Here is a 57671-nt window from a genome sequence, read left to right on the forward strand (position 1 = left end):
AAGTCCCCGCAAGTGCCGCGCAGCAGCGACACCAGGGAGACCCCGCAGACCGAGGTCTTCGCGTACAGGTCGCGGCCGTCGACGGTGATCAGCTGTACGTAGCTGGTGACGCTGGGCGTCACCTGGCCCGGGACCACCTCGGCGCCCGGCCACGCGGACCGCGCGGCGGTGAGGACCTGGTCGCCCGCCATCGCGAGCACGTCGGCCGCCGCCGGGGGCATCACGCGGACCACCCGCTCGCGACGGCAGCTGCAGGGCTCGTCATGCCGGAGAGGGGCCGGGGCCGGCGGCAGACGCACGCGGCCGCGGGCATCGCGGCCAGGGTGTAGAGGATGTGCCCGGGGCCGGTGACGCACACGACCTCCGGGACGTAGGCGCGGCGGGTGAGCCGGTCCGCGAGGTCCTCGAGCCCGAGCCGGTCCTCGGCCCAGCGGCGCAGGGTGGTCCCCGGGAAGGGACGGACGTCGTCGGGGTCGTCGTCGAGCCGGTCGGCGAGGTGCTCGGCCACCGCCGTCAGGCACCGCACGGCACCCCACGGGGACGGGGCCGTGTCGCAGGACAGCAGCCAGGTGTACGGGGCGAGCGGGGTCCCGGCCCACGCCTCGCAGTGGATTTCGGCCGTACCGCCTACGTGTCGGCCGTAGCGCGGCGCGCTGGGGGCTCCGGGCGAGGGGGCGTGTAACTCGCTGCGGTCGGCACCGGTCACGAGTTCACCTCGCACCAGATCCGCTTGCCGGTGGAGACCCGCTCGATGCCCCACCGGTCGGCCAGGGCGGCGACGAGGAACAGTCCGCGGCCGGCTTCCTCGTCGTTGCTCGGGGCAGTCGGCACGGACATCTCGGCGCGGTCGGTGTCCAGCGCCATGAGGCGGACGGTGGTCTCGTCGGTACGGGTGACGACCACGCTGACGGTGCGCGAGTCCGTGTGGATGACGGCGTTGGTGACCAGCTCTGAGATCAGGAGTTCGGCCGTGTCGATCAGGTGTTCCAGGCCCCAGGTCGTAAGCGTGCGCGCGACATCGCGCCGCGCCTGGCCGGGGGCGGTGTCACGAGCGGTGTACTTGGCGAGATAGCCCGGCGGGTCCGCGGGGGCCGGGGTGAAGGGGTTCAGCATGCCGCCTCCTCTCGTGACGTAGATGGGCTGTGGGGCGCGCCGGCCGACCGGCGGAACGGGGGCAATCAGCGTGCTCGTCACGTGGCAGCACCTTCCGTGTGGCGGGGGGTGGGGGTGCTGAACAGGTCGAGGTACAGGTCGCAGGTGTCCTCGCTCCAGTCGGCGACCGGGCCGTGCGAGGCGCAGAAGGCACGGGCCGGAGCGTGGGGGCGTGCGGGGGTGTGCTCGCAGGGGGTGCTGCTGGGGATCGTCTTCACGTCGGCCTCGGCAATCCGGTGGATGAGGGCGGAACTTGAAGGGATGGATGGCGGCCCCGGTCTCCGACGGGGGCGGAGGTCAGAGCCGCCGTGCCGGGCCCATGCTCAAAGCCCGGCCGAACTGGAGGCTCACCGACTAAACGCCGCTAGGTGATCACGAATTGACGGATAGTCATGTCGCCATGAGAGCTAGAGTGCACCTCAACCCACCGGGTGCGCAACAGGCGCACCTACCCGAATTCCTGTCCACCCTCGACGCAACAACCCGGCGCGGGCACAATGCGACCCAAGCGCGGGATGCACGCACCCACAGGTGACACGACGTCACCAGCAAGGGAGAAGGGGGAGTAATGCCGAACCAGAGAGCCAGGCCCACCCTGCGGCGTCGCCGCCTCGGAGAGCAGCTGGCGGCCAGACGCGACGAGGCCGGCCTCAGCCTCGAGGACGCCGCCGCGCTCATGGGCTGGGACAAGCCCACCATGTCGAAGATCGAGAACGCACGACGACACATCTCCACCAAGGAGGTCGAGGACCTCCTTGGCCATTACGGCGTCACCGACCATGCGTTCATAGGAGCTATGTCAGCCCTCGCCCGCGACGCCGGCAAGAAGGGCTGGTGGGCAGGATTCGGCACCCTCGGCGACTCGTACCAGGACCTGCTGAGCGTGGACACCGACGCAGAGGCCGTGCGCTTCTTCTCGCCGAACCTGATCCCCGGGCTGCTCCAGCGCGGTGCCTACGCCCGACAGGTCATCAACGCCTCCGCGATCACCCGAACCGACGAGGACAAGGACGCGCTCTCCCGCCTCCGGCTGGCCCGGCAGTCCGTGCTCGAACGCTCCCCGAACCCGCTACGCCTGTGGGCGGTGATCGGCGAGGCCGCCCTTCATCAGAGGTTCCCCGACCACACTGCGATGCGCGATCAGCTCGCGTACCTGCTGGAGGTCTCCACCCGCAAGGGCATCACGGTCCAGGTGATGCCGCTCGACTGCGGCGGGCATCCGGGCCTGGCCGGGATGTTCAGCATCGTCAGCTTTCCCTCGCCGTGGCCCACCGTCGTCAACCTGGAGAACCTGCGCGGCGGCACCTTCGTGGAAGGGACCAACGACGTGACGATCTTCGAAGAAGCCTTCGAGCAGATCGTCGCCACCGCGCAGTCACCAGACGAATCGCGCGAGACCATCAAGAAAATCATGGAGGAGAAGCACTCATGACCGCCCCCGACAGCCCGGCCTGGTTCAAGTCCTCATACAGCGCCGGCGAGCAGGACTGCGTCGAGGTCGCGAACATGCCGGGCGTCCTGTACGTCCGAGACTCGAAGGACAAGACCGGCCAGACCCTTTCATTCGGGCCGGCGGAGTTCTCCGCGTTCGTCGAATACGCCTCGACGCTGGAGATCTGACCGCTCTCACGAAAGGCCCGTCGTTCCCACCCGAACGGAAGACTTTGAGGGAGACGGGCCTTTCTCACACACCCATACCTGCAGCCTGAGCGCTGCCCTCCGGGCCGACTCCTGGTAACGGACCGGCTTTCTGGCTTTGGTCGATGACCCTGCTTATGGCCCGCCACCTGGCCCGGCCACGCCCAGCACGAGCGTGAACCGGCCCGGCGCCGACTCGGCCAGCCAGCCGCGGGCCACGAGCTGCTTCGCCTTCGACCGATGCGCTTCCGCCTTACCGTCCACGACCGTCGCCACACCCCAGCTGATGATGCCCGCCCGGCTGGCGTTGACTCAACATCGAGGCACGTCAGGAGTGTCATGGGGCCTGAGCGCTGCAGCTTGGGTTGGCTGGTGCGCTGAACCTTGGACGCTCGCGCCTTGGTCAGACCAGGGTGGAGTGGGCGAGCCGTCCGGGTCCAGTCCGTACGGCCACCTGGCCTTGAACTGGGGGACAAACTGCCCGGCGTCGGTGGCTTGCCGGACGAGTACTTCAGCATCCTGCCAGCCGACCAGTGACTCCCGAATCACCGACAGGACCCTCAGGGAATTGGTATGGCCAAGGGCTGCCGCCTGCCGGGCGAGTGCTTCAGCGCTCTCCCGATCGCCAGCCGTCTCGCGCATCAATGCGAGGTGAGCCAGGGCGTCGCCGTTGCCGCCGTCTGCGCCGCGTCTGGCGATGGCATCGGCGCCCTCCCGGTCCCCGACTTCCTCTCGCAACTGTGCGAGATTGGTGAGCCCGCCGCTGTGGCCTGCGTCGGCGGCCTGCCACCATAGGGCTTCAGCCCCCTCCCGATCCCCGGCATCCTTCCGCGCCAGCGCGAGGCTGAGGAGTACGGCCGGGTGGCCGGTGTCGGCAGCTTGTCTGGCGAGGGCTTCGGCACCCTCCAGGTCCCCGGCTTCCTCCCGAATCCGTGCCAGGTCGAGGAGCAGGTCGGAGTGCCCGGCGGCGATGCCCTGCCGGATGAGTGCTTCGGCCCCCTCCAGGTCCCCGATAGTCTTCCGCGCCTGCGCAAGGGCGGACAGTGCGGCCGGGTCGCCCGTGTCGGAGGCCTGTCTGGCGAGGGCTTCGGCACCTTCTCTATCCCCGGCATTTTCCCGCCTCAGTGCCAGAGCTAAATAAGCGTTGGAGCTGTCGGCTTCGATGGCAAGCCGGTAGATGGCTTCGGCGCCCTCCGGATCGCCGGCATTCTCCCGCATCAGTGCCAGAGCGAAATAGGCGTTGGAGCTGCCGGCTTCGGCGGCAAGCCGGTAGAGGGCTTCGGCGCCCTCCCTGTCCCCAGCCACCTCCCGCATCCGCCCCAGACTGACAAACGCCCCAGGACTTCCGGCGTTGGCGGCTCGGTGTCGCAGATGGTGGGCCCATTGCAAGCGGTGCCGATGTTCGGCGGCGTCGGCGAGGTTGTTGAGGTCGTCGGGGTGGGTCAGGTAGGTGAGAGCGGCATGCCAGAAGGAGGCGGGCGGGCAGAGGCCGTAGCGACTGGTCCGGCCGTGCTGCTCGAGATAGTCGGCGATACGGAAGACCGGCCCTCCCGTCGAGACCAGCGCCGTGGCAGGTGTCGGAGAGCCGTGCGGGCGCCGCGCGGGGCGGATGGTGATTCGTTGCAGGAGGGCTTGCTTGCCGTGAACAGGGTGGGCGAGGTCGGCGAAGGCGGCCTCGGCCCAGTCGTCACTGAGCTGGTCCCAGTCGTGGTCGGTGAGGTAGTCGGTGGCGGCTTCGGCAAGGAAGGCTTGCGGAAGGCGGAGGCCGACGCCGAGGCGGCGGGCGTCCATTGCGGCTTCCAGCAGGGCCCTGGCGGCAGGGCTTCCGTTCTCGTAGCGCCGCAACAGCTCGGGAGCGCCCGCGAGGTCCTGTGCGATCCGGCCGTGCTCTCGGGCACGGGTGAGGGTGTCGGCCATGAGCCGGTCACCTCCTGCGGCGAGATCCTCCGCAGCGCGGAGAGCCTCCTGGTCGAAGGTATCCGGGACCGTGACGATGCGTCCGGTCAGGAGTTCACGGGCCCGGCTGTGGACGTCCGGGGTTCCGAAGGCTGGCAGGTTCGTGTACCGGTCTGCGTATTCGGGCCATAGCGTGCCAAGGATCAGCACTGGGCCGCGGCCCGGGTGGGTGAGCAGGGTGTGCAGGGAAGCCGCGATCCGCTCGCCGGCCTTCGGGTCTCCGAGGTAATGCTGAGCCTCGTTGAGCCACACCACCGTGCACGGTGTGACGCACTCCAGCTCGGCGAGCGCCGCTTCAGCCCGGGTCGGATCGTAGGGGTGCCACAGTCGCCAACCACCGACCGCCAGCGGCTGGATGCCTTCCCAACACGCACGTGTCTTCCCTGTGGAGGACGAGCCGACCATGATCAGCATCTGGCTGTGGCCCCCCGTTGCCCTGCCCACCGCGTCGGCGAGCACCTGGTCGTGGTCGCGGCGCACGTACCCTGAAAGGGGCCGGGCTGCCGGGGAGCCAGAACCGCCCATGGCGACGCGCGCTCCGGACGGATGGACTTCCAGGTCATGCGGGTCCCATTCCCCGATCGGCTTGCCCGGACCATCCGCCTGTTCGTGTACGGAGCCAGCATTGCCGAGTGCCCTGCGCCGTAGCTCCAGCAGCTCCGCCCTCGGCAGCCCAAGCACGTTGGCCAGCCCGACGACCGTCCCGGCCGATGGAACAGGCCCATCAGCCCTGAACGCCTCCTGGACTGTGGTACGGCCCAGGCGTGCTTGAGCCGCGACCTGAACCTTAGTCAGCCGTTTACGCGCCAGTCCGTCCGCCAGTCTGTTGCGCAGTTGAACCAGCTGCTCTTCCTGACCGCCGTCGTCCTTGTTCGGCATCCAGCCTCCAGTCCACGTGTTCGCCAGTGTTCATCTTTGTCCGGCCGAACCATGGTGAGCATCGATTCCGCGAACTTCGGTCACGTCAACATCCACCTGTCAGGAGGAGATCACCGTGACCCGTCTCGCCGTTGTTCTACTTGCCGCCGCTCTCGTCGTCATGTTCGCGCTCCTGGCCGCCGCTGCCGCGGGCACACTCGCCCGCCTCGACGGCGCCACCTACCCGGCAGCCCTCATGCGCGCCGCCACGACCTTCGCAGCCGTTCTCACCCTGGCCGCCGCCATCACTGGAGTTCTGGCCCAGTTCCTCCGGTGACCTCTTCGAACCACGGCGACGTCTCGTTCATGGGGTGATGGGCCGTTCTTCTTGTCTGGGTGTGCCGACAGGACGAAGCGAGTGGCCGAGAGATTGGACAGGCCGAAGAGCTACATCAGCTGGACAGGGTCCGCGCTGTGGCGCGCCTCGTCGACGATTCGGTCCACGTGTAGGCGGCCGGTCGACAGGCCGACTCTTTGGAGGAGGCTCTGTACCGCGCCGACGCTGATGGGCGGGCCGGAGTCGTCGACGGCGGTGTTGCGGGTGACGAAAAAGTGGAGGTTGGAGCTGTCGGGCCAACGCTGGTGACGCTGGAGTTCCCACACTGCGGCCAGGCGCAGGGTGAAGGCGTCGATGTAGATGACGTGGCCCAGGCGTCCCGCCCTGCGCAGGCGCAGTCGGCCCTTACTACGGTCGAGGTCGGTTCGCCGGAGGTGGTCGAGCTGTCCGGGGAGGAAGGCGTAGATGGCGACGAGGGCCACTATGAGGCGGTCGCGGGGGTCGTCGAGGCGGTCCAGGAGGCCGGCGATGCAGTCGGAGGGAAGCCCGGTCGGCACCGCTCGGTTGCTGGTGAGGGAGATAGCGCGGGCGGGATCGCGGAAGGCGAGGCGTTCTCGCTCGAGTTCCTGGTGAAGAAGTCGATCGAGTACGGCGAGCCGGTCCACTGCGTCGCCCGGACGATCGCCACGCGGGAGGACGGAACCACCGCGTGCCCCTCGCTGCGGTACCGGCATCTGCTCCACAAGGTCACCGGCCGGACCGTCGCCGAACTCGGGTTCACCCTGCCTGCCCCGTGTGCGGCCGGGCGGTCGATGGAAGGCGATGGTGAGGACATGCGGCGACTCACCATGCTCCTGGGAACCGGCGCCGCGGTGCTGGCCGTCGTCCGTCTCGCCGTCCGCCCCGGCTGGCAAGGCCACGGCATCGGCACCCGGATCCGCCAAGCCCTCCTGGATGCCATGCGCCCCCAGTGGGTCTCACTCCTCGCCATGCCCGGCGCCCCCGCCCAGAACCTCTACCGGCAGCTCGGCTACCAGTACGCAGGCCCGTACAAGACCGGGCCGAACGGACCTGTACTCGATCTGTTGCTTCTGCGCCTCAGCCCCTGACAGCACGTGGAGCCCCCGGTATGTCCGGAGGCTCCGGCGACAGCCGTCGCGGCCAGACGCGGCGAGGGCCGTCCGACAGACTCACAGCCGCTGCGGCTGTCGTCCCTCGCTCTCCACGGGTGGGAGCAGCTCGTTACAGACGGGACAGTGGGCACTGCCCTCGAGAACCGAGCGGAACCTGAATCGGCTGACTGTGTCGCACAGGATGTGCCGGGCGGACCACGGCGCCACCGGCCCACGGTATTTGTCGAGCGGAATGAGCCCGGCTTCCCGCATGCGGTCCTTGGCTTCGGGAGCCTGTCTCTGAATGACCCTCCTGGCTTCTCTTCGTTCTCTCTCCCGGACGGCTTGGCGCCTCCCCTGGACTCGTCCCCACGCCTGGACCCACATGGGGAACTTCGCCTCAGGCACCTCGCAGGCGACCAGGTACGCGTGCAGGGTCCGCTGCGAACCGGGCAGCGACTTGCGGCGCGAGATCCTCTCCGCCGTACTGCGGGAGAGAGGCGCCCTTGTTTCCTTGTAGCGGCCTTCCGCCCGCCTCTCCATTTCCCTGGTGGAGGGGCGGCCGTTTTGCTCCCAGACCCGAGCAAGCGCGGCGCCGAGTTCGTCGGCGGTGCGCACCAGGTCGGGTCGGGGAGCCTGCGTGTAGCTGCGCGGCACGCGGCCGCGGTAAAAGCTCACGGCCTTGTTCCACAGCGCTTCGGCTTGGACGTGGTCCAGGACGCAGACGCGGATGTATCCGTGAACGGTGTCGCGTGCGGGAGGGATTTTCCCTCCTTCGGCACGCTGGACGGTCGTGATGGAGCATCCAAGCTTGCTCGCGAGTTCCCCGCGGGTGAGTCCCCTCTTGCGGCGCGCCGCTCGGAGGTACTCGGCTAGCTCGCCCATGCCGTTGGCGGCATTGGCCACCGGGCTCGTTGGCCGGCCCTTCCGGGGCGCCATGGAGCCACCTCCTCTGCCTCACTCAGTCCTGCGGAGAAGCGGAGCTGAGGATGCGCATGGCCGTCGTTCGCAGCGGGTCGGCGAAGCCGGTGGCCGTGAGGCGGATCGCAAGTACGCCGATGCCAGCAGAGGTGGCGAGCAGGCTGATGACGCCGATGGGCGGCGTGGGCGCGGCCTCACCGCCCACGAGCGCAGTCAGGGCGGCGGCCGTCACCACGATCACAATGATGACGGCGGCGCCGGCTCCTCCGAGCGGCTGCCGACGGGAGGTCGTACGGATACGGGACATGGGTCTTCTCTCTCTGTACCTGCCGCCACGGGGCGGTCATGGGGGCCCTCGGGTTACGAGGGTGTCCGGCTCCAACCAGCTTCGTACGTACGGGCGTTTGGCTCGCCACGTCGCGTGAGAGCATCGTGCCACTGAGTGAGGGCCCGTCAGGTCGGATCGAGGACACATAGTTCACTCCTGTCTCACACGACGAAGTTCGTTCCATTGCCATGCCGGGGGCAATCCGCGACAGACCCGAGACGTATCTGAGCGCCGGATACCTGTTCGCCAACGAGAGCCACCTCAAGCTCAGGCCAAAGCGGGTGCGCACCGTAGCTGCCCGCTATGCGACCTGCCGCTTCCTGGCGACTCTTTCCGGCGGCCCGGCTTCCGCTTTCCGGGTCATCGGATATTCATGCAGCGCTGACTCACTTTCGGTTGCGCCGACCTTGTCCCAGTGGAACTATTCGGTCACCCTCTGTGCCACTACCGGCTCCAACCGCAGGTCAGCAGGGAATTCGTGCGTCGGTGATTGGCCACTGCCGCACAACCGGTGAGCCGGTGCTCCATAGGCGCACCGGCTCACCGCTCCTCTTTCGCAGCCCAGCACAGATCCGCCCGGTCACACACAGAGGTACGGACCGGCGGCCGCCGCACTACGGTCCTCGCCCTCGCCGTCCTCTTCACTAGTAGTGCTTTGTTAGGTGGTGTCGTAGGGCTGCCATGGGACGGTCTGTCGGCAGGTGGGGCAGGTCCCGGTCCAAGTGGCGATGAGCTGTTGGAGGAGGTCCAGGGCCTGGTAGAGGGTCAGGCCCTGGCAGGGGCTTTTGGGTGTCTCCGCTGTTCGGTCAGGAACAGGTGGGCGGCGGTGACGAGGGTGACGTGCCGGTGCCAGCCGGCGAACGAACGGCCCTCGAAGTGGTCCAGGCCCAGGGCTGTTTTCAGCTCGCGGTAGTCGTGCTCGATCCGCCACCGGGCTTTCGCCAGCCGGACCAGATCCCTGGCAGGGATATCGGGTGGCAGGTTCGAGATCCAGTACTGCACCGGTTCACGCTCGCCCTCGGGCCACCGGGCGATCAGCCAGGACAACCCGATCGTGCCGTCGGCGGCCGGTTTCGGGCGACGGCCCGCGAGCCGGACGCGCAGGAACACGAAGTGCGAGCTCATCGCCGCCTTCGATCCCTTGCGCCAGGTCACGGTCCGACCGCGGCCGCGACCCGCGGCCAGCACGTGCTCGCGCAAGGACACCGGCCGGGTGCGATAGCGGGGCAGCGGCCTGGGGCCGAGCCCGCCGTATTCGGGCTGGTGCGGCACCGCGTCCTGGCCGTGGGCGGTCATCTCGCCCCTGGCCTGCAGCACCCAGGCCAGGCCGCGTTCGTCCAGGCCGTCGCGGAAGTCGGCGTTCGCGCCATAGCCGGTATCGGCGACCAGCACAGCGGGCCGCAGCCCAAAGCCGGCGAGTTCGTCGAGCATGTCCAGGGCGAGCTGCCACTTGGGACGGTGGCACTCACCATCAGGGATCCGGCAGGCCCGCCTGCGGGCCTGGGCGCCGGGACCGTCCCAGGCGGCAGGCAGGAACAGACGCCAGGACAACGGGCACGAAGCCTCCTCGGAGGCGGCGTGGACACTGACGCCGATCTGGCAGTTGCCGACCTTGCCCAGGGTGCCGGAGTACTGCCGGGCCACCCCGGGCGAGGAACGGCCGTCCTTGGGGAAGCCGGTGTCGTCCACCACCCACACCTGCGGCCGCACGACCGCCACCGCCCGCCACGCCAGCCGGGCCCGCACGTCCCTGACCTGCCACGTCGAGGTCGTCATGAACTGCTGCAACTGCTGGTGATCGACACCGAGCCGTTCAGCCATCGGCTGCATCGACTTCCTGCGACCGTCCAGCAGCAGCCCCCGAAGGTATAACGCACCCTTCGCCCGCTGGTCCCGACGCACCAACGGCGCGAACACCTCCGCCGCGAACTCCTCCAACCGGCCCCGCACCGCGGCAAGCTCCCCAGCCCTCATACAGCCAGCGAACTACCACCCACCCACCACGACAAGACCACCTAACAAAGCACTACTAGTGTCCTGAGTCGGAGATTCGTCGGCAGTAAGCGGCGACTTTGTCGAGGATGTCGTCGGCGGTCTTCGTCCAGACGAAGGGCCGGGGGTGTTCGTTCCAGTCGGCGAGCCAGGCCCGGATGTCGCGTTCGAGGGCCTGGACGGAGCGGTGGACGCCCCGGCGGAGCTTCTTCGTGGTGAGTTCGGCGAACCACCGCTCGACCAGGTTCAGCCAGGAGGAGCCGGTCGGGGTGAAGTGCAGGTGGAAGCGTGGATGCGCCAGCAGCCAGGTCTTCACGGCCGGGACCTTGTGGGTGACGTAGTTGTCCAGGATCAAATGGACCTCGAGGTCCGCGGGGACTTCCTTGTCGAGCTTGACCAGGAACTTCTTGAACTCCACCGTGCGGTGGCGGCGGTGGAGCGAGCCGATGACCTTGCCGGTCGCGGTGTCGAGTGCGGCGAACAGGGTGGTGGTGCCCGCGCGCACGTAGTCGTGGCTGCGGCGTTCGGGCACCCCGGGCATCATCGGCAGGACCGGCTGGGACCGGTCCAGGGCCTGGATCTGGGACTTCTCGTCCACACACAGCACCAGGGCCCGCTCCGGCGGGTCGAGATACAGCCCGACCACGTCACGGACCTTGTCGATGAACAGCGGGTCTTTGGAGAGCTTGAACGTCTCGGCCCGGTGGGGCTGGAGGGCGAAGGCCCGCCAGATCCGGGAGATCGCCGACTGCGACATTCCGGTCGCCGCGGCCATCGACCGGGTCGACCAGTGCGTGGCGTCTTTCGGTGTCTCCTCGAGCGTCTTGACGATGACGCGTTCGACGTCGGTGTCGGTGATCTTCCGGGGGACACCGGGGCGTGGTTCGTCGCACAGGCCGTCGAGCCGGCGTTCCAGGAAGCGTCGCCGCCAGGCCCGGACGGTGTCCGTGGTGATGCCCAGCCGCCGGGCGACCTCGGCGATCGCGTGTCCGTCCGCGCTCTCCAGGACGATCCGCGACCGCAAGGCCAGCGACTGGGCACTCGAACGACGGCGCACCCACGACTGCAACATCGCCCGCTCGGCATCGGACAACACCACCGGCGGGATCTTCGGTCCAGGACGACTCACACCAGACCAACGACAAATCTCCGACTCAGGACACTAGGAGCTGTCCGGGCGATCACGCGTCCCCGTTAGGGTGACTCAGCGGAGGGACGTCATGAGTGCTGTGGAGATGAGTCGCGCGGAGGCGGTCACGCTCGTGCAGCGGATCATGGAGGCGGACTACGCCTCGGACGACGAGGTGGACCGCTGGCTGGACAGACTGGACAGAGCCCTGGCATGCCCGTCTGGTCATGTCAGCGACTTGATCTTTTGGTCGCGGGCGCGGGAGCTTTCGGCTGACGAGGTAGTCGACCAGGCTCTGGCGTACCGGCCGATCGCTTTGTGAGGTGACGGCTCAACTCCGAAGCCAGATGAGCAGAGCTGCGGTGGTGGCCGTGCCGAGGAAGACGTAGCCGCGCTTGTCATAGCGAGTGGCCACGGCCCGGGACTGCTTCAGCCTGTTGATCGCCCGTTCGACGGTGTTGCGCTTCTTGTACCGCTCTTCGCCGAAGCCTGGCGGCCGTCCGCCGCGTGAGCCCTTGCGCAGGCGGGCGGCCTGGCTGTCGGTCTTCTCCGGGATCGTGTGCCGAATGCCCCGGTGCCGCAGGTACTTGCGGCACGGACCGTTGCTGTAGCCCTTGTCGGCCGCGAGGCTGTCGGGCTTCATGCGCGGTCGGCCCGGACCGACCCGCGGGACGCGGATCTTTTCCAGCACCGTCTGGAAGTGAGTGCAGTCCGCCCGCTGTCCGGCGGTGACGACCAGGGAGAGCGGGCGGCAGCGGCCGTCCGCGCTCAGGTGGAGCTTGCTGGTGAACCCGCCACGCGAGCGGCCCAAGCCCTCACCTCCAGCACCACCTCCACCAGGCGGGCGACCAGACTCTGCCACGGCGTCTCGGCCTGGTGTTCCATCTCTTCGGCCCCCTTTGATCCCGGAGCCGGAGCCGGAGCCGGAGCCGGAGCCGGAGCCGGAGGCGGGTCGGTGCGGGCGCCGGCCGCATGCTGGTGCGCGCGGACGATGGTGGAGTCGACCGAGATGTCCCAGTCGATCTCCCCTGCGGCGTCGGCTGCGGCCTGGACCTGCTGGAGCAGGCGTTCCCGGGTTCCGTCGGCCGACCACAGGCGGTGGCGTTCGTAGACGGTCTTCCACGGTCCGAACCGTTCGGGCAGGTCACGCCACTGCACCCCGGTTCGCACCCGGTGCAGAATCCCGTCGATCACCTGCCGGTGGTTCCGCCACCGGCCACAACGACCGTTGCTGACCGGCAGGAACGGGCGCAGCCGTTCCCACTCGGCATCACTCAGATCGCCTCGTCCCATGGGAGGAAGAACGACCTGGACAGACGGCAGTCACAAGATCACGCGAACCCTGATCCCTACTTCGTGACGAAGGGTGCGTATCCGACCGGGACCTCGCTCACCTGAAGGTCCGAGAAGAGCAAGGTCACGTTGTGCGCGTTGGTTTCCATGCGCACCTCGTGAAAGTCGATCCCGAGGGCCTTCGACCAGCGGCGGGTCGCCTCGGACTCAGGAAGGAGTTTGGCTCCTGGGTACAGGGTGTGCCACTTCACCCCCCAGACGTATCCGTCGAGGTCAACACCGGTTTCGTGGTCGATGAGCCGGTCGTCCAAGGAGCCCCGCCAGGTGTCCGCCGGTACTGATGTCTCGCATCGGGCCTCGACGCAGTACCGGAAGAGATACCGCAGGTGGGACGGCGCGATGCCGGTTCGGGGATCAGCTGTCGCGTAGATGATGACCTCGTAGTCGCGCATGTAGTTGGTGTATCCGTGGTGCACGACGGCGTGATCGAAGGTCTCGTCCAGCATCTGCTCAAGTACGGCGGTGTCCATGCCGCCCTTCTACCTCACTGGGCAAGACCCTCGGTAACGAGATTCACGGGTGCTGGGCGCCGCTGCCCTCAGAGATCGCCCAGCCAAGTCCTAGCAGCTGCGTCACCCACACACACCACCAACTCACCCAACTCGCGCCCGCCCGCAGGCCTCGCTCCCCACCTGGAGCCGAAGAAGCGCAGCGACAGCACCACGGTGAATGAGGACGAGCACCAACGAGCAAGGCCCGGATTCCTCCCAGCCGCAGCGGGGGGATTCCGGGCCTTGCCTGTATGGCCATACCTCGTGGGCCTGCGGTCAGCGCAGGATGACCGGCTTCGGCAGCAGTGTGCTCAGCAGCTGTGCTGTCTCCGCTTCCATGTCCACTCCCCCGCCAAGGCCTTCATTGATGCGGGCCAGCCGGGCGGCGGCTTCGCGCAGGGCGTCCACGTCTCCGGCGCCGTGGTGGGCGAGGAAGACCTGTCGGTGAAGGAGTTCGTTCTCCTCGGCGGCGAGAAGGCCCTGGTGCGCGGCCCAGAGCGCGCCGGTGTAGTCGGAGGCTTCCCGGCGACGGGTGGACAGCTCGTAGGCGACGTCGGCAATGGCCGAGACCATCTCCTGGACGACCGGCTCGGCCCAGGCGTAGCGCTGAGGGTCGATCGCGGCGAAGGGGCGGCCGCGGACGAGTGCGAGGGCCCGGCGCAGGGAGAGGTCCCCGTCTTCGTCGTGGCGGGCCAGACCGATGCGTGCGTGGAACTGGAAGGACCGCCAGTCGCAGGTGACGGCCGCAGCGAGACGGTAGCGGCTGTCGCTGGTGTCCTGGACCCGCGGGAAGTAGGCCTCGCTGTCGCTGTTCTTCCCGAGCCAGGACCGGGTGCGGGAGATGACGGCGTTGCGCATCTGCTTGTTGACCAGGCGGCCCGGCCAGAGCGCGTCGTCGATGGCGTGGTGGTCGGCGCCGGGGTTGAGCACGAGGTAGGAGACGAGCTCGACGGCTGCGCTCCGGCGGTTGGAGTCGATCCGGCCTGCTACGCCCTCGATGACCACCGGTCCCAGCAGGAGGACCGCGGGGGCAGTGTCGTACGACTCCTCGACGCCGTCGGTAGTCGAGGCCGGGCCGGGAGCCGGGAGGGGAGCCGGGATCGGGTTGCCAGCCGCAGAGCCTGCCTTGGCGGGGTTCGGGGTTTCCTTCGTCAGTCCTGCGGCGGCCGCCGCCGGGTCGGTCGTGGCCGGGACCGGGGCACTCGCAGGCAGGGGTGCCGCTTCGGTCTCCTGGGTGGGCTCGGTGGTCTCGCCCTGTGCGGTTTCCAGCTCCTCCCGCTCGATGTCGGCGTACTCGGCGGGCATGCCGTCCTCGTCGGCATCAGCAGGCGGCTCCGGGGCGGGTGCTCCTTCGTCGTCGCTGTTCTCCCCCGGGTCCTCCGCGGAGTCCTCCTGCTCCAGCCTCTGCTGGTCTCCCTCTTCCGGCTCCTCTTCGGGGTCGTCAAGAAGGAGGTCGTCCAGCCACTCGTCGCGGGCGGGTACGTCGGCGGTGCTGGCGGACAGGGTGAGCAGCTCGATCGCGTCGGCGAAGTGGGAGTCGGTCAGGCCCTGGAGCTTGATGGGCAGGCCGGAGCCGGGCAGGACGATGGTCTCGTCCGGTCCCGTGCAGTGGAGTGTCCAGCCCTCGTCCGGGGCCAGGCTGGCGTTCTCGCTCGATGTCACCACCGCGCCGGCCACCCGCGGCTCGGCCGTGATCAGGTCGAACAGTTCCTCGGTCTCGGTCCCTTCGGGCAGTTCGGCCGCGAGGAGGATGTGGGGGGTCCACGAACCGCCGGCGTCCTCCTGCAGGCGGGCCGTGCGGAGGGTGGGTGCGCCGAGCGCGGCCAGGGCGCGGCGCTGGTCGGCCGTGTGGCTGGCCAGGTCGGCGAGCGCGTCGGCGAGCGCGCTGGTGCGGGCGACGCGTTCGGGTGCTGCGTCGTCCAGGCCGGGGGTGGTGTCGGCCAGCGCGGTGATTTCCAGGTGGCCGGGCAGGGGGGTGCTGGCGAGCTCGACCGCGATGGCCTGCAGGACGTGGCGGGTGTGGTCGGCGTCGCCGTCCAGGTGAAGGACGCCGATGTACTCCAGGTCGACGAGGACCAGGCGGCCGGCGCCGTCCCAGCCCAGGGAGACCAGGGCCGGGTAGGGGGCATCGGCGCCCTGGAGGGCGTCGTGGTCGGCGAGGTCGGGGTTGGAGGCGGTGCAGGTCCACAGGTCGGTGCGGCCAGCGGTGCCCGAGAAGGGCTTCATCGGCGCGGTGTCCTGGTCGAGGTGGAGTTCGACCTTGTTCTCGTGGAGCACGACGGCGGTGACCACGGGCAGGTCGCGGTCGGCTTCGGCGAGGTTGAGGGCCAGGGTGCGCAGGGTCGCGTCGAGGAGGTCGAAGCCGGTGGGGTGCTGGGCGGAGCGCAGGCCCTGCTCGGTGGCGGCGGCGCTGCCGGTGGGCATGGGGATGCGTCGGCCGGGCCGGCGGCGGCGCTGCTGGAGGATGCGGCGGGTGGTGATCGTGCTGATGAGGGCGGCGGCCAGGGCGCCGGCGCCCATCCAGACGGCAGCGGGTGCCAGGGCTTCGTCGGCGTCCTGTGTCTGCTGGGTTGTGTCCGCCTTCTGGCCGTCCTGCGCGGGCGTTGGAGCGGCGGTGGTGGGCGTGGTGCTCGGCCTGGACGCGGCGGGCGCGGGGGTGGAGGCGGCGGGTGCGGGTGTGGAGGGTTTCGAGGGGGCGGGTGCGGGGGCCGTCGGCGTGGGGGTGTCTTTCGACGTGTCCGGCTTCGGTGGTGTCTTGGTGCCCGGGGTGGGACGGGTGTCGGGAGCGGGGGCTGGGGCGGTTGCTGTGGGGAGGGTGAGTTTCTGGCCGGGGACGATCAGGTTGGGGTTGTCGAAGGTTCCGCCGCCGGGCAGCGGGGTGCCCTTGTTGGCTTCGAAGATCTTCGGCCAGTCCTCGGGGTTGCCGTGGTCGTCGGCGATGGTCCACAGGCTGTCTCCGGGCCGTACGGTGACGTGCTCGGCCTGGGTCGGGGCGGGCTTCGTGTCCGCGGGGCCGGCCTGCTCGGGCTGCTGCGCGGGCGGGGCTGTCTCGGGCGCGGTCTGGGTGGGTGTCGTTGCCGGGGTGGCGGGTTGGGCGATGTTGGCGTCGGCGGGGAGGCGGATGACGGCGCCCTTGGGGAGGAACTGGTCGCCGGCCGCGAGCTGGGGGATGGAGGGGTTGAGGGCGGCGATGTCCTTCCATCGCGGGCCGCTGCCGAGGTACTGCTCCGCCAGGTCCCAGGGGAGTTCGGAGTCTCCGGTGACGGTGTGGGTGGGCCAGGTGTCCTGTTCCGCCGCGGCTGCGGGGGCGGTCGCCATGCTGCTGGTGCCCGTGGTCTGTACGGCGGTCGCCGTGACGGCCGGGCCGGTGGCGGCCGAGGCGGTGGTGGGGGCGAGCAGCACGAGGCCGCCGATGAGGAGGCCGGCGAAGGACTGCATCCCGCCGAGGCCCTTGATCCGCCGGGCCTTGCGGCCGCGGAGCATCGCGACGGTCTCGACGAGGGCGGAGAAGGTGAAGGCGGCCCAGGCGATCCAGCCGATGGTCGTGAGCACCGTGAAGAACAGCCGGCCGTCGTCCTGCTGGGTCAGCAGGTCCCATCCGCCGGCGAGGTCGGTGGGCTGGTGGCCGATGGCCAGCAGGACGAGGGGGATGCCGGCGATGAGTGCGGCCAGGACGGCGAGGCCGAGCAGGGCGCGGAGCAGGCGTAGGTGGGTGCTCATGGGGTGGTCAGCCTCCGGCTTGGGTGTGCAGTCGGGCGTGTGCCGTGCCGGACACGCTGATCGTCGACCTGCCTACGAACTGTGCGCACAGCGTGTTGTAGGTGTCGTGGACGGTGACTTCGAGGCGCTGGCCGCCGTCTGTGATGGTCACGTTGCCGCTGGCGTTCTGGGCGGCGAGGTAGTCCTGGGCGGCGGCGACGGCGGCGTCTGGGTCCACCGTGATGTCGGTGCCCTGGACGGCGGCGGGGACGTTGAGCTGTTGGCCGGCCGCGCGGGCGGCCTCCTGTGCGAGTCCGGTTGCGCGGTTGGTGGCGTTGAGGGCTCCGCCGCCGTCGACCAGCAGTCCCATGAGCATGATGATGCCGATGGCGCTCAGCGCGTAGAACGGGGACAGCGAGCCCCGGTCGCGGCCGTGGCGGATCCGGTGCCGCAGGCGGGTGATGTGGCAGGTGAGGGCGGTGGTCACGGGCGGCTCCTGTAGGAGTCGATCGGGCTGGTCCACGACGACCGGAGCGTGCGGGATCCGGGAAGTCCGGGCAGCCCGATCTCGCCGAGCGGGGCCGTGCAGGTGACGGTGGCCCTGACGGTGGCCTCCTGGCCGATGTCGAGGCCGTACCCGGAGGTGTCGACCGAGACGCTGGAGGCGGCGCAGTGGATTCCCTCGCCGGTGAGGCTGCGGTTCGCGGCCGCTGCCCCGGCGGCCTGCGCTGCGCCTGCTTCGAGTTCGAGGGAGGCGGCGCGGGCGGCCGCGCGGGCGGCGCCGTCCACGGCGCCGGAGGCGTCGGTGACCCTGCCGAACGCGATCATGAGGAGCATGAGGGCGATGATGGCTGGGGCGAGGATGACGGTCTCGACGGAGTAGCTGCCCCGGTCCTCGCGCCAGTTGTGGCGTCGGGCCCGCCTCACTGGGCTGTGACCCAGCGTTCGACGGGGGCCTGGGCGCTCTGGACGACGTCGAGTTCGAGGCCGGGGACGAGGGTGGCGACGGTGCCTCGGACGGTGATGCGGATCTGTTCTGGTCCGCTGCCGTCGGCGGAGACGGTCGCCCCGCGGACGGTGGCGTACTTCGTGAGGAGTTCCTGGGCCTGGGCGACGCCGTCGCCGGGGCCGGCGCCGAGCTGGCGTCCGGCTTCGACTCCCTGGGTGGCGGCGGAGCGGGCGACGGAGCGGGCGTAGAAGTACATGCCGGTCTGGATCGCGGCGAAGACCAGGAACAGCACGACGACAGCGAGGACGGCCAGCTCGACGCTGCCCGAGCCTCGGTCGCCTTCGTTCCGCAGGCGTGCGCGGAGGCGCTGCCACCGGTTGCTGGCCTGGTCTTTCACGCCGTTTCCTTCCTCCTGGTGGTGGGTTCAGCCGCTGATGAGCGGGATCTTGGCGTCGGTGAAGGTCTTGATCGCGGCGACGACGGCGATCGCGATGGCGATGACGACGCCGGCGATGACGGCGAGCTCGGCCGAGCTCTGGCCGGCGTCGCCGCCCTTCTTCAGGCGCTCCCAGCGGGCGGCGAGGACGGTGGTCAGGACGCGGATGTGCATGGGGTTCTCCTTTTTGATCTAGCCGTTGAACATGCTGACGACGGGCGGCAGCACGACGAAGACGAGCATGAGCAGCACGGCGAAGGTCACCGGCAGCACCATCGACGTGCTCGCTTCGTTGGCCTGGGCCTTGGCGTCGGCGAGGATCGCGACGCGCAGTTGGCGGGCCTGGGCCTGGAGGGTGGTGTAGACGGCGGCGCCGTCGCCCGCGAGGGCGAGGGTGTCGGCGGGGCGGGTGAGTTCGGGGATGTCGAGGTCCTCGCCGAGTTGCTTGAGGGCGTCCCAGACGGTGACGCCGGCGAGGTCGGCCTCGTAGAACGCCTGCCGCATCCGTTCGAAGATCCAGCCGTCGCCCACGTCGGCGGTGTCGGTCAGGGCCTGGGCGGCGCCGCTGTTGGCGATGCGGGCCAGGGCGACGCGGTCGAGGTAGGAGGCGGCGGCGTGCCGGACGACGAGGCGGGCTGCTGCGGCCTCTTTGCGGACTTCCTGTCCGGGCCAGAGCCAGAACAGGGCGCCCAGGCCGAGGCCGGCGGCGGCGGGCATCACGAACGGCAGGGTGACCCCCAGCATTGCCAGGAGCTCGCCGGCCAGCTGGGGCAGGACCAGCCCGTAGAGGGCGAAGAGGGCTCTCTTGCCGAGGTGTTCGGCCGGGCTGATCCGCAGCAGGTTCAGGTCCCGGACGGGCAGGGTGATCCGCTCGCCGAAGGCGCCGAGGAGGCGGGTGCCGACCTTCTCGGGCAGGGATCCGGTGGTGGTGGCGGTGGTTTTGGGCTGGCGGGCGATGTGGTCGGCGTCGAGCCGGTCGAGGACGGAGGCGAGGTCGGGTCGTGCCGGCCACAGGGCGCGGATGGCCAGGCCGGCGAAGGCTCCGGCGGCCGCGGCGGGCAGGACCGCTTCCATGGGGATCATCGGACGGCTCCTGTCACGGTGGCCGGCTCGGCCTGGGGCAGGGGGTTGAGCAGGCGGGGGTCCGGCTTGGTGGCGGCGGCCCGGCGCAGCCAGGACAGCGTCCAGGCGAAGAGGCCGCCGAGGACGGCGAGGGCCAGCTGCCCGGGCGGGGACTGGTACCAGGCGGACCAGGCCTCGTTGAGCATGGAGGCGACGAAGACGATGCAGATCACGATGGACACGATCCTGCTGGACTTGCGGATCTTGGCGCGGTCGGACTCGATGTCGCGGGCATCGGCGGCCTGCTGGTGGATCGTCACCGCGAGCGCTTCCAGTGCCGTGCTCAGGCCGGGGCCCATGTTCGCCGCGTGCGACTGGAAGAGCAGCGCGACGTGGTCCACGACCCCGTCGCCGAGTTCGTCCGCGAACAGGGCGAACGCCTGCTTCGCGTCCATGCCGGAGCGCAGCCGCTCATCCAGTGCACGAACGTTGGCGGCGATGGGTGCGGGGGCGTTGCGGGCGCTGGCGCGGATGGTCTGGACGAGGCTGATACCCCCGGTGTGGATGCCGGCCAGGCCGTTGAGCCACTGGCCGATCGCCTCCAGGCGCTCGATGCGCTGCTCGGCCGCCGTCCCGGGGTTGAGCAGGAAGGGGAAGCCGAGAACCGCCGCGCCTGCGAGAACACCGTGGACGGGCCATCCCGTCCACGCCCAGACCACGAGGACGGTGATGCCGGCGGTAGTGACCAGGGTGCGCCAGCGGCGCTGCCATGCCTCGGGCAGGCCGGCCTTCGCCGCTTGGATCCGGTTGGCGCGGCGGGAGGCGGGCTTCGCCGGGTCCACGGCGCGGCCGCGCCACTCGCGTACGGCGGCCAGAGCAGCAAGGACCGTGACGAGGGCGCACAGCGCGGCAACAAGGGCGAGCTGGGACGAGTTCACCGGGCCTCCCGGGCCTGTGCGGTCATCGGCTGAGGAGCCGCCGGCGCAGGAGACTGCCGAGGGCCACGGCTGTCCCCGTGGCGACGGCTGCGACGCGGGCGGGTCTCCTCACCGGTCCTCCCGTGCAGGGGGCGGTTCACCGTGGCCCCACCAGCTGCAGAGACGGGCCCCAGGCGGTCTCGGGGCTGTGGGTCAGCCATCTGCGGTCGAAGGAGCCGGTGCGCTCCAGGACGTCCAGGAACGAGGGCATGTTGCGGTACACGGCGCGGGGCTCGCCCCCGTGGGGGGCGAAGATTTCGCTGGTGGTGGGGCGGCCGCCTTCGCCGACGACGTCGTGGACCTCGTACACGTGGCTGACGAATCGGTGCTTGCGGCCGCCGATCGCGGTCTCGTCGAGGTAGGTGAGGTAGACGACCACGTCGATCGCGGAGGCGATCAGGTGGTTCGCGGCTTCGGTCTGCATGCCGGCCTCGGTGCACAGCTGCACCAGGCGGGAGATGATCGCGTGCGGGCGGCGGACATGCAGGGTGCACATCGAGCCGGAGCCGCCCGCCGACATGGCCTGGAGCATGGGCAGGACCTCGGTGGAGCGGACTTCGCCGACGATCACCCGGTTGACGTTGTAGCGCAGGGCGGTGGGGAACATGTCGCCGATGGTGACCTCGCCTGCGGCGCTGCCGCCGCGGACCTCGCCGTTGGACTGGCGGGCCTCGAACGCGAACGTCAGTGGACCCGGCTTGTCCGCGGGCCCGGGCTCGTCGAGGTAGAGCTCGCGGTCGGACTCCAGGGTGGCGATGCGTTCCCCGGGCGGGATCTCCCGGCCGAGGGCGCGCAGCAGGCTGGTTTTGCCGGCGCCCATGTCGCCCACGACCAAAATGTTGAGCTTGGCCTGGACGCAGGCCAGAAGGAATGCCCTGATGAGGGGGTTGATGGAGCCCCACTGGACGAGCTCGTCGATGCCGTGCTGGCGGATGCGGTGCTTTCGGATCACCACCGACGGGCGGGTGGTGAGCAGGCTCGCGGTGACGCGGGAGCCGTCGGGCATGCGGAAGCCGACCATGGGGGTGGCCTGGGTCAGGGCGCGTTCGCCGTGTCCGGACAGGCCGGCCATCCGGTTGACCCAGGCGATCAGTTCCTCGTGCGAGTCGGCGACCCGTTCGATGGTGCGGCGGGGCCGGTCGTAGTACTCGATGTGGGCGCGGAGCCCGTCGACCATGACGTCCTCGACGCCCTGCTCGTCGAGGAGGCCCTGGAGGCGGCCGCCGCGGAACATCGCGTCGAACACCGCCGCTCCGACGGCGTGCTCTTCATCCGCCGACAGTGCGGGGTTGCCGTGCGCGTACTTCGTGGCCCACTGCGCGACCGTCTTCGTCACCATGGAGCGGGCCTGGGCCCGGCGGTCGTCCTCTTCCAGCAGGCGGCTGGGATCGTGTGCGGACAGCTCGGCGGACACCTCGGCCTGCAGCGCCTCGATCACCTCCCAGCCCACCGGAAGCTGGCCGGGCAACCCGGCCAGCTTCGGAATCGCGGCCGGGCCGGCGGCCGTCGCCGGATGGTGGGGAGCGGGCGTGACGGGGGCCGGCGTGAGTGCTGCTGCGGGCTGGGGGATCCGGGTCGGGCCGATGCGGCCGGCGAGCAGTCCGGCGATGTCGGCGGGGCCGTGCGCGGCCGGGCTGTCGGGGCGCTGCTGGGTGTCAGCCACGGGCACCTGCCCCCTGGTTCAGTCGCTGAAGGACCCCGGCGAGCTGCGGGGCCGCTGGTGCCGGGAGGGCGGCCGGGTACTTCTGGTGCAGGGCCCGGCGCGAGGCGGCCGCCTGCAGGTGGCCCAGCGCGGTGCGGGCGGAGTTCAAGAGCGCGGACTTCTTCAGCGTCCGCGGGGCGCGCCCGGTGCCAGCGAGGTAGGCGGCGGTGTCCGGTTCCCAGGGCAGTGCGGCCATGACGGGGAGCCGGAGTGCTTCGGAGACTTCGTGCGCACGCCGGGGGCCGTCTTCGATGAGGAGGACGCCCAGGGCGTCCGCGCCGGTACCGCGGTCGGTGAGCTCGTTGCGCAGCGGTCCGGTCATGTGCCGGGCCAGGGCGAGGGAGTGCTCGGTGGCGCGTACGACGAGCAGGACCAGGTCCGCGCCGTGAAGGAGCGGTGCGGGTGTGAGGGTGGGGTGCAGGTGGCCGGATTCCAGGGCCAGGCGGCCGGCGTCGATGACGACGTCGTAGCCGCCCTCGTCCGACAGCACGCGCATGACCTGAGCCAGCGCGGGCCAGGTCCGCGCCAGGGCCGGTGCCTGGGCAGGGTCAGTCAGGCCGGGCAGGACCTGGCGATGGCCGGACTCGTCGAGGCGGACGAGGTGGCTGGCGAAGGCCTGGGCGAGGGCGTCCTCGCCCGCGCGCTCGGCGGCGGCGAGGTGGTAGAGGCCGGTCCCGGCGGTGATCTGGGCCTGGAAGAGCCCCGCTCTTATGGTGCCGCCGGCCGGGTCGCATTCGGCCAGCAGCGAGGGGCGCGTGGAGGACAGGGTCATGGCGAGGGCGCTGGTGGTGACGCCGCACGACTTCGCGCTCACCAGCGCGGTGACGGTCACGATCCGCTCCGGACGTCGCGGACCAGGGCCACCCGGCCGGACGAGGCGCGGGTGGCCAGCAGCGGTCCGTCGGAGGGGGCGACCGCGAGGTTGACGACGACGGCGCCGGAGGCGTCGGGCCGGCTGACGGAGACCACGACCGCCTTGACCGACGTGGGCGGGGCCTCAGCCCCGTCCTTGCCGGTCGGCTGCTCGCCCTGGCCGGGGACCGTGACGGCGAGGACCTTGTCGCCGGGGACGAGGGAGCCGGCGGGGGCCTGGCCGCGCTTGACCTGGACGCCGACCTGCTGCTTGTCGTCGCCGAGGCCGGTACCGGGCTGGAGCTGGGCGGCGACCAGCAGGCTGCCCTTGCGCAGGTCGACGGCGGGGCGCTTGCCCACGACCAGGGCGCGGTCGGTGGCGGGCATCGGGGTCAGGGCCGCATCCGCGGAGACCTCGGCGACGACGATGTCGGCGTCCGTGAGCGGCTGTCCGGCCGGGACGTCGTTGGCGATGGCCAGCACCTTCGTACGGTCGCCGACGGCGGACACGGCGGCGGCCGCGCCGAGGGCGGCCGCGACGGCCAGCACGGTGCTCAGCGCGGCCGCGGCATACCGGCGCTGCTTCTTCACCGGTGCCGCGGTGGTGATGGGGAGTTCGGTGCGCGGACCGGCCGGACGCGGCACCGGCGGGGCGGCGGGGGATTCCATTCGGGTACTGCCTCTCGGGGAAGTGCAAGCAGTGCGCGGGCTAGTTGAGGACCTGGACCTCGGCGACGTTGATGTCCACGGAGCTGGTGCGGACCTCGGTCAGCTGACCGGCCTGAGCGCCACCGGTGACCTGCCAGTCGATCGACCAGGTCGACGTCGCGGTGACGTGGTACGTGCCGGAGCCGGTGCTGGAGGACGGCTTGTCGTAGCGGTGGCCGCAGTCCGGGGAAGGCGACTTGCCGTACTCCGGCTTGTAGGGCGTACCGGCCGTCGTGCAGGTGACGGTGTGGCCGTCGCCCATGTTCCACACGATCTTCGACACCCGGGCGGTGGCCGTCACCGACACCGGGCCGATCGACGCGGAGGCCGTGTTCGGGCCGTACGTCTCGGGGCCGGTGTCGGTCCACATGTAGACGGGCATGCCGACCACGCCCTTGCCGCCCGGCTTCGGCGTGATGCCGATCGCGGGCGCGCGCAGCCGCATCTTGTCCACTGCCTGCTGTGCCACGACCGCGGGGTCGATCACCGGACCGCCGCCGCCGGGCGGGGCCGTGGTGAAGATGTTCTTCACGTCGTGGATGCCGGTCTCGTTGTCGAGGCAGTCCTCGAGGTACATGGAGACGCCGGGCTTCCGGCCGCCTGGGCCCCAGAGCGCACTGTCGTCACCGGGCTGAGGGTCAGCGAGGGTGTAGGTGCACGTGTAGCGGCTGTCGCCACCACCGGTGTCGTCTCCTCCGTCTCCCCCACCCCCTCCGCCACCGCCTGGTGGTTGGTCTCCTCCCGGGTCTTTGGGGCCTTCCACGATGGTGCACACCCAGCCCACTTGGCACTTTGGGCCCTCGTCGGCAACAGCGACAGGACCGGTCAGGGCGAGCAAAAGCCCGAGGGCCAGAGCCGTACTTCTCCGGGTCAGCACGGCTGGTCCGCCTTGGGCTCGGCCTTGAGTACCTTCCAGCCGTCCGGCCAGCGCTCCACCAAAGACACGACCACGTACTTAGTCACCCGGTTACTGGGCATCACGGCTGGCTTGCCGCTCGCCTTGTCGATGATCTTCCACTGTGAGACGTCGAGACAGCTGGAGATGGTCACACTCGGCGTCTTCTTGTCGAGGGCGGCGTCTGTGACCGTGGGGTTCGTCATCACTGGCAGACCGGTCATGACTGACTTGGTGGTCTTGAGGTTCTTGACGCCGGCTTCCGCCTGACTCAACGCTTCGGCCGCGGTGTACCGCTTGAGGTCGGTTCCGTCGATGGAGGGAATCGCGTAGACCTTGGGCAGCTCTGTCCAGTACGACGTGTAGGTCGAGATGGCCTCCGCCTTCGCGGCCTCGGACGGATCCACCGTCGCCGACTTGCTCGGTGCGGCCGAGACCGTAGGCAGCTCGCCCTTGTCCTTCTCGCTGCCGGAGTCGCTCGACGAGGTACAAGCCGAAACTGCCAGCGCAGCGACGAGGACGAGGAGGAAGCCCCTCTGCCGGTACGGCGCCATGACGGAGCGCATGCGTCGCATTTGTGTATGAGTCACGAAGCCTCCCGATGCATACGCGGTCACCTGGCTTCAGCTGCGGTCGTTCCCCCTTGAGAAGATCACGCCCTGCCATCGACCACTCGATTACCGCAAAGGCCCACACTACGCAAGATCACAACAACCGCACCGGGCGTAACGACAGTTGAGGCCCGAAGATGCGCTGTAACCGGCCAAAATCGGCCTGGAAGGCGTCGTGAGTGTGTCAGGTCAACTCACGGCTTTCATCGGTAGTGCGGCCATGGGGTATCGGCTCGGTGGATGGCGGTTTGGGTGTTCAGTTCCCTGACCACCCTCGCGCCGGGTAATCAGCGTTTGATGCGCCCTCGGACGGCAAGGACGGCGAGGGCGAGGAGGGCGGGTTCGAGGAGGCGAGAGGTCATCTCGATGTAGGTTCCGGTGGTGGTGAGGTCCTGGCCGCTGGAGCGGAACACTACGGAGTTGAGCGTGACGGTCAGGGCCTTGTCGAAGCGTTTGCTGGTGAACCTGTCCCCGGTGGGGTTCTTCGGGTCCTGCTTGTCGATGGTGAGGGTGATGGTGCCGCCGCCCGCCGGGACAGTGCCGGTGGCTTCCTGTTTCGGGGACGACATCGGCAGGCCGAAGGCCATCAGCAGCACGATGGTGGCGAGCATGGCGGCGGCGAGCCAGCCTAGGGCGCGGCCGGCGCGCAGGCCGTAGCCGGAGAGCAGCCAGTAGGCCCACAGCAGGCGGCGCTCGGCTTTCGGGGTGCCGGTGCGGTCGTGGCGGCGCATCTCGCACTCGCCGTAGTAGAAGTCGGCGGCGCCGGGTTCGTTCTTGCCGTCCTCGAACGCCTTGCGGAGCTGCCGGTACAAGGGGGCGACGTCGTCGGGGTCCGGGGTCCGGGCGGGGTCGGGGTGGTACGGGCCGGTACGCCACCGGCGGGGGTCGGGCGGGGTGCCAGCGGATGTGGGGGGCTGTCCGGCGGTCTGCGCCCGCCAATGCTGCTCCTCTGCCAGCGTCCGCCGGCGGGTCCAGCGGACCGGGGCTATGCCCTTGCGGTGCCAGCCGGTAGGGGTGGAAGCGAGGGTGGTACGGCCCTCCAGCCGGAGCTGGTCAAGATGGAAGGCCCCGGAGAACAGGCAGCCGGACAGGTCGGTGTCGGTCAGGACCAGGTGGGCGGCGTCCACGCCCTGCACCGACACCACCCGCACCGCCCCGCTCCCCGGCAAAGTGCTCTCGTCCAGGGTCGGGCCACCGGCGATGGTGAACGGGGTGGGGTGAGCGGTGACGGCGAGAGGGGCCTCCAGCACCGCATGCCCAAGATCAACAGAAGCATGGCGAACCCGGACGGTCGCGGTCGACTGCCAACGGGTCCGCGTGCACCGCACCTGCTTCGCTGCGACCTCCAGCGTCACCGGCGCTCCAAACACCGCTCCCGACAAATCGACCGTCCCCCCGCACACCACCGGCCCCCATCTCGAAGCCGCCAAGAACTGCGCCTCATCGAACCGGGCATCGCCGGAGAACCGTGCCTTGCCGAACCCGGTGGCGCCGGAGAACCGTGCCTCGTCGAACCGGGCGTTGCCGACGAACTGCGCCCCGTAGAACTGGGCGTTGCCAGAGAACTGCGCCTCGTAGAAGCGGGCGCTGCCGGAAAACTGCACCCCGACGGACCAGACGTCACCGAAGAACTGCACCCCGTCGAACCAGACGTCACCGAAGAACTGCGCGCCGTCGAACCGGGCGTCGCCGGAGAACTGCGCCCTCCTAAACTGGGCGTCGCCGGAGAACTGCGCCCGGCTGAACCGGGCATCGTAAGAGAACTGCGCCTCACCGAAGTGGACTTCGTCGGAGAGGTGCGCCTGGTCGAACCAGGCGTCGGCGGAGAACTGTGCCCCTCTGAACTGGGCGTTGCCGGAGAATTGAGCCTTGCTGAACCGGGCGCTGCGGGAGAACTGCGCCCCACCGAACTGGGCGCGACCGAAGAACTGCGCTCCTCTGAACTGGGCACTGCCAGAGAACTGCGTCCCGCCGAACTGGGCACTGCCGGAGAACCGCGCCTCGCCGAACAAGGCGGTCCCGAGGTGGGGGCGTCGGCTGGTGGGGTCGCGGACGGCGTTGAGGAGGCGGTTGAGGAGGTCTTCGGTGAAGGGGGTGCCGCGGTGGTCGATGTCGGCGCCGGGGGCCAGGCCGGCAAGGTAGGTGTCGCGGTCGGTGTCGGTCAGGTGGGCGAGGCAGGCGGTGTGGCCTGGAGTCTGGATGCCGCGGCAGCCGACGGGATCGCTGGAGTGGGCGCTGTGGGCGCAGTGCGGCCAGGACGGTGCCGACGGTGCGGGTGTGCTCATGGGGTGACGGCTCCAAGAGGGAAGGGTGCCGGGTTGCTGCCCGGGCGGGTAGCGGCGGGGCGGGACAAGGCGCGGGGTCAGCCGCGCCCGGGGCGGAACGGGTTGTACGCGGTGTACGGGTTCTCGTCTGTCTCGCCGCGGCGGTGGCGCTCGGCCTGGTAGGTGGTCCAGGCATCCGCGCCCTGGCGGATGGACTGCGTAGGCGTTCTGGTCCGGGCGCAGAACTCGGCGTAACCGAGGTCCGGCTCGGCCGGTCGTCGGCGCCGCTCCGCTCGCGGCTCGTCCCGGACACGCGCCGTATCAAGGTCCTCGACCGCGCGGACGCGGACCAGTTCTTCGACGTCGAACGCGACACGCGCAGCACGGCCGCCACCCTCGCCAGATCCACGACCACCGCGTGCCGGTCGGGAAAATCGGCTTCGGGCCGCAGGTTCACCACCGGCGGAAAACTCTCCTACTGAAGGTGTTCGACCCACTGCGCGCACTGGAGGATCCAGCCGCCCCGCCGCAACCGCCCGCCTCGCCGGCTCCGCGTCGCCACCGGCATTCAGGTCCTCCGGGGCGGGCCAGCCCGCCGCCCACAGCTCCCCCAGCCCGGCATCCAGCACATCCACCGCAACATCCTGGGTGAGCTGATGCACCCGGGGCGGCGACAGACCCACCGCCTCCGAGGCCTTCCGCACCGACACCCCCTCGGCCCGCGCCGCAACAAGCGCCCAGAGCCGTTCCCGCTCCGCCTGCTCCAACCGCCACGTGGCCCGCCGCACTCGCGCCAGCACCCGCCGCTTCCGCCGGAATTTCCCCAGCCAGTCACCCCTCACCCACCTCAGACTGCCAGCCCCACACCACCCCGTACGGGCCGTTCAGCAAACTGAACACCCAGCTGCTACCCACCACGGCGATACTCCCCGATGCCCTCGTGGTGACCGGCGTTGTCGTTGGTGGGCTGGCTGTATGCCGACGTAAGAGGCCGACTGGTAGAGCGCGGATGGCGAGTGCCCATTTCCTGTCTGCTGACAGGGGCGAAAGCTGGGCGTCTGGAGGCATGCGTGTCAGGTGCCTGAGAGGAGGGCGTGCTCGGCGCATCCACTACGTGCACTCCTGCCGTACGTAGGTAGGTAGGTCTGGCCGAGATTGGGTTCGTCATCCCGGATCGAGTGCTCCGGGCAGATGGCGACGCTCGCGTAGACACCGTCGGTCTCCGCCTCGAAGGCGCGTGGGTCTGCCAATCGAGCGGTACTCCCGAGCGTCTGTGCTCATTGCTTTGGCGCTGTTCCTGTCATGGGACGGGCGTCGTGGTCGGGGCCGTCGGGGGTGTCAGTGCTGCCCGGCATAGTGCCGGGCATGATCAACGACTTGGAGAGCATTGACTGGGCGTCCTTGGGGCACGCCTACGGGCCGGCCGATGAGGTGCCGGGATGGCTGCGCGGCATGGTCTCGCCCGACCCCGACGTGCGGGAGGAGGCGTTCGGCAACTTCTATGGCGCGGTGCTCCATCAGGGGAGCGTGTATCCGAGCACGGTGGCCAGTGTGCCGTTCCTGTTCGCGATGGCGGACGATCCGGCGACGCCTGACCGTGGGGAGGTCGTCGCGCTGCTGCTCAGCATCGGGCAGGAGGTCATCGACGCCGAGGAGGTCTACGCCGTCATCTGCGGCCCGGACGGGGAGGATTCCACGATCTACCCGGACACGGCGAACCTGATGCGTGAGCACGCCGACGCCTTCGTCGCCTACGCCTGTGACCCCGATCCGGAGGTGCGCAGGGCGGCAATCGAGGGGCTGGGGCTTTTCCTGGACGATGCCGAGCGGGCGGTGGCGCTTCTGCGGGACCGTCTCGTGGAGGAGAGCGGGGTCGCCGAGCGTGGGCTGGTGGTGCGGACGATGGCGAATTTGGCGCTTCGGCTGCCCGCGGCCGCCGCGGCGGCGAGGAGGTGGCTCGACGCACTGTCCGACAGCAGCACGACCGATCCGGACACCCGTCTGGCAGCGCTCGTCCACCGGACCCGCTGCGCTCCCGATTCCATCAACGATCAGACGGTGCCGACCGCGATCGGACTGCTCCGCCAGGTCACACCCGTGCCCCGGCCCGAGAAGGACGAGGATCAGGGGAACCGGGACTCCTCCCGCCCGTGTGCGTGCGAGGCCGAACCCGAACCCGACCCGAACGTCCCCGGGCACATCGCCGCCGCCTTCGCCGACCTCGAACGACACGGCCGCCTCCACGCTCCCACCACTCCCCTGCTCACGGCCTTCCACAAGGCCCTGGACGCGCGCCTCGACGACCGGACGGCCCTGCTCACCGAACAGCTGCGCAGCCCGGACCCAGGAACCCGGTACGACGCCATCGACATGGCACGCCGTCTGATCGCCTCCTGGCGGGGAGAACACACCGACCTCGTCCGGCTCCTCGCCGACTGCCTGCTGCCGCGCGACTCCTACACCGCCGCGGCCGCGGCCGAGGCCCTCGGATCCCTGGCCGAACTGGCCGAACCCGCCCGGGAGGCCCTCGCCGCCTATGTCACCGCGCAGCGCACCGAGCACCGGCCTGATGCGTGGGCGAGCCCGCACCGCGTGCTGCGCCGTGCCCACCAGCAGGCCGTCGTGGCGCTGGCAGGCCTCGGAGACGAACGTGCCCTGCCCAGTCTGCTGACCGCGCTGGACACCGATATGGACGCCTGGCGCGCGGTGAACGCGGCCGGCCACTTGCCCCGGGCCGCCGCCGAGCTCACGCCCCGGCTCGTTCATCGCCTCGCCGATGTAGACCACTCCCGGGAGTGGCCCGATGTCGGCCCCACGGCTCTCGCCTCCGCCCTCGCGAAGCTCGGTGATCCGGCGGCCGTGCCCGCACTCACCGACGCCGTCCAAGCCGCCGTCCAGCACAAGCAGTGGAGTACCGCAGTTCCCGTTCTGAAGGCGCTCGCCTCGTTCGGCACCCGTGCCGCATCCGCCCTGGATACCGTCCGGGCCCTTACCGAGGCGGATGGCGTGGATATCCGTACGGCCGCGGTGGGCGCCGTCTGGGAACTCGAGCGCTGCCCCGAACGTGTGGTGCCATTGCTGGAGCACCTCCTCGAATCGCACCGGAACTTCGACGCGATCGACCTCGCCGGCCGGATCGGTCCTCCCGCCGCTCCCGTTCTGCCGCGCCTGCGGCAGATGCTGGGCGAGCAGGTCGAGCAGAACGCGCGCAACGAGCGGAATGGTTCGGCCGTGCTGAACGACTCGTGGACCCTCGTCCACGTCGCGTCAGCCCTGTGGGACATAGGCGGCACGAGCGAGGCCGACATCGTTGTACCGGCGCTGCTGAACGCCTGGGAGGACAACGACTCCACCGCGTGTGACGTCGTCGCCTGCTTCGACCGCATGGGCCCGGCCGCACGCCCCGCCCTGCCCCGTATCGAGGCCGCGACGGCGCAGCCACAGCGCGGCGGAGAGCCCTGGGGGTGGGGAGTCACCCGCGACCTGAAGTTCCAGCGCACCTGCCGTGCCATCCTGACCCGCCTGCGGGAGCTCCCGGAGCCTGCGCTTGCCGGGGAGGAGTAGGCATCGCCGCGGAGGTCTCGTACGCCTGATGGCGCTTCCTGAAATCGGCCACCCGGTGCTCGGGATGGCTCCAGACCTGCTCACGGGATCTCCCCAGCCGTGCGCGGGATGACCTGGGATCGCGCGGCACAGCGGAGGAGCTGGCGGGCGCGGAGGCGGGACGGCCGCAACGCCGTTGAGTTAGGGCGGCGCTGGGTGGTGTCAAGGGTCGGTTGTGAGCAAGTTGATGCTGATGGTGGCCTTGTAGGTAGCACGGTCGATGGCCGGTCCGCGGGCGTTGTACTTGGAGATCGCGCGTTTGACGATGCGGTTTTTGGTGCGGACTCGCCGCTGGGGCAGGAGCTGGACCGGCACATGGCGGCCGATGCCTCTGACCAGGTCGATGATAGTGCCGGCGATGACGCCCGCAGCCGGTGCGAGCTTGTCGCGGGCGGCGGTCAGCGCGATAGTGAAGCTGGCCCGGTCTGGATCGGTGCCCGGGACGCTGTCGGTGGCATCGGTCATCGCGGTCAGCAGTGCCTGGTAGGCGGTCAACAGTGCCCAGACCTCCTGTCGATGCCGGCCGGGGTTACGGGCCCGCAGGACCCGCCCGCCCAGGGCCGTGGACTTCAGCTCCGCGTAGGCCGACGGCCTCGGCTACCAGCGGATCTCCCCGTCCCGCCCTGGCGGCGCCGACCTCCTCGCCGAGGTCCGCACGGGTGACCTCGTCCTCATCCCCGACGGCTGGCACGGCCCGTCCGTCGCCCAGCCCGGCAATGCCATGTACTACCTGAACGTGATGGCGGGCCCGGGCGCCGAACGGGCGTGGCGGATCCACTTCACGTGCGATCCCGGTGGCTGTGGGCTGCCACTCCTTCGGTGGCTGGAAGGATTCGCTCTTCGGCGACCACCACATCTACGGCAACGCGGAGTGCACCTCTACACCCGCGGCATGGTCGTCACCACCCGCTGGCCGGACCCGTCCGAGGCCCCGGCCGGCGTCCACTTGGGATCCCTGCGCAACCACTGACGCACGGCAGGCACGACAGGCACGCCCGGACGGCCCGTACGGATCGGAGGATCCGTACGGGCCGTTTCGCGCCGCCATCCGGTTGCACCGCGAGCCCGCATCGTTACTGGCCGCGCCCCAGGGGGGCATCGGTCTGCACGAACGATCGTGCCGACCGGAGGGAAGAACGATGACGAGCAGTCGTCACGGAACCGGAGCCAGGACGCGGCTTCGTCGTGCCGTCGCGAGCGGGTTTGCGGGGGCGCTCGTGCTCGGAGGCGTCCTCGGTCTCGGCGCGACGGACGCGGGCGCGGCGGCGCCGACCTGCCTGGGCCGCCCGGCCACGATCGTCATCACCACGCCCGGCGTGACGACGAACGGGACCAGCGGCGCGGACGTGATCATCGGGACCTCAGGCGATGACATCATCCACGGCTTGGGCGGGAACGACCGGATCTGCAGCCTCGGTGGCACCGACGTCGTCAGTGGCGGACTCGGCAACGACCAGCTCGACGGCGGCACGGGCTCCGACGAGCTGGTCGGCGATACCTTCGGCATTCAAAGCAACACCACGGGCGGCGGCAACGACCTTCTGATCGGAGGCGACGAGGCCGACACTCTGATCGGGGACAGTCGGTCCGTGGACGGCGGAGACGCCACAGGCGGCGGGAACGACCGCCTGTACGGCGGCGACGACGCCGACGTCATGATCGGCGACAGCTTCGGCACCAACGCGTCCGGCGGCGGGCGCGACTACCTCGACGGCGGCGACGGCACCGACGACATGGGGGGCGACTCCCGGGCCCTTCACGGCACCGCCCAGGGCGCCGGCGACGACGTGCTCTTCAGCGGAGCGGGCGCCAGCGACCGCATGGTCGGCGACAGCGACGCCGACGGCAACGTCGAAGGCAACGACGGCGATGACACCCTGATCGCGGGCGGCGACAGTGTGATCGTTATCGGGGACCACAACATCCATGACGAGTTCGGCGGTTACGCGACGGGCTCAGGCCGTGACCACATCATCGGCACCGGCGGGCCGGACCTGCTGGTCGGCGAGAGTTCGGTGGTCGACGCCAACCTCAGCTCGGCCAGCGCCGACCGGATCGAGGGGGGCGGCGGTAACGACCAGATCTTCGGGGACAACACCGACTTCTTCGTCACCAGGACGGTCGGCACCGCTGGCGGCCGCGACGACCTGCGCGGCGACGCCGGGGCCGACACCCTCCGCGCCGGCCCCGGCGACGATGACCTCGACGGCGGTGCCGACGGCCCGGACGTCTGCGACGGCGAGGCTGGCACCGACAGCGCCACCCAGTCCTGCGAGACGACCCCGAACGTCCCGTAACGGCAGCCCAGCAAAACCAGTGGCCCCCGGGGTGCGCGTTGACGCACCCTGGGGGCCATGTCCGTTCCGCCCAGTACCGGTCCGCGCCGCGTACACCGACGCGACGATCACCGTCTCCCAGGCGTACGGCCCGGCCAATGGCGCTCACGCTCGCTCCCCACTCGGTTCAGCCACGGATCAAGTGGGGCGACGAGTAGGGGTGGTCGTTTCCAAGAATCGCCATCACGCCTTCTCGTACGCCTTCAGCGCGTCGGTCTCGACCTGGTCCGCCGCGAGACCCCAGCGCAACTTCCTCGCGGTCCGCCGTACCACCGCATCGATGACCATTAGCAACATCATGTCCGAGCTTCAGTCGCTCGGGTCGCTATGTGGCGGCCCAGGTTATCGGGGAAGGCTTATGCCGAGTTCGCGCATGGCGCTGGACGGGGGGCCACCTTCGCTGTGCTCGGTCTTGCGGCCTTGACAATGGGTTGGAGGGCGCCGGGGTCGACGGGGGCAGAGCTGGCATAGAGGCCGTTGGGCTCGGTGTCGCGGCCGTACGGAAGGTGCCGGAAGCTCGTGAGGCCTTGACGGTGGCGACTTCGCCCCAGCCTCCCGCGCGGCGCACGTCTTGCTGCTCACCGTCGCGGCGCTGGCCTGCCCCACCCTGATTGCACGTTTCCACTTCGGCAGCAACCGGCTGGGGCAGGTATAGTGCGGTGCAACTTGTTACTCAGGCGCGAGGCCCCCACCACGGTGGGGGCCTCTCCTTTTGTGTCAGGCGATCCGGAGCTCCGGGCGGCCCTTCGTCGGCGGGGCCGTCTGGTACTCAGGCGCCTTGAGCACCGGCAACCGTCCCGCCCTCATGTCTTCCAGAGCCTGCTGGAAGGCCTCTTCCATCGAATCGATGCTGTCGTACTTGGCTGCCAGCGGGTGAAGCCGGTATCGGTTCCCGCCGCGCTCTTCTGCCTGTCGGCGCAGAACGAAGTTCAGGTCGAAGAGCGGCGCAAGCAGCGTGCTGACGGTGGCCGCCGACACCTTGTACTCAACCGCCATGGTCCGCTGGCTGGGCAGACCGCCACCGTTCTCGCTGCGGAAAACCAGGTACTGCAGGAACTTCACCGACGGCGCGCTGATGGGCAGCGCCCAGATGCGCTCAGACACCAGCGGTGACATCACGGGAAGTGCCATCGGCTACGTCCTCCGAATCAAGTGGTCGTTGAGACTCATCCTGTACGCCGTCTCGGGCGAGCAGTCAGGGGGGTGCCGGAGAGCCCCAGGTCGAGCTCTTCCTGGTGATGAATCAGCTCGGGCCCGATCTGGTGAGGGAACCGGTCGGCGGGGTCGGCACCTTGTGGAAGGTTGCTCTCGATCTCGGCGAGCACGTCTCGCTGCTCGTTGCTCCCCCCGAAGAACCACAGGCGAACGTTAAGGCGGATCAACCCGTTGCCGACCCGCTCCAGCCAGCCGAGCTCGCACAGACGCCGCACCGCACGGTTGACAGTAGGACGGACGATCTTCTTGGAGTTTGGAGTCTTGACAGCAAGCTTGTTGAGCCCGTCCGTGATCTCCTGCTGGGTGTACTCGGTGATCCCGGTGCCCCGTTTCTGACCGCCGGCCACGTACAGGAAGACGCACAGCTCGCTCCGGGTGATGGCGTTCGCGATGAACAGCTGCGCCAGGAGCTGGGTGAACCAGTTGCTCGAGATGCTGTAGCCGAAGGGACCAGCCATGTCGTGCGACCGGCGGTCATCGCTGTACTCCGCGGTGACCTTGACGTTCTTCAGTCGTCGGCCGCCGGCATGTGGGTCGGCAGCCTGTTGAATCGTCTTACCCAGCTGCTCGCCGAGGAGGCTGAGTAGCTCGTTGCTGACAACGTCTTCTGTTGTGGCGGGTGAAGGTACCGATCGGGGCCGTCGCGGCTCTCGCGACGGCGAAGCAGGTGTCACTGGACCCTCCTTGTTACTCAGGCGGTCCGAGCGTATCTCAAAAGTTAGGCCCTGCCTTACTTTTGACGCGGCGACACACCCTACAGCTAGGCATGCGGAGAAAGTTTGGCTGTGCCTGATTTTCAGTGCGCACAGGCGCCGAAAGTTAGGCCACGCCGAACTTTCAGTCGCGCCTAGCGCGACATTTCCTGAGGGCCGACGGGAGGTGCGACGGTCCGTGGACAACCCTGCGACCTGGGGCGTTGCCCTACCACGCGCCCACCTCCAGAAAGTTTGGCCTGGCCTAACTTTCGATGCGGAATGTGCTGCCTGCGTTAACAACTTCAACCCTAAAATGTCGCGGCCGGAGCATGATCATCTTCGTAATTCCGCAGGTCAGAGCCCTATCGGAGGTGCGCGCTTCTTATAAAAGAGCGGACGGGCGGCCGCTCAGAGAGCTTCCCCAGACGGTGCTGGGCGCCCTCCACCGTCCTGCGGTGAGCACGATGCCGGCATCTCTCCGAGCCCTGTATGCACCTCAGCCACCGAAAGTCAGCCACGACGCTGGGGTTTGCCGAACGACGGCGCACGCGTGTGCCTCCAGCAACCCCTTCCCGGTATCAGCCACGCTATCTATCTGTTCCTCGGCGTCAGCCAGTGACTGCTCAGGGGGACAACGCAGGCTCCGAGGACATGGCCTTTGATCTTGAAGGGGGATTGGGAACCCCCAGTGATGGTCAGTCCAGCACGGCCAGGTGCTGGCGGGGTTCGGGGCTCGCCCCGATGGGGGTCCAGGGGGCAAAGCCCCTTGGCAACGGTCCGCGCGCGACAACGGACAAGAGCCTCGCCGTCGACGTCAGGTGAGCAAGGCCCGTCGGCAGGAGGGGTGATCGGCGCGGGCTCACGGGACCGCTCCGCCGCAGTGGAGATCACGCCCCGCGGGAAAGGGCACAGCCCCCGCTCTAGCCCCTGTAGCCCTGGTGTGGTCTTGCCATCAGGACACACTGGCAAGAGGTCCTGGGAGCCAGGCGTTGACCGGTTCTGCATTGCCGAGGACCGGTGTGAAGACCTGCTCGAACGGCCCCCTGGCTCGGAGCTGGTTGAGGGTGGTGACGCCGGCCCGAAGCGCGGTGGTGGCGAGCACCGGGTCGCTGGCGGCAAGGCTGCGCAGGTCGGCAATCCGGCGGGCGAGGCGCTCCTCGGACGCTCCGGTCAGGACCATCAGAAGTCGGGGGAAGACCGGGTAGCGGCTGCGCCAAGCCGGCATCGTGGCCTGGCGACGGGGCCCGCGGGCGCCCTTGGCGGTTGGAGGCTGGGGAGCGTACGCGTGGTAGGCGGCGTAGGCGTGCAGTTTCTGGGCCAGGCGGGCGATCGTCATCTGGGTGCGGTCGACCTCGATGAAGAACGTGAGCAGGGTGCGCTGTCGTGCTTCGGTGTGGACGTAGTTGAGGACGGCATCGGGGACGAGGCACAGCTCTTCCCCCGGTCGGGCCTCGTCACGGTAGTAGTGCGCGATCTCTGGCGACCAGTCCAGGGGACCGCACTCGTGGTCGAGTCGGCGGGCGTGCTCGACGAACGCGGCTCCGGTATCCACGACTGCAAGGGTGTGTTCCTGGAGCGGGCCGAGGGCAGCCTCGGGGCTCATCCGGTACGGGCGCTGCTGAAGCAGACCGACCGCTTCGACGGCCTGGGCGCCCTTTTCGGTGAGCCACCACAGCAGCTCGGTCTGGCCGGTGGTGCGGCGGCCGACGACGCCAGCGAACCCGGCTTCGCGAAGGGTGTGGAGCTGGCGGCGCAGGTACTCAGTGCGGGTGTGGTGCGGGGTGACGAGCCGGTGGAGCTGCCTCGTGGAAACCAGACGGTGCTGGTAGAGGACCTGGGCGGCCTGCTGGGCGACCTGGCCCAGCCCGGTGGGGGCGGACTGCGGGTAGGGCATGGGGTACTCCCCTTCTTCTAGTCGATGACGCTGGTGGGGTCGCCGGCGTTCGTTCCGCCCGGGCGTCGTCCGGTGTGGTGGGCGAGGACGGTGCTGTCGAGGACCTCGAGGTCGGCGAGGATGTCGCTCAGCGGGCGGCGGTTGAGGTTGGTGTCGATCGCCTGGTCGAGGGCAGGGACGCCGGCCGGGTTGTCGTAGTGCGCGAAGACCTCATCCACGGGCAGGCCGCGGACGCGGAAGGGCGTGGTCCTGCCGCCGTTGAGGTTGACGGACATCACGTAGTGGTACTTGGGGAGTTCGGTGATCGTCTCCGGGCTGACGTGCCCGTTCCACCTCTTGGCGACGAAGGCAGCCTCGTCGTAGTCCGCGGCGCAGGTGCTCAGCCAGGACTGGTTCTGCAGCAGGGCCTGGCGGGTGATGGCGGAGAGCCGGAGTGCCATCTGGGTCATGCCGATGAAGCGCACCTCGTACTTGCGCAGCTGCTCGGCGATGGCGGCGAGGAACCCCTTGCTGGAGGAGTCGAGGGCGGTGAGTTCATCGCCCCAGGCCCAGAAAGTGTTCCGTTGCTCGCGGGGGGTGTCCTGCCGGGAGAGTCCGGCGCGGTGCAGGTCGTGGATGAGCAGGCAGCTGACCAGGGCGTCGCTCTCGCTGCCGGACGGGCAGACGAACACCACCTTCGAGGTGTCCATGGCGTGGCGGACGTCGTATGCGGAGCGGGGGCTGCCGAAGAAGCCCTGGAGGCTCTGGCTGGTGTCGAGGCGGTCGATGGCGTAGGTGACGGTGGGCACCGCGTCCGGGCCGAGTTTGGGGAACGTGGTCTCCCAGTACGCGCGGACGCGGTCCGGGAGCTTGGGCAGGAGCTGCTCGCGCCAGTCCTCGTCGGTGAGCCAGGTGCGCAGTTGGAAGAGGGTGCACTGCGCCTCGGGGTGGCCGGCCTGGACGGCCTGGAGGTTGAGCAGGGCCAGGGCCTGGGAGGCGCGGGCCAGGATCGTGCGGGCGCGGGGGGCGTTGTCGCCCCAGTCCTGCGCCGCGGCGATGCCCTCGGTGACGGAGCGGACGATGTCCTGGACGTCGGAGAGGGTGCGGCCTTCCATGGACAGGGGGTTCCAGGAGACGACGGGCTGGTCCGGGGCGGTCTTGGCGAGGTTGATCTCCCAGAGCCGATCGGCGATCTCCGGGTGCGCAAGGTAGGGCTTGGCCCGGGCCCAGCCTTCGCCGTGCGGGTCGAGGAACCAGCAGCCGTAGCCGGAGTGCGCCATCGCGATGCACTGCACGAGGGCCTCTTCGGTCTTGCCGTGGCCGGCTTTGCCGAGCTGGAGGCCGAAGAGGAGGTCCTGCACCCGGGCGGCGCCGATCCGTTCGCGGCCGTCCGGGTAGACGACGGCGCCGAGCGGGATCAGGTCGCGCTGTCCGGTGTAGACGGGGAGGTCGGCCGGGGCCGGCGGGACCAGGCCGCCGGAGCGGACCACGCTGGAGGCGGCGCACTTTACCGTCGGCGGCTTGAGCCAGCCGGCCAGCTCGGGCACCGTCAGCCACTGTCGGCGATGCGGCGCGAACTCCCCGCTCGCGAACCGGCGCTCGAAGTGGCCGATCGACCAGCTGTGGGGCCGGTGGACCTTGAGGTAGTTCTCCCCCGAAGTCATCGACAGCGCGGCAATCAGCTGGTGCATCCGGGCCAGGGCCAGCTGCGGGTGCGCGGCCTCGGTCCGCAGCAGGATCTGCACGGCGAACACCGCGCCCGCGCCGGGCTCGAGCTTGCCGACTCCGTCACGCAGGTCGGCCTGCCGCGGAATCCGCTCGGAACGGCCGGTGGACCCGGCGCCGCCGGACCAGGCGGAGGTCATCGTCCCCCAGAACCCGCCCCCTCCAAGTCCACCGGTGAGGCGCTCGCCGTACGCGGACGGCCCGCGGCGGGCGGCCCGGGCCATCAGGCGGCGCCGGCGGCGGGCCAGGCGGCGCTCGGAGACCGGGACCAGGTCGAAGACGGCCTCGGCCTTCTCCCCGTCCTCGGTCCGGACCGAGGACATGGCCGCGGCCAGCTGCTGAAGCGGGTCCGGGCTCAGGCCGAGCGAGGCGAGAGCCTTGTAGTCGGGCAATCCCAGGGCCAGCTCGGCGCGCTGCACGTACCGGCGCCCGCTCGCCCTGGCGGTGGGCGCTGACGTCGGTTTGGCGAGGGAGATGACGGCGGTCACGACGTACCTCCCGGGCCGGTGAAGCGAACCGGCCGGATTTCGCTCTGTCCTTGGTGGGTTCGGACCTCCACCTCGGCGAAGCCGGGCATGGCCAGGATCGCGGCCGCGGCCGCCGGCCCTTCGATGTAGCAGCGCATCTTGCCGTCCACGGCGGTGTACCGCAGTCGCACCGCGGATCCCCGGGCCGGAACACCGTCAGCCGCGTAGTGCACCCGGCCGAGCTGGCGGGCCCAGCGGCCCACCTCCCCCTCACTGGGGTCGAAGGTGGCTGTCGGGATGGCCTCGACCTGCACCCTGTCGGCGAGCGCCTCCCGGACCAGCGCCGCGCGACGGATCGTCCACCACACCCAGACAGCCGCCCCCAGGACGCTGAGGGCGAGGAGGTACGGGGCGGCCGCGTCCAGCGTGGCCCGGAGTTGAGCGAGGAGCTCGTCGACCGGCAGGTCCGGGAGGCTCATGTCGTTCGGCCCAGGGCCGGTCGGGATGGGATGGTGTGCTTCATGGCGCCTCCAGGTCGGGTGGGAAGAAGCCCTTCACCTGGACCAAGTAAGAATCCGGGGCCCGTTCAGACACCGAGTCCGAATGCTTTGCCATCCCTTGAACTGTCTCGGCCTCGGCACAGGTCGAGGCAGTCGTAGTCCCGTAGCCCGGCCGTGCAGCAACTACTCATCATCGCCACTCATGCATCGCCGCCTCTCGCGCACGGGCCACGCTCGGCCTCCGCGCGCCTCGAAGACGCACCGGAGGATCGATAGCATTCATCGCCCCAACTGATCACACTAAGGACCGATGGTGCCCAGCCGCATCAAGCCCGTACTCCCTGGCGATCCGCGCCGAATAGGTACGTATCGTGTCGTCGGCCGGCTCGGGAGTGGCGGCATGGGTACCGTCTACGCAGCCGTCGATTCTGCTGGGCTCCGCCTGGCTGTCAAGGTCATCCACCCTGCGCACGCCGCCAACGAAGAGTTCCGGGCACGCTTCCGCCGTGAGGTGCGGCTCTCCGAAAGGGTGACGGGACCGTGCCTGGTCCCAGTCCACGATGCCGACACCGACGGGCCCGCTCCATGGCTTGCCACCCCTTTCGTCCCCGGGCCCACCCTCGCCCAGTACGTTGCCGCACACGGCCCAGCACAGGGGGCGCCCTTGTACGCTCTCGCGGCGGGAACCGCGGCCGCGCTCACTGCGGTGCATGAGGCGGGGATCGTGCACCGGGACATCAAGCCCGATAACGTGATCCTCTCTCCGTCCGGTCCCAGGGTGCTGGACTTCGGCATATCCCGGGCTCTGGACGGCACGTCCGTGACGCGAACCGGGGTCGTCACCGGAACTGCGGGCTGGATCAGCCCCGAGCACTACCAGACGGGCGCGGTGGGTCCTGAAGGCGACATCTTCGCCTGGGGTGCTCTCGTCGCCTATGCGGCTACGGGCCGTCTTCCGTTCGGCACGGGTGCCCCTGATGCCGTGGCCTTCCGTGTCATGTCCGCAGATCCGGACCTTTCGGATATTCCTGACGATCTTTTGCCTCTGCTCGAGAACGCGCTGACCAAGCGCCCAAGCGATCGGCCTCATGCGGCAGAACTCGCCCGTGCCTGCTCTGCCTTGCTCGCCACGCAGGACACGGCAGTCGTACCACCCGCAGATGAGCAGTGGATGTTCCCGGCTGGCCTGCCAAGCGTTCCTTGGGATGTGCCGGACGAGGACGATCGGGCCTGGCGGACCGATGTCCTTCGGCGAGGGCGCCGTGGAGTCTATGCGGCAGCCGCGGCGATTGCCCTCATCGCAGGAAGCATCGGCGGAGTCGTCGCTGCGCAATCCGCCACCAGATCCGGCCAGACGCCCATAGCCGGGCCGAGCAGATCGATCGCCCCGACCACTTCCACCGCACCAGCGCCGCAGCGGTCTCCGGAGGAAGCACGTCGGCAGAGCACTTCGCCCGCGTCCTTGGCCACCACGGCCCGTTCAGCCCCGGTCGAGGCCCCGACGGCATCCCCCTCCCCCTCACTGCAGCCGCCACCGTTCACCTACCTGCCAGCCGAGCTGGACTGCACCCCGCGAAAGGACCCGGAGATCGAGGGAGCATGGCAAACCGTAGCTCCGGTGGGTGAGGTCCGGCCCGGCGACGCGGTGGAACTCTCGCTGCGCAACAAGTACGGCAACTTCGATCCCGTGCAGCCGGAGATGGACGTCGTGGCCCGTGTGTACGTGCCCGACGGGACGTCACGGCTGGCACGGGCGAGCCTGCAGTCCGACACCTCAGCGATCGTCACCTGGCCAGGCGACTTCGCCGGAGCCACCGCCTCCTACCCCCCGGGCACGTACACCGTGGTGTGGTCCGTCGGCGACGGTTCACGCCGCCATATCACCTGCACCGGATTCACCGCATCCTGACCACAGGCCGACCACGCACGTGGTGGCCATGCCCGGTGGGCTACCGCGAGGTGCGCAGCAGGTCGCGGCGTGCGGTGACCAGGGCCCGCCACCGGGCGCGGGTGGCTGTTGCGCTGTCCAGCCAGCGCGGTGGGGTGTGGTCGTTGGGCAGGGGCAGGTCGGCCATGAAGTGCGCGATGTCGGTGTAGTAGGCGTACATGCCGTTGCTGGTCTGTTCGCGGAGCCGGGCGATGGTGGCGGCCAGCGCCTCGTGGTCGCCCTGGACGGCTTGGTGGAAGGCGACGGCGACGTCGAGGGTGGGCGTCATGGAGGTGAGGCCGGCGGCGTCGAGTTCGGTGCGCAGGGTGCGGACGCGGTCGTCGAGGGTCGGGTTGCCGGCGTCGCGGATGAGGGAGGCGATGGCGGCGTTGATCGTGGTGGCCCGCAGGTCGAGGTTGGCGAGGAGCCGCTGGGCCAGGTCCAGTTCGTCGTCCGCCTGGCGGGGGTCGGTGAACGCGACGGCGACGGCCCGCATGGCCTGGGTGTGGGCAGCTTCGCCGGCCTTGGCGTGCTGCTCGGCTTCGAGGCGCCCGGCCAGGTACGCCTCGGCCGCGCGCTCGACTTCTCCCTGGACCCAGTACAGGTCGCCGAGAACGCGCTGGTGGCGGCCCTCCCAGCCCAGCTGCTGGGCGGCGGCAAGGGCGGTGGGGAAGTCGCCGGCCAGGCGGGCGGCCTGGGCCAGGCCGCGGCGGGCGGCGGCGGCCAGGCGGCCCCCGTGGTCGGCCACCTGCTGGTAGCCGCGGCGGGAGTCCTCGTCGCGTCCGATGTCACGCAACGCCTTGGCCCGGTAGTAGAGCGGCATCTCCTGGAGTTCGGCGGGCAGCAGGCCGGAGTCGATGACGGCGGTCAGCCGCTGGACGGTGCGGGCGCGGTGTTCGCGCTGGCGCCGGGCCAGGGCGCTGAGGGTCTCGACGAGCGCGTCGGCCGGCGTGGACAGCTCGGTGCCCTGGTGGCCGTGGGCGGGCGGGTCGAGCGGCTCCCACACGGAGTCGCCGATGTAGGAGAAGGCGGCGTCGGCGAGCCAGCCCAGCTCGTCGAGGTTGAAGTCGCGGGCCAGGCGCAGCCCCTGCCGAAGGACGCCGATCAGGACCGCGCGGTCCCGGCGTGGCCCGTGGGCCCATTCCTGCCCGAGGGCGGTCAGCGCGCGGGTGGCGGCCCGGTGCCAGTCCTGCTCGGACCAGCGGTCGTCGGTGTGGTCCTCGGCGTTGCGGATCGCGGAGCGGACGACCTGGTGGAGGTGGAAGGGCCACAGTCCGCTCTGGTCCTCGCGGATGAAGGGACGGTCGGTCAGCCGGAGGGCGGCGGCGTCGTGGGTGAGGCCGGCGACCTGGGTGGCCAGGGAGACGGAGAAGGCGTCCAGCAGGGACACCGAGCGCAGGACGTGGCGTTCGTCGCTGGTCAGGTCGCTCAGCGTGCGGGAGATGAGGGCGGGGAAGTCGCCGAAGTCGTCCGGCTGCGGGGTGCGTCCGGTGCGCCGTATCTCCAGGAAGCGCATGACGGCGAGGTCGAGGTAGAGGGGCAGGCCGTGGGAGCGGGCGGTGATGGCGGCGCGCAGGTCGAGCCCGATCAGGGGCTGGCCGCCTGTGGCCAGGCGGCGGGCGAGGTGGTCGTCGCAGTCCTGGGGGGAGAAGTCTCCGACCAGGATCTGCCGTACGGCGGGGCCGTGGTGGGCGCGGGCGCCGGGCACGTGGCCGGCCAGGCCGGGCCAGGCGGTGGGACCGGTCCAGTCGAGCTGCCCGGCAAGTCCCTCCTCGGCCCACTGCAGACGGTCGCGGCCGGTGATGACGAAGAAGACGTTCGGCATCAGCCACACGATGCGCTGCAGCAGCCGCTCGAAGTCGCGGTGGGTGCGGGTCCCGACCTCCTCGAAGCTGTCGAAGAGGACGACTGGGGTGACGCGCTGGTCGGCGGGGAGCTGGTGCAGGTCCCAGGCGAGCAGGTGGGCGGCGAAGCTGAGGGTCTCCAGGTCCGCCTCGGCCTCCAGGATGTCGGCCAGGCGGGCGCAGCCGGCCAGAGCGCGCACGGTCTGGCGCCGCTCGCGCAGGGCGCCGACCAGGGCGGTGGTGAGCTGGCCGACGGCGCCCCCGATCGTGCCGGGCATGGCCAGGACCTGGGCGACGTCGGCCAGGGAGGACTGCAGCTGGCTGGGCAGGTTGACCGCGTTGCTGAAACGGCTGAACAGCCCGCCGCGCCGCAGGTAATCCTCCAGCGGCTCGCCCGGGTGATTGCGTTCCCAGTGGCGGCGCAGGGCGAGGTCGAAGGCGGGCATGGGCCGCCCGAGGGAGGCGACGGCCAGGCGGATCGACAGCATGAGCCGCTCGAAGTCGATGCCGGTGGAGCGGGCCAGGTCGATGCGCACCGGCAGCAGCTTCTCGATCGGCCACGCCGGTTCGGCCCACTGTGCCGGTCGTCCTTCGGGGTGGGTGAGCGACGCCTCGATCTTGCGCGAGAGCGTCGACTTTCCGATCCCTCCGACCCCGTGGGCGACCAGGACGTTGTGCCGCGGGCCGGCGAAGTCCTCGACGTCGAACGTGGGGCCGGCGACGCGGTGCAGGTGATCGGTGAGCGCCGTGACGACGGCCTGCCACTGAGCCTGACGATTCGTGAACGCCTCCTCGGCCGCCACCGACTGGTCATTCGCTCCGAACAGCATCCGCAGATCCCGCGCCACGTTCGCCCCCAAAAGAAGATCAACACCGGTAGCAACCTACGTGCCCCGACCCTGCCGCACAGCCGCTTTCGGCAACACCGACCGCCCGGCCGCATGGTCTCAGCCAGCGACAATGACGCCCATCACCCGATCGATACCCCGCGGAAGGACACCGCCTTGTCTGAGCCCATCACTCCTGAGGAAGTCGAGCAGCAGGTACTGGAGATCAACGCCTGGTACGCCGAGCAGCTCATGGCCGAACGGCGCGCCGGCACGCCCGACCCCGAGCGGCTGAAGGCCTTGAAGGAGGGCCTGGCGGCGTGTGCCGCCGACCGCCAGGCCCTGCAGGATGCCGATGAGGAGGAGGTCGCCGAGATCGCGGCCCGCTACGCGGCCCGTGCGAAGGAGCTGCGGGAGTAGCGCAGGACGGGAAGCGGCGAGGTGGGGATCGTGGACGCAAGCACGCGCGGCTGCAGGCCGGCAGGCATCAACGGCCAGGCCAGCGCGGCGATCTCGACCAGCTCGCGGTGGTACTGCGGCAGCTCGCCCTGCACCTGCCGAAGCAGCGCCCAGAACGGCCCCGCCTCGGCCAGGGTGTAGGGGCGCTGCTGCTCCGCCTCCACCACGTCCCCGCCCCTCGGCGGCTTCGCCCAGACGCCGCCCGCGAGGCGCGCGTTGCGGTACACCGCCGTCAGGTCCCGGCGGATGACGGAGACGGAGTCGACGAGGTCCGGAACCTGCTCGGCCGCGCGGACCACGTCCGCGAGCACGGCGAACGTGCGGTCGTGCGCGGCGGCCTGGGTGAAGCGGGGGATGCCGCCGAGGCGGGCCACGCCCGCGCACCGGGTCGCGATCCCCAGCCGGCTGTCGGCGGCCCGCATCCCCAGCACGATCAACTCCACCCGGCGGCCCGCCGCACGGTCCCGCCGTGCGGAGTCGAGGAAGTGGGCGACGTCGTCCGGGGCGATCTCGATCAGCAGGTCGCCCCGGCGCTCGCGCACATACTGCTCGGCCTTGTGCTGCCAGGACCGGTAGTCCGGGCGGATCCGGGCCGACGCCGTACGCGGGTCCTCCTCCAGGAGTCGGCGGTAGTCGGGGTGCATTGACTTGAACAGGCCGCCCTCGATCCGGACGGGCCGACGGGCGCGCAGCACGCGGCGCAGCGTACGGGCCGTGTAGGACTTCCCGGCCCCCTGCGGCCCTATCACGTACAGCGTCACCGGCTGCTCGTGCGGCGTGATGCCGCTCAGGTACATCGGCACGATCAGCTCGTCGAAGACGAATCGGTGCTCGTCGGCGGACAACCGGTGGTAGTCGACCCCCGGCGGCACCATGAGCGGCTGGGCGATACGGCGCACCGGCTCGGCCAGCGCCACAGCCCGCTCCAGACCGGCGGCCACCGCGAGCCGCCGCTCCGGCGTGCTCACCGCCGGGTGCAGTTGCTGCTCCAGGCCGGTCACCTGACGCCTGAACCGCCAGGTCTCCGGCGCCGTCCACGGCCGCGTCCGGGCCGCCTGCAGCGCCCGGTGCGCGCCGACGGCCGGGGCCGGGCCGGTCAGCTGGTTGTTGTAGAGCACCTGAAGGTCGCGCCGTACCACCATCACCTGGTCGGCAAGCCGCTCACGCTCGATGGTCTCCAGCGACTCGGGCAGACGGCGCACGCACTGGTCGTGGTTGTCCCAGGACACGTACCGGCCCGCTCCGTCCTCGGCAACCTGGGCCATGTAGCGCTCCAGCACACTCAGCTGTGTCACCGCCTCCGCCTCGGCAACCACGACCACCTCGACGCGATATCCCGCGTCCCGGTAGGCGCGGGCCTGCTCGGGGTCGACGACAGGGGTTTCGACCAGCGCGTCGAACCGCCGCTCGCGTACGTACTCCTCGACCTCCGCCTGCCACCGCAGCACGTCCGGCCGCACCCGCACGCCAGCGGTGCGGTCGTCGCTGTGCAGGAGACGCCGGTAGGCGGGGTGAGCGGACTTGTAGAGGTCGCGGCCGATCAGTACCGCGCCGCCCCGTCGGTCGAGCATCGCCTTCAGCACCTGGCATACGGTGGACTTCCCGCTGCCGGGCGGTCCACCGACCAGCACGGCCACGGGCTGCTTCTGAGGGACTGCGTCGCTGGTCCAGGCGGGCAGGATGTGCGACGCCAGGATCTCCTCGTGCTCGTGCTCGGACAGTACGACCGGGATGACATCTGCGTCCCTCACCCGGTTCCTCCATCGTGGTGGCGGCAGTCGAGAGCGGCATGGGGCTCGGGTATCGACAGGCGAGTGGACGGAGATCTCACGTACTTCTCCACGGGACGGACGGGCGGCACGACACGGGCGGGCTTGACCGGACGGGCTACGCCTCCCGGCACGGAGAATGACTCATTACGGCTGCTAGGAGCCAGTTTCTGTTTAACAACAATAGAACCTATAGATCTACCCGGTCAAGCTTGAAGGGCAGGTGAGTGCTAGATTCTGTTAAACACAAACTGGAGGGGACCCGATGGGCCGACCTGCCACCGGAAAGACCCCAGTCATGGGCTTCCGCCCGCCCAAGGCACTGCGTGACGAGTTCGAGCAGCTGGCCAAAGCCGAAGGCCGCAGCCCATCGGAGGCCCTGATCGAAGCCATGCACGACTGGGTCAGGAAGAAGCAGCGCCGGCGCAAAGCCGCCGAGGACGGTACGCAGACCACAGCCTGAGCCACCGCGCAAAACTCGTGAAAGCCACCAGCCGCGTGGCCCCAGTCAGCCACGGCGCGCCATAATCAGGGCTATGGCTTCTTCCTCCGCCTCTGCCCTGCCGTCGGCGTTCGACGTGCTGCGCACGCGCTACAGCAGGCGGCTCCCTGCTCGGCTGGAAGACCTGACCGGCCCCACCCAGGGCAGCGTCGACCTGCCGTTGCACGTGGTCTGGTCAGGCCGGCGCAGCTACCAGCTGGAGGGCATCCGCTCGAGGATGAGCCTGTACCGCACCGTGCTCGCCGAAGGCCAGCGCGAGGACCTGGAAGCCATCCTCAACCAAGACCTACTGATCAGCCAGTGGCCGGTCCTGCGCACCCTCGTCAGCCGCCCCCTGCGTGATGCGTGGGAAGCAGCCTTTCCCCAGCTCGCCGCCACCCGGGGCGCCTCCGCCGCGTGAACCTGAACGACCTGCACCGCCAGCTGCTGGCCGATGTCCTCGCCATCGGCACCCCCTACCCCCTGGTCATCACCGGCGGCTACGCCGTCCAGGCCCATGGCCTGGTCCGCCGGCTGAGCCAGGACCTGGACGTCGCCACCGAGAACCCTGCACCGATGGCCGACATCGTCCGCACCGTCAGCGACGGCCTGGCCGCACGCGGCTGGACCGTACGGCAGATCGAGACCGACCCACTCTCCGGCCGACTCCTCATCACCGACCCCGCCACGAGTGAAGAGTGCGAGGTCGACATTCTCAAGGAGGCCTTCTGGGCCCCACCCACTGTGACCGAGTACGGGCCTGTCCTCTCTCTCGATGACGTGATCGGCACCAAGGTCCGCGCTCTGGCCGACCGTGGCGCGGTCCGCGACCTGATCGACGTCCACGCCGCTTCCCGCCACCGCACCAACGCCGACCTCGAAGCTCTTGGCCGCCGTCACGCCCGCTTCGAGTTCAGCCTCCACGACCTACGCGACCGCCTCGTGGGTGCTGAGTGGTGGGACGATCAGGACTACGCCGACTACAACCTCACCCCCGACCAGATCACCGGGCTACGGACCTGGGCCCTTGCCTGGGCCACCGATCTTGAGACACGGCTCCTGGCAGAAGACCCGCCGGACGACGAATAGCGCCAGGAACGGACAGCCATCGGACGCGGCCCGGGGTTGGTTCACCGCGTACCTCAACGCCGACGGGAACCCGACGGAAGGGCTGGTCGACGACCTGTCGAAGCTCTAGGCCCCCGCCAAGGACTTCGACACTGTTGGCGAATCCAATCCGTCGCGTTGTGCGTAGCACTGCCGTGCGGCTCGATCGACTTTGCCGCCGGGGTGGGGGCGGGCCTGATGGCCATGCTCACTGAGTGCATGACGGCATGGGTAGTGTCATCGGGCGTGGCGGCAACGGAGAGGGAAAGCCGTGTCTGATGAGGTGACGAATTGGTTAGCCCGGACCGCTTTACCTCTGAGCGGCCTGACCGCAGGCGTTTCCACCGCTGACCTCCAACCCCTGAAGCGCATCCTCGACGGCGTACGGATCGTGGGCTTGGGGGAGGCCACCCATGGGGCGAGTGAGTTCTTCCAGCTCAAGCACCGCCTGCTGGAGTTCCTCGTCGAGGAGATGGGGTTTACGGTCCTGGCCATGGAGGCCAGCGCATCGGCCGGCCCAGCAGTGGACGCCTACGTCCGTCAAGGCGTCGGTGACGCCGCAAGGGTGCTTGCCGGGCTTGGGTTCTGGACGTGGCGGACCCGTGAGGTGCTCGGGATGATCGAGTGGATGCGCGCGTACAACCGGGGACGTCCAGAAGACCAAAAGGTGCGTTTTGTGGGTATCGACCCACAACAGTGCGGTGTCTCCCTGGCTGTACTCGGCTCCTTCCTGCGCAAGGTGGCACCGGATCGCGAGGCCGACCTTGTCTTCCCACTCCGAGTGCTCGCCCAGGCGTATCCGGGATCGCGCCCTGATCCTCAGCGGCGCCTGGTGCACGATGCGGAAGAACTGCTGGGGTTCCTCCATGGACACGGCCCCGGAGCAGCCGACGCTCTCCGGCATGCCCGAATTCTGGTGCAGGCCGCCGACCTGGTGACGCGAACCAGGCAGCACACGGATGCGGAGCAGACCGTCTTCGCCGCACGCGACCGGTTCATGGCCGAGGCCGTCGGAGAGCTCCTCAATGATCCATCCACCAAGATCGCTCTCTGGGCACACAACGGGCACATCACCAAGAGCCGTCACGGTGGAGCGGTACCGGCGATGGGGCAGCGTCTGCATGCACGGTATGGCGACGCCTACTACGCACTCGGTCTGCTGTTCGGCAGCGGCTCCTTCCGTGCCCGTCGGATGTGGCCCGGTCCTTGGTCTCGCCCCCGCGCCGGCGCCCCCGTCTCCAACCGGATCGGCCCCGCCCGCCCGGACACCGTGGAAGCCCAACTCGCCGCCGCCAGTCCGGGCGACCACCTCGTGGACCTGCGCAGCGCAGCCACCGCGCCAACGGCAGTACGGGAGTGGCTCAACGGTCGGCATCACATGCGAAGTTTCGGCGCCATGGTGCCGCGCTGGTTCTACCGCTTCAACGTGAGCCCTGCCTCCCTGGCCGAGGAGTACGACGGGCTGGCCTACGTCGCGGTGTCGACCGGTTCCCAGCCTCTCCCGACCTCCTAGACGCCCCCATTCCAGGCCAGAGCAAGCTCAAGAGCAGTCTGCGGAAGCAACACGGACCGCTGACCTGCTGTCGCGGCTACTCAGAGGGCGGGATGTGTGCTTATGTCCGTTTCGTCGTTGGGATGAAGTAGCCTTCGCCTGACGACTTCGGACGTGGCAGGTGAACAGCCCCGGTTCTGGCTCGGTCAGGATGTTGCGCCCGGTCAGGCGCTTGAGCTTCAAACGGACGTTGTTGATGTTGTTCGGAGCCGGGTCCAGGTCCATCGCCTCGCACACGCCCCGTGCCCGTAGCGGACCGTCTGCCTGGGCGAACACCGCCATGATCTCCTGGTAGGCCGCCCCGTCCGGCAGCTCCGGGGCGGACGCCGACGGCGCGGGCGGGCCGGGGTCGGGCAGTTCCAGCAGCGTCTTGCGGGTGATCCGCACTTCCTCGGCGGCCCGGCCGAGCTCGTCCAGCACGGCGGTGACGCGCAGTGTGTAGCCCTGACCGCGCCGTACGACGCCCTGGTCGAGCGTGGCGCGCTCGGCGGGTCCCAGGTCGGTGGCGCGGAGGAAGCTGGTGATTTTGCCGGGCATGTCGAGGGTGACCAGCAGCTCCGGGGCTGGGCGTCCGCCTCCTCGATGACGGCGTGGTCGGGCAGGAGGTCGGCGATGGCGGTGCGGATTGCGCCGCAGCTGACCCGGTGGTCGCAGGCGAGGGCGGCGATCGAGCGGCCCTCCAGGTACGCGGGGCGGACGGCGGCGGTCTTGTCGGCCGGGACGCCGGGGCGTCGTCCACTCTTGTTGGGCGGCACATGGGTCATCACGCCTGCTCAGGGCACCACCGGTCCGGAGCCGCCAAGGCTCCGGCGTTGGCGCGAGCGCCGACGGGAACGGCTACTTGGTCCCGCCTCCGCTGACGGTGCGAAGTCCCCGGCGGGCGGCGAAGCGCACTGATCCGGCTCTGGGTTCCCGAGTCGGTCGTGGTGCGTGGCCGGATTGAAGGTGAGGGCGAGGGACCGTGGTCCGCTGGTCCGTGTGAACAGGTGGGGTGTTGGCAGGGCTGCATTGGCAAGGCGGCGGGAGAGCGCCCTGTGCAGAGTCGGAACGTCCAAGTAGGGGCACGTGTCTGCACCCCGGTCCGTCAGCACGTGGAGCAGAGCGGTCGTGAAGGCCGTGTACGGGCTTGCAGGATTCGCTGGGTCGCGGTCCAGAGCCCATCCGTCCGGCCCGGTGGCTGTGAGGACGTACTCCTCCTTCGGGCCACCGGGAGCTGTGTCCTCCGCGTCTGTCCGGTCGGAGAAGTCGGCGAGCGCACTGCCGCTGGCGCATGCGTCGAGGATGACTAGTGTTCTGTTCGCCTGACTGCCACGCACCAGGTCGTGAACATAGGTGAAGGGCAGCGCCGTATCCGTGATGCTGCTGCCGGAACTGCTACCGAGGAACAGGTCCCCGCGAAGATCGGTAGTTCCGTGACCTGCGAAATAGAAGATCAGGGTGTCAGTTGCCTCAGCGGCCGCCGCCCTGAGAGCGCTGATCGTCGCATCGGGTGTCGCCTCGTCCCCGATCAGGGTGACTGTCCGGGGAACACCGAGATCGCCGAGCTGTTCTGCCAGCTTGAGGGCTGACGCTTCGACGCCCGGCAAGGCTGTGCCCTGCTGGCTGGCGCCCACGACGACGGCGCGGGACTCCTGCGGGTCCGGGCAGGTAGGCCGAGAACCCGCCTCCCGATGCCCCGTCCGGTGCGCCCCACAGCGCTCCGGTGCCACCGGGTACCGCGTCCACTCGCGTGACTCGCCTCCGGTCGGGGCCGTCACCGTTCGCTGGTGCTGGTTAGCCGCGAGTCTGGACAGCCGAAGGAGAAGCTCGCCCACGTCATCGCGGGCCGCGTCGGTCCGGCGGATCTGACGCATGGCCGAGGCGAAGACACCTTCGGCGAGGTCCGCGCAGACGCGGTTGTCGGGCACACGCGAGTACAGGTAGCGGTGCACGACCACGGCGAACTGTTCCTTCAGCGCCCACTCGTCCACTTCACAGGGGACGGTGGGTACAGGGGCCTCCCGGGGCGGGCGAGTAGTTTTAGCGAGCTGCGGCCGGCTCGACGAGGTGCCGGCCGCTCCGAGAGAAGAACTGGCGAGGAGTCGGCGGAAGACGTCGCTGTCCTCCGCCCGATCGATGTCATGCCGTTGGCCGGCCAACGCGCTCATCCCTTCTCAATGCGGCGCCGGTGGCGGTACAGGGCCCCTTCCACAGCTCGGGGAGTCGTCCCGTCGGCGAGGAGTTCGGCGATCTCCTCGTGCGAGTAGCCGTCGGTATCCAGGGCGATGATCCTGGCGAGTCTCGGATCGCGGGCGTGCAGGGTCTGCAGGGCTTCCCTGGCCGCGGTCCTGTCCATGGCCAGGGCACCTACTCGCTGGTGCGTGGGAACAGGTGCGGACGATCCCAGCTGCTGCGCCAGGTTCCGGAGCTCCAGCCTGCGCACGTTCTGGCGGTCCAACCAGGCCCGATATTCGTCGGCGAAGGCGTAGATGCAGGATCCGATGAAGTAGGTCTTCAGACTGGCCCCGCCGGCCGGATTCCACTGACGGGCTTGCAGCGCCTTGTCCTTGAACCGCTTGAAGGCTCTGAGGATCGTGTCCTGGACCAGGTCACAACGGTCATCCTCGGACCAGTCTGACGGGGGATCCCCCAGCCTGATGCCTCTGCGGGCACACTTCGTAAAGATCTTGCGGCTGATGGTCCAGGCATGCAGGACATGCAGGCCATGGTCGATCAGTTGCTCGGCAAAGGTGTCGAACTCCGGTCCTTCGAATCCGGACTGCTCGAGGTACTCGACAAGGGCTAGATCATCAGCGTGCTGCTGAGACGGTGCGCTCGCGGGTGGTTGCGGGTTCGGCTGCTCGGCGCTGGGGCCGATGGGGCGGCGGGGCAGCATCGGACTGCCAGTTTCGGGGGGGCTTCAGCGTGTAGGCGACCTCAGCGGATTCAGATAGAGATGGTGACGAGGACGAAGGTCATCGAGGACGGTGGAGTGCTCTGACTGCACAACATGGGCGGATCCCCTTACTCGGGTCGGCTTGGGCCTGTACGCCGCTGCCTCGCAGGCCGGCGGCATCGAACGGTTCTCGCTCCTCTCCTAGGGGCCTGCGGGGGGGCTACCCCACGGCCTCCACGAAAGTTCTCGAAGTTTTTTCTGGCCGTGGGATCCGGGGCGGAAGCGTCCGTAAGAGGCAGCGACCGGCGTCGCCCGACGGCCGGCCGTACTCGAGGAGACCACGATGGTTCAGAAGCATGATCACCTCCCGGATGAAGCCGACACGACCCAGGACTCCAGCCTGCCCGCGCACTCTGGGCCCTCCACCGTACGGGAGCTGTCCCCGGCAGCGAAGGCCCAACTGCCCGAAGGCACCCCGTCGAATGACGTCGATCACCAGCACGAGACGCCCACCAGCGGCGCTCGAGCGCCAGGCCGTCTTCGGCGAGCTTGCACGTTCATGGCAGTCCATGCCGCGAAGGGCGCAGCGACCTCGGCCGGAGGGCTGCTGGTGACCGCCCTCTGGGTCTACCTCTCCCATCGCTAGCGATGGTCTATCGCACGGTGGTCGGCAACCCGGCAGCCTCATGCGGGGCCGCAACGTACGCCTCCGGCGGTCAGGCGTGTCCACACCCGACCACTCCGGCTGACCGACCGGGAGGCTGCCCGCTCGACCGCGGCAGGCCTCCCGGTCGGTGCCGGGCGCGGCCCGGCACCTTCAGCCCACCAGACGCCCCCAGGAGCAGGACTAGGTTCGGCGAGCGGGGCTACTGCCCCGGCGGGCCAAGGAGCCAACGCGGGGAGACCACCTCCGCGGCTCGCCACCGACCCCGGTCTGCGGGTTCAGGAGCGGTGACAGGCGGCGCACGGGACTTTCTGCGTCCGGCTGCCGACGCCGCGCGGAGCGGGGGGTAGTGGAGCCTGGGACAAGTCCGGCACCTCGCCGAGGCGACGGGATTCGTGAGGTACACGGCCACCGTCGGCGCCGCCCGTCTGGCGTTCCAGGATGAATCCGGCAAGTCGGTGCTCCTTGACCGCCTCTCCGACGCGTGGGCCTGGCTGGAGGCGCACGCTCTGCTGTCCAAGGTCCCGAGCCAGACCGAGACGTTCCGACGAGTCACCCAGGCGGGCCGCGATCTGCTGGCGGACCCGCAGGGCATCCTCCGGTTCGACGCGCGCCACAGACTGGCCGGCCCCTTGCACCCCGCGCTCGAGGGCACCATCCGGACGTACTACGACCTCGGCGACTACGAGACGGCCTGCTTCGCCGCGATAAAGGCCGCCGAGGTCACCGTCCGGGACACTGCTGGGTACGACAACTCTCAGCTCGGGGTCGGGCTCATGTGCAAGGCGTTCACACCGCACCAGAACGGAAAGACCGGCGGCCCACTCGCTGACGTCGGCGCCGAGGGCGGCGAGCAGGAAGCAGCTTCCGCGTTGTTCACTGGAGCCATCGGCGCCTACAAGAACCCGACGAGTCACCGGACAGTCGACTTCGAGGATCCGATCGAGGCGGCCGAGATCATCCAGCTCGCCAACCTGCTGCTGCGTCAGGTCGACCGCGCGGCACACCGCCAAGCCATGGAGCTGACGGACTGATCGCCACCGCCCCGCCAGACGCTGACGCAGCGAAGCAGCGCGGCCCGTACTTCCAGAGGGGCTGGTGCGGCCGACCTGCCGGCGACGACGAGTCCAGGCGTGGGAGCAGATGACGAACTAGATCCAGGCTGCGGGGCTGAGCTTCGGTCGCTTCAGTCGCTCGGGTCGCTGAAGTGACAGCCTCGGAGTGACCAGCGACTAAAGCTCAGCGACCCTGGAAATCTTCAGTCGCTGGAACAAAAGCGCAGGTCAAGAGCCTGATAGCGACATGGGCAGCGACTGAAGCGACCGAAGTTCTACATATCGGTGCTGCAGATCGCGTGTGTGCGTGTCATATATAGGCGTCTTGAGTCGCTTCAGTCGCTGATTAGTCCTGGATGGTGCCCCTGACCTGCGGGTTTATTGAAGCTACCGAAGGCGCTTGCCCAGCGATCGAGTCGCTTGTGTCAGTCGCTCGGTCGCTGGTCGGGCAAGAGAGCGGCACGCCCGGATGGGAAGGTGGTCCACCCGAACAGACGTCTTCGCTAGTCTGTCTCCGTCGTTGAGTCGCTTCAGTCGCTATTGGGAGATCGAATGCCTGCTGACCTGCGGGTTTCCTCCAGCGACTCAAGGAGCACCATCGCTCCAGCCGCCCAGCCCAGTCCGTTGACGCTGGCCCGCTGGTGTGCCAGCCACGGCTGGCCGGTCCACCCGCTCGCCCCCGGTAAGAAGACCCCCGCTGCCAACTGTCCCGCCTGCCGCGAGCCCGGGCACGACCGCAGGACCTGCTCCTGCCGGACAGCAGGCCGTTGGTGTCACGGCTTCCACGCCGCCACCCTGGACAGCATCCGTATCCAGGAATGGTGGGGACCCAGGCCGCAGATGGGTGTGGGCGTGGCCTGCGGGCCGGCGAACCTCGTGGTCATCGACATCGACGCCCACCCCGCACCGCCACCGGCACGTAACCGGCTCCTGCCCGGCATCGACATCGCCGAGGACATCGACGTGTCCGCGATGACCACCGGCTTCCACACCCTGGCTGTGCTCGCCGCTCTCCGCGGTCAGCCCAGCCCTGCCGACGACACCACCACCCTGCGGGTGCGCACCCCCTCCGGTGGCCTGCACGTCTGGTACCGCCAGACCGATTCCCGCCGCTGGCAGTGCTCCTCCGGCTCCAGCACCACCCGCGCCCTGGCCTGGCAGGTCGACGTCCGGGCCGACGGCGGCTACATCATCGCGCCCGGCACCACCACCGATGCCGGCACCTACACCCCGCTCGGCACCGTCCGGACCCCGGCGCCGCTCCCGGCCTGGCTCGCCCAGGAACTCCAGCGCACCCACCACCTGCCCGCCGCCCACGTATCCGCCCCCCGCCCCGTTCCCGGCCGCGCCCGGCAGGCGGTTCTCGCCGCCCGTGGCAGCGGCAACCCCGTCGTTGCCGTACTCACCACCGTCCTCGCCGAGATCGCCGACTGCGCCCACGCCGCCGAAGGCACCGGGTTCACCGAGAAACTCAACCGCGCCGCCTACACCGTCGGCGGTCTCGTCGCCGCAGGACACCTCACCGGTCAGGACGCGGAGAACGCCCTCATGGAAACCGCCCGCCTCGCCCGTCCCGGGCAGGAATCCCGTGCCCAGGCGATCATCCGCAGCGGCATGACCGCCGGAGCCCGCCGTCCCCTTCACCCCGGGAGCCGCCCGTGACCAGCCCCGCCGGCGGCGAGCCGAACATGCTCTTCGACTTCGACCCCCACGCCATGGCCGAGCAGATCATGGCCAAGGCCGCGCCCGTCCTGCCGCCCCAGCACGGCGTACCGGCCGAGCAGACGACGCCGACAGCCCCGCCGACCGCGACCGCCCACGGCCTGCGACCCGACTCCCTCACCGACCGCGGCAACGCCAAGCTCTTCGTCAGGCTCTACCAGGCCGACTTCCGCCACGTCCCCGGACTGGGCTGGTACCGGTGGGACACCACCCGCTGGCAGGTCGACGAGGACGACTCCGTCCTGTGGGCCGCCGGCGAGATCGGCGAGCACCTCGCCACCACCGACCCCACCGGCGAGCACCCGGCCGAGGCGCTCAAGAAACACCGCCGCCGAGCCCTGAGCACCTCCGGCATCAACGCGATGCTCACCCAGGCCAAATCCGCGCCCGGCATGGTCCTCAAGGCCGAATACCTCGACGCCGACCCCTACGCCCTGTGCACCCCGGCCGGGATCGTCGACCTCCATACCGGCCTCGTGCGCACCCCCGACCCAAACAAGGACTTCCACTCCCGCTCGACGACCGTCGGCCCGGCCGCGATGCCGATCCCCAGATTCCAGCGCTTCCTCGCCGACACCTTCGGCGACGACGCCGAAGGCACCCAGATGATCAGCTTCCTGCAGCTGCTCCTGGGCTACTCCATCACCGGCGACGTCGGCGGCCAGGTCATGCCGTTCCTCTTCGGCGCCGGCAAGAACGGCAAGTCCGTCCTCCTCGACGTTTCAATGAAGCTCCTGGGCGACTACGCCGACGCCGCACCGCCCGGCTTCCTCATGGCCCGCCTCTACGAAGGCCACCCCACCGACCTCGCAGAACTCCACGGCCGACGCGTCGTCGTCTGCTCCGAGGTCAAGCCCGGAGACAAGTTCGACGAGGCCCGTGTCAAGCACCTGACCGGCGGCGACCGCATCAAGGCCCGCCGCATGCGGCAGGACTTCTTCTCCTTCAACCCCACCCACAAGCTCTGGCTCCTGGGCAACCACCGCCCCGAGGTCGGCACCGGCGGCTTCGCCTTCTGGCGCCGCATGCGCCTTATCCCCTTCGAGCGCACCGTCGCCGACGAGCGCCGCATCGACAACCTCGCCGACATCCTCGTCGCCGAGGAAGGCCCGGGCATCCTCAACTGGCTCATCGACGGCGCCCGCCGCTACCTCGCCGGCGAGAAGGACCTCACCGGCCCCGACAAGGTCCGCATCGCCACCAACGCCTACGCCGAGACCGAGGACCACACCGGCCGCTTCTTCGACGAAGCCTGCATCACCAACCCGGACTGCCGAACCGAGCAGAAAACCCTCTACGACGCCTACCGCGGCTGGTGCCTGAGCGAGGGATGCATCCCCATGAGCAACCGCACCTTCGCCGCCCGCGCCCGCGAACTGCTCGGCCTCGCCTCCCCGAAAGAGATGATCTTGTCGAATTCGAGGAAGTACTACCCTGGCATCGGGCTGCTCGCCGACGAGGAGATGGCATGAGTTCACTGATCAGCGAGAACGATCTCAAGCACGAGACCGCGCTCGTCTGGCTCGAGGACATCACCCACCTCGACTACGTAC

53 protein-coding genes and 2 pseudogenes (2 of these 55 only partly in view) are annotated in these 57671 nt (G+C 69.6%); 18 read left to right on the plus strand and 37 right to left on the minus strand.

What is annotated here, in order from left to right:
* The 4 genes from SVTN_RS39625 to SVTN_RS39640 all read right to left on the minus strand — a co-directional run.
* Positions 1-224, minus strand: partial view of a phosphotransferase family protein gene (locus SVTN_RS39625; protein ID WP_159026588.1) — the beginning only. Its footprint begins 931 nt before the window's first position; only the first 224 of its 1155 coding nucleotides appear in the window; the start codon lies at positions 222-224; the stop codon falls past the left edge of the window.
* Positions 221-508 carry a hypothetical protein gene (locus SVTN_RS44565; RefSeq protein WP_159026589.1) on the minus strand — a complete coding sequence of 96 codons (288 nt, stop codon included), beginning with the start codon at positions 506-508 and terminating at the stop codon, positions 221-223. Before SVTN_RS44565 ends, SVTN_RS39625 begins: the two co-directional genes overlap by 4 nt.
* Positions 509-702: 194 nt before the next feature.
* Complete coding sequence (locus tag SVTN_RS39635) at positions 703-1113, minus strand: ATP-binding protein (RefSeq protein ID WP_041134806.1); 411 nt, start codon at positions 1111-1113, stop codon at positions 703-705.
* A gap of 77 nt (positions 1114-1190) precedes the next feature.
* On the minus strand, positions 1191-1370 hold the full coding sequence (locus SVTN_RS39640; protein ID WP_041134807.1) for a hypothetical protein: 180 nt from the start codon (positions 1368-1370) through the stop codon (positions 1191-1193).
* Positions 1371-1720: 350 nt separating this feature from the next.
* Between SVTN_RS39640 and SVTN_RS39645 the strand changes: the two genes are divergently transcribed.
* Together SVTN_RS39645 and SVTN_RS39650 are read left to right on the plus strand one after the other, a co-directional pair.
* On the plus strand, positions 1721-2584 hold the full coding sequence (locus SVTN_RS39645) for a helix-turn-helix domain-containing protein (protein WP_041134808.1): 864 nt from the start codon (positions 1721-1723) through the stop codon (positions 2582-2584).
* Positions 2581-2772: a DUF397 domain-containing protein gene (locus SVTN_RS39650; RefSeq protein ID WP_041134809.1), complete on the plus strand. Its 192-nt coding sequence runs from the start codon at positions 2581-2583 to the stop codon at positions 2770-2772. The genes SVTN_RS39645 and SVTN_RS39650 overlap by 4 nt, the downstream gene beginning before the upstream one ends.
* 330 nt (positions 2773-3102) lie before the next feature.
* Here the strand turns inward: SVTN_RS39650 and SVTN_RS39655 are convergent, their stop codons facing one another.
* A complete protein-coding gene (locus tag SVTN_RS39655; protein WP_063782369.1) occupies positions 3103-5625 on the minus strand; it encodes a hypothetical protein in 2523 nt (840 codons plus the stop codon).
* A gap of 115 nt (positions 5626-5740) precedes the next feature.
* Here SVTN_RS39655 and SVTN_RS39660 point away from each other — a divergent pair, with 115 nt between their 5' ends.
* Positions 5741-5941, plus strand: a complete 201-nt coding sequence (locus tag SVTN_RS39660; protein WP_052499808.1) for a hypothetical protein — start codon at positions 5741-5743, stop codon at positions 5939-5941.
* A gap of 110 nt (positions 5942-6051) precedes the next feature.
* On the opposite strand, the gene SVTN_RS39665 is transcribed toward SVTN_RS39660, so the two are convergent.
* The gene (locus tag SVTN_RS39665; RefSeq protein WP_041134811.1) at positions 6052-6498 is read right to left on the minus strand and encodes a hypothetical protein; all 447 of its coding nucleotides are present in this window, start codon (positions 6496-6498) and stop codon (positions 6052-6054) included.
* Between the two features lie 72 nt (positions 6499-6570).
* Here SVTN_RS39665 and SVTN_RS46030 point away from each other — a divergent pair, with 72 nt between their 5' ends.
* On the plus strand, positions 6571-7050 hold the full coding sequence (locus SVTN_RS46030; RefSeq protein ID WP_052499809.1) for a GNAT family N-acetyltransferase: 480 nt from the start codon (positions 6571-6573) through the stop codon (positions 7048-7050).
* Between the two features lie 81 nt (positions 7051-7131).
* Here SVTN_RS46030 and SVTN_RS39675 read toward each other — a convergent pair whose 3' ends face one another.
* The 4 genes from SVTN_RS39675 to SVTN_RS39690 form a co-directional block, all read right to left on the minus strand.
* Positions 7132-7992 carry a helix-turn-helix domain-containing protein gene (locus SVTN_RS39675; RefSeq protein ID WP_052499810.1) on the minus strand — a complete coding sequence of 287 codons (861 nt, stop codon included), beginning with the start codon at positions 7990-7992 and terminating at the stop codon, positions 7132-7134.
* 22 nt (positions 7993-8014) lie between these two features.
* The gene (locus SVTN_RS39680; protein ID WP_159026591.1) at positions 8015-8281 is read right to left on the minus strand and encodes a hypothetical protein; all 267 of its coding nucleotides are present in this window, start codon (positions 8279-8281) and stop codon (positions 8015-8017) included.
* Between the two features lie 786 nt (positions 8282-9067).
* Positions 9068-10276: an IS701 family transposase gene (locus SVTN_RS39685; protein ID WP_107072810.1), complete on the minus strand. Its 1209-nt coding sequence runs from the start codon at positions 10274-10276 to the stop codon at positions 9068-9070.
* Positions 10277-10331: 55 nt separating this feature from the next.
* Positions 10332-11366 carry an IS630 family transposase gene (locus tag SVTN_RS39690; protein WP_099055352.1) on the minus strand — a complete coding sequence of 345 codons (1035 nt, stop codon included), beginning with the start codon at positions 11364-11366 and terminating at the stop codon, positions 10332-10334.
* Positions 11367-11514: 148 nt separating this feature from the next.
* On the opposite strand from SVTN_RS39690, the gene SVTN_RS39695 reads away from it, so the two are divergent.
* Positions 11515-11745, plus strand: coding sequence for a bacteriocin immunity protein (locus SVTN_RS39695; protein WP_041127349.1), 231 nt, complete (start codon positions 11515-11517; stop codon positions 11743-11745).
* Positions 11746-11754: 9 nt separating this feature from the next.
* Here the strand turns inward: SVTN_RS39695 and SVTN_RS42930 are convergent.
* The 16 genes and pseudogenes from SVTN_RS42930 to SVTN_RS44575 form a co-directional block, all read right to left on the minus strand.
* Positions 11755-12716 (minus strand): annotated as a pseudogene (locus SVTN_RS42930) (IS5 family transposase).
* 56 nt (positions 12717-12772) lie between these two features.
* Positions 12773-13246 (minus strand): YxiG-like protein, encoded by a 474-nt coding sequence (locus SVTN_RS39710; RefSeq protein WP_041134814.1) that lies wholly within the window; start codon positions 13244-13246, stop codon positions 12773-12775.
* Between the two features lie 297 nt (positions 13247-13543).
* Complete coding sequence (locus SVTN_RS46310) at positions 13544-16987, minus strand: LysM peptidoglycan-binding domain-containing protein (RefSeq protein WP_041134815.1); 3444 nt, start codon at positions 16985-16987, stop codon at positions 13544-13546.
* 7 nt (positions 16988-16994) lie between these two features.
* On the minus strand, positions 16995-17453 hold the full coding sequence (locus SVTN_RS39720; RefSeq protein WP_245728047.1) for a TadE/TadG family type IV pilus assembly protein: 459 nt from the start codon (positions 17451-17453) through the stop codon (positions 16995-16997).
* Entirely contained in the window at positions 17450-17893 is a 444-nt protein-coding gene (locus SVTN_RS39725; protein WP_041134816.1) for a TadE/TadG family type IV pilus assembly protein, read from the minus strand. The genes SVTN_RS39720 and SVTN_RS39725 overlap by 4 nt, the downstream gene beginning before the upstream one ends.
* A complete protein-coding gene (locus tag SVTN_RS39730; RefSeq protein ID WP_078908855.1) occupies positions 17890-18312 on the minus strand; it encodes a TadE/TadG family type IV pilus assembly protein in 423 nt (140 codons plus the stop codon). The genes SVTN_RS39725 and SVTN_RS39730 overlap by 4 nt, the downstream gene beginning before the upstream one ends.
* Before the next feature lie 27 nt (positions 18313-18339).
* The gene (locus SVTN_RS39735) at positions 18340-18525 is read right to left on the minus strand and encodes a hypothetical protein (RefSeq protein ID WP_041134817.1); all 186 of its coding nucleotides are present in this window, start codon (positions 18523-18525) and stop codon (positions 18340-18342) included.
* A gap of 18 nt (positions 18526-18543) precedes the next feature.
* Positions 18544-19434 carry a type II secretion system F family protein gene (locus SVTN_RS39740; protein WP_041134818.1) on the minus strand — a complete coding sequence of 297 codons (891 nt, stop codon included), beginning with the start codon at positions 19432-19434 and terminating at the stop codon, positions 18544-18546.
* Entirely contained in the window at positions 19431-20351 is a 921-nt protein-coding gene (locus tag SVTN_RS39745) for a type II secretion system F family protein (protein ID WP_041134819.1), read from the minus strand. Before SVTN_RS39745 ends, SVTN_RS39740 begins: the two co-directional genes overlap by 4 nt.
* A 136-nt stretch (positions 20352-20487) precedes the next feature.
* A complete protein-coding gene (locus SVTN_RS39750) occupies positions 20488-22053 on the minus strand; it encodes a TadA family conjugal transfer-associated ATPase (protein WP_041134984.1) in 1566 nt (521 codons plus the stop codon).
* Entirely contained in the window at positions 22046-22924 is an 879-nt protein-coding gene (locus tag SVTN_RS39755; RefSeq protein WP_041134820.1) for a hypothetical protein, read from the minus strand. The genes SVTN_RS39750 and SVTN_RS39755 overlap by 8 nt, the downstream gene beginning before the upstream one ends.
* Complete coding sequence (locus SVTN_RS39760; protein WP_041134821.1) at positions 22921-23613, minus strand: SAF domain-containing protein; 693 nt, start codon at positions 23611-23613, stop codon at positions 22921-22923. The genes SVTN_RS39755 and SVTN_RS39760 overlap by 4 nt, the downstream gene beginning before the upstream one ends.
* Positions 23614-23653: 40 nt before the next feature.
* Positions 23654-24229, minus strand: coding sequence for an ATP/GTP-binding protein (locus SVTN_RS42935; protein ID WP_245728048.1), 576 nt, complete (start codon positions 24227-24229; stop codon positions 23654-23656).
* 293 nt (positions 24230-24522) lie between these two features.
* Complete coding sequence (locus SVTN_RS42940; RefSeq protein WP_052499811.1) at positions 24523-25113, minus strand: hypothetical protein; 591 nt, start codon at positions 25111-25113, stop codon at positions 24523-24525.
* A 332-nt stretch (positions 25114-25445) separates the two neighbouring features.
* Positions 25446-27443, minus strand: a complete 1998-nt coding sequence (locus SVTN_RS39775) for a pentapeptide repeat-containing protein (RefSeq protein WP_041134822.1) — start codon at positions 27441-27443, stop codon at positions 25446-25448.
* A gap of 77 nt (positions 27444-27520) precedes the next feature.
* Positions 27521-28222: a hypothetical protein gene (locus SVTN_RS44575; protein ID WP_159026592.1), complete on the minus strand. Its 702-nt coding sequence runs from the start codon at positions 28220-28222 to the stop codon at positions 27521-27523.
* Between the two features lie 565 nt (positions 28223-28787).
* Here SVTN_RS44575 and SVTN_RS39780 point away from each other — a divergent pair.
* Positions 28788-30986 (plus strand): HEAT repeat domain-containing protein, encoded by a 2199-nt coding sequence (locus tag SVTN_RS39780; protein WP_052499812.1) that lies wholly within the window; start codon positions 28788-28790, stop codon positions 30984-30986.
* A 201-nt stretch (positions 30987-31187) separates the two neighbouring features.
* Here SVTN_RS39780 and SVTN_RS39785 read toward each other — a convergent pair whose 3' ends face one another.
* A complete protein-coding gene (locus tag SVTN_RS39785) occupies positions 31188-31520 on the minus strand; it encodes a hypothetical protein (protein WP_174518352.1) in 333 nt (110 codons plus the stop codon).
* 94 nt (positions 31521-31614) lie between these two features.
* Here SVTN_RS39785 and SVTN_RS42945 point away from each other — a divergent pair.
* Positions 31615-31815 (plus strand): annotated as a pseudogene (locus tag SVTN_RS42945) (5-deoxy-glucuronate isomerase); the annotation flags it as partial.
* A 349-nt stretch (positions 31816-32164) separates the two neighbouring features.
* Positions 32165-33322: a calcium-binding protein gene (locus SVTN_RS39790; protein WP_107072811.1), complete on the plus strand. Its 1158-nt coding sequence runs from the start codon at positions 32165-32167 to the stop codon at positions 33320-33322.
* Between the two features lie 756 nt (positions 33323-34078).
* On the opposite strand, the gene SVTN_RS39795 is transcribed toward SVTN_RS39790, so the two are convergent.
* From SVTN_RS39795 to SVTN_RS39815, 5 genes are all read right to left on the minus strand, one after another.
* Complete coding sequence (locus SVTN_RS39795) at positions 34079-34492, minus strand: hypothetical protein (protein ID WP_041134823.1); 414 nt, start codon at positions 34490-34492, stop codon at positions 34079-34081.
* A gap of 35 nt (positions 34493-34527) precedes the next feature.
* Complete coding sequence (locus SVTN_RS39800; RefSeq protein WP_041134824.1) at positions 34528-35250, minus strand: hypothetical protein; 723 nt, start codon at positions 35248-35250, stop codon at positions 34528-34530.
* A 973-nt stretch (positions 35251-36223) separates the two neighbouring features.
* Positions 36224-37165, minus strand: a complete 942-nt coding sequence (locus tag SVTN_RS39805) for a replication-relaxation family protein (RefSeq protein ID WP_052499814.1) — start codon at positions 37163-37165, stop codon at positions 36224-36226.
* A 17-nt stretch (positions 37166-37182) separates the two neighbouring features.
* On the minus strand, positions 37183-39357 hold the full coding sequence (locus SVTN_RS39810; RefSeq protein ID WP_041134825.1) for a type IV secretory system conjugative DNA transfer family protein: 2175 nt from the start codon (positions 39355-39357) through the stop codon (positions 37183-37185).
* Positions 39354-39815, minus strand: coding sequence for a hypothetical protein (locus SVTN_RS39815; RefSeq protein ID WP_041134826.1), 462 nt, complete (start codon positions 39813-39815; stop codon positions 39354-39356). The genes SVTN_RS39810 and SVTN_RS39815 overlap by 4 nt, the downstream gene beginning before the upstream one ends.
* Before the next feature lie 331 nt (positions 39816-40146).
* Here SVTN_RS39815 and SVTN_RS39820 point away from each other — a divergent pair, with 331 nt between their 5' ends.
* Entirely contained in the window at positions 40147-41745 is a 1599-nt protein-coding gene (locus tag SVTN_RS39820) for a serine/threonine-protein kinase (protein ID WP_099055353.1), read from the plus strand.
* 40 nt (positions 41746-41785) lie between these two features.
* On the opposite strand, the gene SVTN_RS39825 is transcribed toward SVTN_RS39820, so the two are convergent.
* A complete protein-coding gene (locus tag SVTN_RS39825) occupies positions 41786-44437 on the minus strand; it encodes a hypothetical protein (protein WP_041134827.1) in 2652 nt (883 codons plus the stop codon).
* Positions 44438-44611: 174 nt separating this feature from the next.
* On the opposite strand from SVTN_RS39825, the gene SVTN_RS39830 reads away from it, so the two are divergent.
* Positions 44612-44854 (plus strand): hypothetical protein, encoded by a 243-nt coding sequence (locus SVTN_RS39830; RefSeq protein ID WP_052499815.1) that lies wholly within the window; start codon positions 44612-44614, stop codon positions 44852-44854.
* On the opposite strand, the gene SVTN_RS39835 is transcribed toward SVTN_RS39830, so the two are convergent.
* The gene (locus SVTN_RS39835; protein WP_041134828.1) at positions 44821-46644 is read right to left on the minus strand and encodes a zeta toxin family protein; all 1824 of its coding nucleotides are present in this window, start codon (positions 46642-46644) and stop codon (positions 44821-44823) included. The genes SVTN_RS39830 and SVTN_RS39835 overlap by 34 nt on opposite strands.
* 316 nt (positions 46645-46960) lie before the next feature.
* Here SVTN_RS39835 and SVTN_RS39840 point away from each other — a divergent pair, with 316 nt between their 5' ends.
* The 4 genes from SVTN_RS39840 to SVTN_RS39855 all read left to right on the plus strand — a co-directional run bounded on the left by SVTN_RS39840 (position 46961) and on the right by SVTN_RS39855 (position 49763).
* Entirely contained in the window at positions 46961-47125 is a 165-nt protein-coding gene (locus SVTN_RS39840) for a hypothetical protein (protein ID WP_245728050.1), read from the plus strand.
* Positions 47126-47198: 73 nt separating this feature from the next.
* A complete protein-coding gene (locus tag SVTN_RS39845; protein WP_041134830.1) occupies positions 47199-47564 on the plus strand; it encodes a hypothetical protein in 366 nt (121 codons plus the stop codon).
* On the plus strand, positions 47561-48232 hold the full coding sequence (locus tag SVTN_RS39850; protein WP_041134831.1) for a nucleotidyl transferase AbiEii/AbiGii toxin family protein: 672 nt from the start codon (positions 47561-47563) through the stop codon (positions 48230-48232). The genes SVTN_RS39845 and SVTN_RS39850 overlap by 4 nt, the downstream gene beginning before the upstream one ends.
* Positions 48233-48521: 289 nt before the next feature.
* Positions 48522-49763 carry an erythromycin esterase family protein gene (locus SVTN_RS39855; protein WP_041134832.1) on the plus strand — a complete coding sequence of 414 codons (1242 nt, stop codon included), beginning with the start codon at positions 48522-48524 and terminating at the stop codon, positions 49761-49763.
* A 27-nt stretch (positions 49764-49790) separates the two neighbouring features.
* Here the strand turns inward: SVTN_RS39855 and SVTN_RS46465 are convergent, their stop codons facing one another.
* The 3 genes from SVTN_RS46465 to SVTN_RS39870 form a co-directional block, all read right to left on the minus strand.
* Positions 49791-50339, minus strand: a complete 549-nt coding sequence (locus SVTN_RS46465) for a hypothetical protein (protein ID WP_342669718.1) — start codon at positions 50337-50339, stop codon at positions 49791-49793.
* A 236-nt stretch (positions 50340-50575) separates the two neighbouring features.
* Entirely contained in the window at positions 50576-51772 is a 1197-nt protein-coding gene (locus SVTN_RS39865; protein WP_041134833.1) for a caspase family protein, read from the minus strand.
* Positions 51773-51945: 173 nt separating this feature from the next.
* Positions 51946-52677, minus strand: coding sequence for an RNA polymerase sigma factor (locus SVTN_RS39870; RefSeq protein ID WP_041134834.1), 732 nt, complete (start codon positions 52675-52677; stop codon positions 51946-51948).
* Positions 52678-53736: 1059 nt separating this feature from the next.
* Here SVTN_RS39870 and SVTN_RS41360 point away from each other — a divergent pair.
* The 4 genes from SVTN_RS41360 to SVTN_RS39890 form a co-directional block, all read left to right on the plus strand.
* Positions 53737-54375 (plus strand): TIGR02391 family protein, encoded by a 639-nt coding sequence (locus tag SVTN_RS41360; protein WP_052499816.1) that lies wholly within the window; start codon positions 53737-53739, stop codon positions 54373-54375.
* A 573-nt stretch (positions 54376-54948) separates the two neighbouring features.
* Positions 54949-56058 carry a bifunctional DNA primase/polymerase gene (locus tag SVTN_RS39880; RefSeq protein ID WP_078908858.1) on the plus strand — a complete coding sequence of 370 codons (1110 nt, stop codon included), beginning with the start codon at positions 54949-54951 and terminating at the stop codon, positions 56056-56058.
* A gap of 26 nt (positions 56059-56084) precedes the next feature.
* Positions 56085-57590 (plus strand): DNA primase family protein, encoded by a 1506-nt coding sequence (locus SVTN_RS39885; RefSeq protein WP_041134996.1) that lies wholly within the window; start codon positions 56085-56087, stop codon positions 57588-57590.
* A protein-coding gene (locus tag SVTN_RS39890) for a DUF6009 family protein (protein WP_041134835.1) crosses the window boundary here: on the plus strand, positions 57587-57671 show its beginning. It continues 317 nt past the right edge of the window; only the first 85 of its 402 coding nucleotides appear in the window; the start codon lies at positions 57587-57589; the stop codon falls past the right edge of the window. Before SVTN_RS39885 ends, SVTN_RS39890 begins: the two co-directional genes overlap by 4 nt.

It is taken from the genome of Streptomyces vietnamensis, from assembly GCF_000830005.1.
Lineage (GTDB): Bacteria > Actinomycetota > Actinomycetes > Streptomycetales > Streptomycetaceae > Streptomyces > Streptomyces vietnamensis.

Coding starts and splice junctions, on each gene's coding strand:
- SVTN_RS39740 (WP_041134818.1), bottom strand. CDS start 19,434: ATGATCCCCATGGAAGCGGTCCTGCCCGCCGCGGCCGCCGGAGCCTTC.
- SVTN_RS39685 (WP_107072810.1), bottom strand. CDS start 10,276: ATGAGGGCTGGGGAGCTTGCCGCGGTGCGGGGCCGGTTGGAGGAGTTC.
- SVTN_RS39645 (WP_041134808.1), top strand. CDS start 1,721: ATGCCGAACCAGAGAGCCAGGCCCACCCTGCGGCGTCGCCGCCTCGGA.
- SVTN_RS39845 (WP_041134830.1), top strand. CDS start 47,199: ATGGCTTCTTCCTCCGCCTCTGCCCTGCCGTCGGCGTTCGACGTGCTG.
- SVTN_RS39635 (WP_041134806.1), bottom strand. CDS start 1,113: ATGCTGAACCCCTTCACCCCGGCCCCCGCGGACCCGCCGGGCTATCTC.
- SVTN_RS39870 (WP_041134834.1), bottom strand. CDS start 52,677: ATGCTGCCCCGCCGCCCCATCGGCCCCAGCGCCGAGCAGCCGAACCCG.
- SVTN_RS39790 (WP_107072811.1), top strand. CDS start 32,165: ATGACGAGCAGTCGTCACGGAACCGGAGCCAGGACGCGGCTTCGTCGT.
- SVTN_RS46310 (WP_041134815.1), bottom strand. CDS start 16,987: ATGAGCACCCACCTACGCCTGCTCCGCGCCCTGCTCGGCCTCGCCGTC.
- SVTN_RS39680 (WP_159026591.1), bottom strand. CDS start 8,281: ATGTCCCGTATCCGTACGACCTCCCGTCGGCAGCCGCTCGGAGGAGCC.
- SVTN_RS39655 (WP_063782369.1), bottom strand. CDS start 5,625: ATGCCGAACAAGGACGACGGCGGTCAGGAAGAGCAGCTGGTTCAACTG.
- SVTN_RS39795 (WP_041134823.1), bottom strand. CDS start 34,492: ATGGCACTTCCCGTGATGTCACCGCTGGTGTCTGAGCGCATCTGGGCG.
- SVTN_RS39820 (WP_099055353.1), top strand. CDS start 40,147: ATGGTGCCCAGCCGCATCAAGCCCGTACTCCCTGGCGATCCGCGCCGA.
- SVTN_RS42935 (WP_245728048.1), bottom strand. CDS start 24,229: ATGTACCTCGAGGACTGCCTCGACAACGAGACCGGCATCCACGACGTG.
- SVTN_RS46465 (WP_342669718.1), bottom strand. CDS start 50,339: ATGCCCGGCAAAATCACCAGCTTCCTCCGCGCCACCGACCTGGGACCC.
- SVTN_RS39690 (WP_099055352.1), bottom strand. CDS start 11,366: ATGTTGCAGTCGTGGGTGCGCCGTCGTTCGAGTGCCCAGTCGCTGGCC.
- SVTN_RS39825 (WP_041134827.1), bottom strand. CDS start 44,437: ATGCTGTTCGGAGCGAATGACCAGTCGGTGGCGGCCGAGGAGGCGTTC.
- SVTN_RS39675 (WP_052499810.1), bottom strand. CDS start 7,992: ATGGCGCCCCGGAAGGGCCGGCCAACGAGCCCGGTGGCCAATGCCGCC.
- SVTN_RS39840 (WP_245728050.1), top strand. CDS start 46,961: ATGGGCTTCCGCCCGCCCAAGGCACTGCGTGACGAGTTCGAGCAGCTG.
- SVTN_RS39805 (WP_052499814.1), bottom strand. CDS start 37,165: ATGCCCTACCCGCAGTCCGCCCCCACCGGGCTGGGCCAGGTCGCCCAG.
- SVTN_RS39760 (WP_041134821.1), bottom strand. CDS start 23,613: ATGGAATCCCCCGCCGCCCCGCCGGTGCCGCGTCCGGCCGGTCCGCGC.
- SVTN_RS39815 (WP_041134826.1), bottom strand. CDS start 39,815: ATGAGCCTCCCGGACCTGCCGGTCGACGAGCTCCTCGCTCAACTCCGG.
- SVTN_RS39695 (WP_041127349.1), top strand. CDS start 11,515: ATGAGTGCTGTGGAGATGAGTCGCGCGGAGGCGGTCACGCTCGTGCAG.
- SVTN_RS39775 (WP_041134822.1), bottom strand. CDS start 27,443: ATGAGCACACCCGCACCGTCGGCACCGTCCTGGCCGCACTGCGCCCAC.
- SVTN_RS39650 (WP_041134809.1), top strand. CDS start 2,581: ATGACCGCCCCCGACAGCCCGGCCTGGTTCAAGTCCTCATACAGCGCC.
- SVTN_RS42940 (WP_052499811.1), bottom strand. CDS start 25,113: ATGCGCTCCGTCATGGCGCCGTACCGGCAGAGGGGCTTCCTCCTCGTC.
- SVTN_RS39880 (WP_078908858.1), top strand. CDS start 54,949: ATGCCTGCTGACCTGCGGGTTTCCTCCAGCGACTCAAGGAGCACCATC.
- SVTN_RS39780 (WP_052499812.1), top strand. CDS start 28,788: ATGATCAACGACTTGGAGAGCATTGACTGGGCGTCCTTGGGGCACGCC.
- SVTN_RS39710 (WP_041134814.1), bottom strand. CDS start 13,246: ATGGACACCGCCGTACTTGAGCAGATGCTGGACGAGACCTTCGATCAC.
- SVTN_RS39885 (WP_041134996.1), top strand. CDS start 56,085: ATGCTCTTCGACTTCGACCCCCACGCCATGGCCGAGCAGATCATGGCC.
- SVTN_RS39735 (WP_041134817.1), bottom strand. CDS start 18,525: ATGCACATCCGCGTCCTGACCACCGTCCTCGCCGCCCGCTGGGAGCGC.